Origin of the sequence: Nocardia sp. NPDC056611 (assembly GCF_042792755.1) — a bacterium.
GTDB lineage: Bacteria > Actinomycetota > Actinomycetes > Mycobacteriales > Mycobacteriaceae > Nocardia.
This window is the reverse complement of the sequence record NZ_JBHTVV010000010.1, coordinates 1-56,087: the sequence shown is the minus strand read 5'-3', so window position 1 is coordinate 56,087 and position 56,087 is coordinate 1. Positions and strand designations below refer to the sequence as shown.

The 56,087-nt window shown below is 69.9% G+C and carries 52 protein-coding genes and 3 pseudogenes; 37 read left to right on the top strand and 18 right to left on the bottom strand.

Features of this window, described 5'->3' with window-relative positions; translation table 11 throughout:
• The first annotated feature begins 147 nt into the window (after window positions 1–147).
• The 9 genes from pafA to ACFRAQ_RS33965 all read left to right on the top strand — a co-directional run bounded on the left by pafA (window position 148) and on the right by ACFRAQ_RS33965 (window position 10,417).
• Window positions 148–1,506 (top strand): Pup--protein ligase, encoded by a 1,359-nt coding sequence (pafA, locus tag ACFRAQ_RS34005; protein ID WP_357085449.1) that lies wholly within the window; start codon window positions 148–150, stop codon window positions 1,504–1,506.
• Window positions 1,507–1,709: 203 nt separating this feature from the next.
• The gene (locus tag ACFRAQ_RS34000) at window positions 1,710–2,702 is read left to right on the top strand and encodes a helix-turn-helix transcriptional regulator (protein WP_379107088.1); all 993 of its coding nucleotides are present in this window, start codon (window positions 1,710–1,712) and stop codon (window positions 2,700–2,702) included.
• Between the two features lie 122 nt (window positions 2,703–2,824).
• Window positions 2,825–3,817 carry a helix-turn-helix transcriptional regulator gene (locus ACFRAQ_RS33995; protein WP_379107223.1) on the top strand — a complete coding sequence of 331 codons (993 nt, stop codon included), beginning with the start codon at window positions 2,825–2,827 and terminating at the stop codon, window positions 3,815–3,817.
• On the top strand, window positions 3,814–4,845 hold the full coding sequence (locus ACFRAQ_RS33990) for a 2-dehydropantoate 2-reductase (RefSeq protein ID WP_379107086.1): 1,032 nt from the start codon (window positions 3,814–3,816) through the stop codon (window positions 4,843–4,845). The genes ACFRAQ_RS33995 and ACFRAQ_RS33990 overlap by 4 nt, the downstream gene beginning before the upstream one ends.
• A 64-nt stretch (window positions 4,846–4,909) precedes the next feature.
• Window positions 4,910–5,182 (top strand): Sec-independent protein translocase subunit TatA, encoded by a 273-nt coding sequence (gene tatA, locus ACFRAQ_RS33985; RefSeq protein WP_357085454.1) that lies wholly within the window; start codon window positions 4,910–4,912, stop codon window positions 5,180–5,182.
• Between the two features lie 122 nt (window positions 5,183–5,304).
• Window positions 5,305–6,279: a twin-arginine translocase subunit TatC gene (tatC, locus tag ACFRAQ_RS33980; protein ID WP_379107221.1), complete on the top strand. Its 975-nt coding sequence runs from the start codon at window positions 5,305–5,307 to the stop codon at window positions 6,277–6,279.
• A gap of 3 nt (window positions 6,280–6,282) precedes the next feature.
• Window positions 6,283–8,976 carry a DEAD/DEAH box helicase gene (locus ACFRAQ_RS33975; RefSeq protein ID WP_379107083.1) on the top strand — a complete coding sequence of 898 codons (2,694 nt, stop codon included), beginning with the start codon at window positions 6,283–6,285 and terminating at the stop codon, window positions 8,974–8,976.
• A gap of 112 nt (window positions 8,977–9,088) precedes the next feature.
• Window positions 9,089–9,817 (top strand): DUF4333 domain-containing protein, encoded by a 729-nt coding sequence (locus ACFRAQ_RS33970; RefSeq protein ID WP_379107081.1) that lies wholly within the window; start codon window positions 9,089–9,091, stop codon window positions 9,815–9,817.
• A 138-nt stretch (window positions 9,818–9,955) separates the two neighbouring features.
• Window positions 9,956–10,417 (top strand): hypothetical protein, encoded by a 462-nt coding sequence (locus tag ACFRAQ_RS33965; RefSeq protein ID WP_379107078.1) that lies wholly within the window; start codon window positions 9,956–9,958, stop codon window positions 10,415–10,417.
• A 39-nt stretch (window positions 10,418–10,456) separates the two neighbouring features.
• Here the strand turns inward: ACFRAQ_RS33965 and ACFRAQ_RS33960 are convergent, their stop codons facing one another.
• Window positions 10,457–11,449, bottom strand: a complete 993-nt coding sequence (locus tag ACFRAQ_RS33960; protein ID WP_379107076.1) for a 5'-3' exonuclease H3TH domain-containing protein — start codon at window positions 11,447–11,449, stop codon at window positions 10,457–10,459.
• 498 nt (window positions 11,450–11,947) lie between these two features.
• Between ACFRAQ_RS33960 and ACFRAQ_RS33955 the strand changes: the two genes are divergently transcribed.
• Window positions 11,948–13,075 (top strand): M24 family metallopeptidase, encoded by a 1,128-nt coding sequence (locus tag ACFRAQ_RS33955; protein WP_379107073.1) that lies wholly within the window; start codon window positions 11,948–11,950, stop codon window positions 13,073–13,075.
• Window positions 13,076–13,195: 120 nt separating this feature from the next.
• On the opposite strand, the gene ACFRAQ_RS33950 is transcribed toward ACFRAQ_RS33955, so the two are convergent.
• Window positions 13,196–13,624, bottom strand: coding sequence for a PPOX class F420-dependent oxidoreductase (locus tag ACFRAQ_RS33950; protein ID WP_379107071.1), 429 nt, complete (start codon window positions 13,622–13,624; stop codon window positions 13,196–13,198).
• Between the two features lie 67 nt (window positions 13,625–13,691).
• On the opposite strand from ACFRAQ_RS33950, the gene ACFRAQ_RS33945 reads away from it, so the two are divergent.
• Together ACFRAQ_RS33945 and cbiE are read left to right on the top strand one after the other, a co-directional pair.
• Window positions 13,692–14,453: an SDR family NAD(P)-dependent oxidoreductase gene (locus ACFRAQ_RS33945; RefSeq protein WP_379107068.1), complete on the top strand. Its 762-nt coding sequence runs from the start codon at window positions 13,692–13,694 to the stop codon at window positions 14,451–14,453.
• The gene (gene cbiE / locus ACFRAQ_RS33940) at window positions 14,450–15,694 is read left to right on the top strand and encodes a precorrin-6y C5,15-methyltransferase (decarboxylating) subunit CbiE (protein WP_379107066.1); all 1,245 of its coding nucleotides are present in this window, start codon (window positions 14,450–14,452) and stop codon (window positions 15,692–15,694) included. The genes ACFRAQ_RS33945 and cbiE overlap by 4 nt, the downstream gene beginning before the upstream one ends.
• 231 nt (window positions 15,695–15,925) lie before the next feature.
• Here cbiE and ACFRAQ_RS33935 read toward each other — a convergent pair whose 3' ends face one another.
• Entirely contained in the window at window positions 15,926–16,462 is a 537-nt protein-coding gene (locus ACFRAQ_RS33935; RefSeq protein WP_379107063.1) for a hypothetical protein, read from the bottom strand.
• A gap of 438 nt (window positions 16,463–16,900) precedes the next feature.
• Here ACFRAQ_RS33935 and ACFRAQ_RS33930 point away from each other — a divergent pair, with 438 nt between their 5' ends.
• From ACFRAQ_RS33930 to ACFRAQ_RS33900, 7 genes are all read left to right on the top strand, one after another.
• Complete coding sequence (locus ACFRAQ_RS33930) at window positions 16,901–17,383, top strand: nitroreductase family deazaflavin-dependent oxidoreductase (RefSeq protein WP_379107061.1); 483 nt, start codon at window positions 16,901–16,903, stop codon at window positions 17,381–17,383.
• Between the two features lie 102 nt (window positions 17,384–17,485).
• Window positions 17,486–18,370 carry an alpha/beta fold hydrolase gene (locus tag ACFRAQ_RS33925; RefSeq protein WP_379107059.1) on the top strand — a complete coding sequence of 295 codons (885 nt, stop codon included), beginning with the start codon at window positions 17,486–17,488 and terminating at the stop codon, window positions 18,368–18,370.
• Between the two features lie 131 nt (window positions 18,371–18,501).
• A complete protein-coding gene (locus ACFRAQ_RS33920; protein WP_379107057.1) occupies window positions 18,502–19,248 on the top strand; it encodes a pirin family protein in 747 nt (248 codons plus the stop codon).
• A gap of 115 nt (window positions 19,249–19,363) precedes the next feature.
• Window positions 19,364–19,567: a cold-shock protein gene (locus ACFRAQ_RS33915; RefSeq protein WP_357085479.1), complete on the top strand. Its 204-nt coding sequence runs from the start codon at window positions 19,364–19,366 to the stop codon at window positions 19,565–19,567.
• Window positions 19,568–19,613: 46 nt separating this feature from the next.
• A complete protein-coding gene (locus ACFRAQ_RS33910; protein WP_379107054.1) occupies window positions 19,614–19,847 on the top strand; it encodes a (4Fe-4S)-binding protein in 234 nt (77 codons plus the stop codon).
• A gap of 159 nt (window positions 19,848–20,006) precedes the next feature.
• Window positions 20,007–20,768: a sigma 54 modulation/S30EA ribosomal C-terminal domain-containing protein gene (locus ACFRAQ_RS33905; RefSeq protein WP_379107052.1), complete on the top strand. Its 762-nt coding sequence runs from the start codon at window positions 20,007–20,009 to the stop codon at window positions 20,766–20,768.
• Between the two features lie 142 nt (window positions 20,769–20,910).
• The gene (locus tag ACFRAQ_RS33900) at window positions 20,911–21,870 is read left to right on the top strand and encodes an acyl-ACP desaturase (RefSeq protein ID WP_379107050.1); all 960 of its coding nucleotides are present in this window, start codon (window positions 20,911–20,913) and stop codon (window positions 21,868–21,870) included.
• Between the two features lie 18 nt (window positions 21,871–21,888).
• Here ACFRAQ_RS33900 and hsaA read toward each other — a convergent pair whose 3' ends face one another.
• Window positions 21,889–23,052 carry a 3-hydroxy-9,10-secoandrosta-1,3,5(10)-triene-9,17-dione monooxygenase oxygenase subunit gene (hsaA, locus tag ACFRAQ_RS33895; protein WP_379107048.1) on the bottom strand — a complete coding sequence of 388 codons (1,164 nt, stop codon included), beginning with the start codon at window positions 23,050–23,052 and terminating at the stop codon, window positions 21,889–21,891.
• A 205-nt stretch (window positions 23,053–23,257) separates the two neighbouring features.
• Here hsaA and ACFRAQ_RS33890 point away from each other — a divergent pair, with 205 nt between their 5' ends.
• From ACFRAQ_RS33890 to ACFRAQ_RS33875, 4 genes are all read left to right on the top strand, one after another.
• A complete protein-coding gene (locus ACFRAQ_RS33890) occupies window positions 23,258–24,475 on the top strand; it encodes a Rieske 2Fe-2S domain-containing protein (protein ID WP_379107046.1) in 1,218 nt (405 codons plus the stop codon).
• Between the two features lie 66 nt (window positions 24,476–24,541).
• Entirely contained in the window at window positions 24,542–25,489 is a 948-nt protein-coding gene (locus ACFRAQ_RS33885; protein WP_379107044.1) for a universal stress protein, read from the top strand.
• A 77-nt stretch (window positions 25,490–25,566) separates the two neighbouring features.
• Window positions 25,567–26,565, top strand: a complete 999-nt coding sequence (locus tag ACFRAQ_RS33880; RefSeq protein ID WP_379107042.1) for an Acg family FMN-binding oxidoreductase — start codon at window positions 25,567–25,569, stop codon at window positions 26,563–26,565.
• 37 nt (window positions 26,566–26,602) lie between these two features.
• Window positions 26,603–27,502: a universal stress protein gene (locus ACFRAQ_RS33875; RefSeq protein WP_379107040.1), complete on the top strand. Its 900-nt coding sequence runs from the start codon at window positions 26,603–26,605 to the stop codon at window positions 27,500–27,502.
• A 66-nt stretch (window positions 27,503–27,568) separates the two neighbouring features.
• Here ACFRAQ_RS33875 and ACFRAQ_RS33870 read toward each other — a convergent pair whose 3' ends face one another.
• The 6 genes and pseudogenes from ACFRAQ_RS33870 to ACFRAQ_RS33845 all read right to left on the bottom strand — a co-directional run bounded on the left by ACFRAQ_RS33870 (window position 27,569) and on the right by ACFRAQ_RS33845 (window position 33,287).
• The gene (locus ACFRAQ_RS33870; protein ID WP_379107037.1) at window positions 27,569–29,296 is read right to left on the bottom strand and encodes a GAF domain-containing sensor histidine kinase; all 1,728 of its coding nucleotides are present in this window, start codon (window positions 29,294–29,296) and stop codon (window positions 27,569–27,571) included.
• A gap of 124 nt (window positions 29,297–29,420) precedes the next feature.
• Window positions 29,421–29,627 carry a PEP/pyruvate-binding domain-containing protein gene (locus ACFRAQ_RS33865; protein WP_379107035.1) on the bottom strand — a complete coding sequence of 69 codons (207 nt, stop codon included), beginning with the start codon at window positions 29,625–29,627 and terminating at the stop codon, window positions 29,421–29,423.
• Entirely contained in the window at window positions 29,620–29,796 is a 177-nt protein-coding gene (locus tag ACFRAQ_RS33860) for a hypothetical protein (RefSeq protein WP_379107033.1), read from the bottom strand. Before ACFRAQ_RS33860 ends, ACFRAQ_RS33865 begins: the two co-directional genes overlap by 8 nt.
• Entirely contained in the window at window positions 29,793–29,933 is a 141-nt protein-coding gene (locus ACFRAQ_RS33855; protein ID WP_379107031.1) for a hypothetical protein, read from the bottom strand. The genes ACFRAQ_RS33860 and ACFRAQ_RS33855 overlap by 4 nt, the downstream gene beginning before the upstream one ends.
• Before the next feature lie 83 nt (window positions 29,934–30,016).
• Window positions 30,017–30,895, bottom strand: coding sequence for a DUF302 domain-containing protein (locus ACFRAQ_RS33850; RefSeq protein ID WP_379107029.1), 879 nt, complete (start codon window positions 30,893–30,895; stop codon window positions 30,017–30,019).
• A 133-nt stretch (window positions 30,896–31,028) separates the two neighbouring features.
• Window positions 31,029–33,287: pseudogene (locus tag ACFRAQ_RS33845) on the bottom strand (heavy metal translocating P-type ATPase).
• Between the two features lie 445 nt (window positions 33,288–33,732).
• Here ACFRAQ_RS33845 and ACFRAQ_RS33840 point away from each other — a divergent pair.
• Complete coding sequence (locus ACFRAQ_RS33840) at window positions 33,733–34,131, top strand: pyridoxamine 5'-phosphate oxidase family protein (RefSeq protein WP_379107220.1); 399 nt, start codon at window positions 33,733–33,735, stop codon at window positions 34,129–34,131.
• Window positions 34,132–34,685: 554 nt separating this feature from the next.
• Here ACFRAQ_RS33840 and ACFRAQ_RS33835 read toward each other — a convergent pair.
• A complete protein-coding gene (locus ACFRAQ_RS33835; RefSeq protein ID WP_379107027.1) occupies window positions 34,686–35,333 on the bottom strand; it encodes a response regulator in 648 nt (215 codons plus the stop codon).
• Between the two features lie 73 nt (window positions 35,334–35,406).
• The gene (locus tag ACFRAQ_RS33830; RefSeq protein ID WP_379107025.1) at window positions 35,407–36,405 is read right to left on the bottom strand and encodes an Acg family FMN-binding oxidoreductase; all 999 of its coding nucleotides are present in this window, start codon (window positions 36,403–36,405) and stop codon (window positions 35,407–35,409) included.
• 172 nt (window positions 36,406–36,577) lie between these two features.
• Here ACFRAQ_RS33830 and otsB point away from each other — a divergent pair.
• Window positions 36,578–39,954: pseudogene (gene otsB, locus ACFRAQ_RS33825) on the top strand (trehalose-phosphatase).
• Here otsB and ACFRAQ_RS33820 read toward each other — a convergent pair.
• Window positions 39,939–40,145, bottom strand: coding sequence for a hypothetical protein (locus ACFRAQ_RS33820; RefSeq protein WP_379107023.1), 207 nt, complete (start codon window positions 40,143–40,145; stop codon window positions 39,939–39,941). The pseudogene otsB and the gene ACFRAQ_RS33820 overlap by 16 nt on opposite strands.
• Window positions 40,146–40,374: 229 nt before the next feature.
• On the opposite strand from ACFRAQ_RS33820, the gene ACFRAQ_RS33815 reads away from it, so the two are divergent.
• The 6 genes from ACFRAQ_RS33815 to ACFRAQ_RS33790 all read left to right on the top strand — a co-directional run bounded on the left by ACFRAQ_RS33815 (window position 40,375) and on the right by ACFRAQ_RS33790 (window position 47,700).
• A complete protein-coding gene (locus tag ACFRAQ_RS33815; protein WP_379107020.1) occupies window positions 40,375–41,310 on the top strand; it encodes a universal stress protein in 936 nt (311 codons plus the stop codon).
• Window positions 41,307–43,703: a phosphoketolase gene (locus ACFRAQ_RS33810; RefSeq protein ID WP_379107018.1), complete on the top strand. Its 2,397-nt coding sequence runs from the start codon at window positions 41,307–41,309 to the stop codon at window positions 43,701–43,703. The genes ACFRAQ_RS33815 and ACFRAQ_RS33810 overlap by 4 nt, the downstream gene beginning before the upstream one ends.
• A 164-nt stretch (window positions 43,704–43,867) precedes the next feature.
• Window positions 43,868–44,626 carry a sigma 54 modulation/S30EA ribosomal C-terminal domain-containing protein gene (locus ACFRAQ_RS33805; RefSeq protein ID WP_379107016.1) on the top strand — a complete coding sequence of 253 codons (759 nt, stop codon included), beginning with the start codon at window positions 43,868–43,870 and terminating at the stop codon, window positions 44,624–44,626.
• A 5-nt stretch (window positions 44,627–44,631) separates the two neighbouring features.
• Window positions 44,632–45,066, top strand: a complete 435-nt coding sequence (locus ACFRAQ_RS33800) for a hypothetical protein (RefSeq protein ID WP_379107014.1) — start codon at window positions 44,632–44,634, stop codon at window positions 45,064–45,066.
• A 368-nt stretch (window positions 45,067–45,434) separates the two neighbouring features.
• A complete protein-coding gene (locus tag ACFRAQ_RS33795) occupies window positions 45,435–46,322 on the top strand; it encodes a universal stress protein (protein ID WP_379107012.1) in 888 nt (295 codons plus the stop codon).
• Between the two features lie 19 nt (window positions 46,323–46,341).
• Window positions 46,342–47,700 (top strand): wax ester/triacylglycerol synthase family O-acyltransferase, encoded by a 1,359-nt coding sequence (locus ACFRAQ_RS33790; RefSeq protein WP_379107010.1) that lies wholly within the window; start codon window positions 46,342–46,344, stop codon window positions 47,698–47,700.
• A gap of 315 nt (window positions 47,701–48,015) precedes the next feature.
• Here ACFRAQ_RS33790 and ACFRAQ_RS33785 read toward each other — a convergent pair whose 3' ends face one another.
• Together ACFRAQ_RS33785 and ACFRAQ_RS33780 are read right to left on the bottom strand one after the other, a co-directional pair.
• Window positions 48,016–48,804 carry an Acg family FMN-binding oxidoreductase gene (locus ACFRAQ_RS33785; protein ID WP_379107008.1) on the bottom strand — a complete coding sequence of 263 codons (789 nt, stop codon included), beginning with the start codon at window positions 48,802–48,804 and terminating at the stop codon, window positions 48,016–48,018.
• A 205-nt stretch (window positions 48,805–49,009) separates the two neighbouring features.
• Window positions 49,010–49,720, bottom strand: a complete 711-nt coding sequence (locus ACFRAQ_RS33780) for an SRPBCC family protein (protein ID WP_379107006.1) — start codon at window positions 49,718–49,720, stop codon at window positions 49,010–49,012.
• 180 nt (window positions 49,721–49,900) lie between these two features.
• Between ACFRAQ_RS33780 and ACFRAQ_RS33775 the strand changes: the two genes are divergently transcribed.
• From ACFRAQ_RS33775 to ACFRAQ_RS33765, 3 genes and pseudogenes are all read left to right on the top strand, one after another.
• Complete coding sequence (locus tag ACFRAQ_RS33775) at window positions 49,901–50,059, top strand: hypothetical protein (protein ID WP_379107230.1); 159 nt, start codon at window positions 49,901–49,903, stop codon at window positions 50,057–50,059.
• Window positions 50,023–50,334 (top strand): annotated as a pseudogene (locus tag ACFRAQ_RS33770) (SDR family NAD(P)-dependent oxidoreductase); the annotation flags it as partial. The gene ACFRAQ_RS33775 and the pseudogene ACFRAQ_RS33770, both read left to right, overlap by 37 nt.
• Window positions 50,335–50,421: 87 nt before the next feature.
• Entirely contained in the window at window positions 50,422–50,622 is a 201-nt protein-coding gene (locus ACFRAQ_RS33765; RefSeq protein ID WP_379107004.1) for an SHOCT domain-containing protein, read from the top strand.
• 208 nt (window positions 50,623–50,830) lie between these two features.
• Here ACFRAQ_RS33765 and ACFRAQ_RS33760 read toward each other — a convergent pair whose 3' ends face one another.
• Window positions 50,831–51,832: an Acg family FMN-binding oxidoreductase gene (locus ACFRAQ_RS33760; RefSeq protein ID WP_379107002.1), complete on the bottom strand. Its 1,002-nt coding sequence runs from the start codon at window positions 51,830–51,832 to the stop codon at window positions 50,831–50,833.
• 156 nt (window positions 51,833–51,988) lie between these two features.
• Here ACFRAQ_RS33760 and ACFRAQ_RS33755 point away from each other — a divergent pair, with 156 nt between their 5' ends.
• Entirely contained in the window at window positions 51,989–52,288 is a 300-nt protein-coding gene (locus tag ACFRAQ_RS33755) for a WS/DGAT domain-containing protein (RefSeq protein ID WP_379107000.1), read from the top strand.
• On the top strand, window positions 52,285–52,470 hold the full coding sequence (locus ACFRAQ_RS33750) for a hypothetical protein (RefSeq protein WP_379106998.1): 186 nt from the start codon (window positions 52,285–52,287) through the stop codon (window positions 52,468–52,470). The genes ACFRAQ_RS33755 and ACFRAQ_RS33750 overlap by 4 nt, the downstream gene beginning before the upstream one ends.
• Window positions 52,471–52,627: 157 nt before the next feature.
• Here the strand turns inward: ACFRAQ_RS33750 and ACFRAQ_RS33745 are convergent, their stop codons facing one another.
• The gene (locus ACFRAQ_RS33745) at window positions 52,628–53,629 is read right to left on the bottom strand and encodes a potassium channel family protein (RefSeq protein WP_379106996.1); all 1,002 of its coding nucleotides are present in this window, start codon (window positions 53,627–53,629) and stop codon (window positions 52,628–52,630) included.
• 29 nt (window positions 53,630–53,658) lie between these two features.
• Window positions 53,659–54,660 carry a zinc-binding alcohol dehydrogenase family protein gene (locus ACFRAQ_RS33740; protein WP_379107219.1) on the bottom strand — a complete coding sequence of 334 codons (1,002 nt, stop codon included), beginning with the start codon at window positions 54,658–54,660 and terminating at the stop codon, window positions 53,659–53,661.
• A gap of 640 nt (window positions 54,661–55,300) precedes the next feature.
• Here ACFRAQ_RS33740 and ACFRAQ_RS33735 point away from each other — a divergent pair.
• Window positions 55,301–56,087 (top strand): preprotein translocase subunit SecY (locus ACFRAQ_RS33735; RefSeq protein ID WP_379106994.1); only part of this gene is annotated, 787 nt, incomplete at its 3' end.

The following is a 56,087-nucleotide window of genomic DNA, read 5'->3' as shown; positions in this document are numbered from 1 at the left end:
TCAATAGCAGAGTGCAAAGGAGCCTTGCTTTTTCGCAGGGTAGAGCGCGTGCCGCGTTGCATGCCGTGCTAAATCGTTGTGAATACGTTTGCATCAGTGCTCCGACAAGGCCGTTACCGGGCACTATTCCGCTGTAATGTCGATAGGGTGCAGCGACGAATCATGGGGATCGAGACCGAATTCGGGGTGACGTGCACGTTCCACGGTCACCGTCGGTTGAGTCCTGACGAGGTGGCCCGGTACTTGTTCCGCCGGGTAGTTTCCTGGGGCCGTAGCTCGAACGTGTTCCTTCGTAATGGTGCCCGGCTCTACCTCGATGTCGGTTCCCATCCGGAGTACGCTACGGCCGAATGTGACAGCTTGGTGCAGTTGGTCACTCACGACCGCGCCGGCGAGCGGGTCCTGGAGGACCTGCTCATAGACGCCGAGCAGCGGCTCGCGGAGGAGGGTATCGGCGGCGATATCTACCTGTTCAAGAACAACACCGACTCCGCGGGCAACTCCTACGGCTGCCACGAGAACTTCCTCGTGGTCCGGGCCGGGGAGTTCTCGAGGATCTCCGACGTGCTGTTGCCGTTCCTGGTTACCCGGCAGCTGATCTGCGGGGCCGGGAAGGTGCTCCAGACGCCGAAGGCGGCGACGTTCTGCCTGTCGCAGCGGGCCGAGCACATCTGGGAGGGGGTGTCGTCGGCGACCACGCGGTCGCGGCCGATCATCAACACCCGTGACGAGCCGCACGCCGACGCCGAGAAGTACCGGCGCCTGCACGTGATCGTGGGCGACTCGAACATGGCCGAACCGACGACCATGCTGAAGGTGGGCACGGCGTCGCTGGTGCTGGAGATGATCGAGGCGGGCGTCGCGTTCCGAGACTTCGCTCTGGACAACCCGATTCGCGCCATCCGCGAGGTCTCGCACGACCTCACCGGTCGTCGGCCCGTGCGGCTGGCGGGCGGGCGGCAGGCGTCGGCGCTCGAGATCCAGCGCGAGTACTACGCCCGCGCCGTCGAGCACCTGCGCAACCGCGACCGCGACCCGCAGGTCGACGCGGTGGTGGATCTGTGGGGCCGTACCCTCGACGCGGTCGAGGCGCAGGACTTCGCCAAGGTGGACACCGAGATCGACTGGGTGATCAAGCGCAAGCTGTTCCAGCGGTACCAGGACCGCTACAACATGGAGCTGTCCGACCCCAAGATCGCCCAGCTGGATCTGGCCTACCACGACATCAAGCGCGGACGCGGGGTCTTCGACCTGCTCGCCCGCAAGGGTCTGGCCAAGCGGATCACCGAGGACGATGCGGTCGACGCGGCGGTCACCACGCCGCCGCAGACCACCCGGGCCAAGCTGCGCGGCGATTTCATCACCGCCGCGCAGGAGGCTGGCCGCGACTTCACCGTCGACTGGGTCCACCTCAAGCTCAATGACCAGGCGCAACGGACGGTGCTCTGCAAGGACCCGTTCCGCTCGGTCGACGAGCGCGTGGACCGGCTCATCGCCTCCATGTAGGGAACGGCCCAGCTCTCGGGACTCGGGCCTCCGCCCCCCGAGGCCGGGCTTCGCCCCGAACCCCCGGATCCCGGGGACCTCGTCCGGCAACGGGCCGCGAATCACTCGGTTCGCGGCCCGTTCCGCGCGTTATGGGGCGGGTTAGGGGAAAAACGCGACCGCCCATGCGCCGACTCGGCGACACTCCCATTACTCTCTACGGGGTGGCGATATCCAAGGTCGAGCGGTTGATGAATCTGGTTATCGCGCTGCTGTCCACCCGGCAGTTCCTGACCGCGGAGCGGATTCGGGAGTCGGTCGCCGGGTACGAGGAGTCCGCGAGCGACGAGGCCTTCAGCCGGATGTTCGAGCGCGACAAGAACGAGCTGCGCGATCTGGGCATACCCCTCGAGATCGGGCCGGTGAGCCGGTTGTCGAGTGTCGAGGGCTACCGCATCAACCGGGATGCCTATGAGCTCCCGGACATCGATCTGACCAGCGAGGAAGCGGCGGCGGTCGCGGTGGCCGTGCAGTTGTGGGAGTCGCCGGAGCTGGCGGCGGCCGCCGAGGGCGGTCTGCTCAAGCTGCGCGCGGCCGGTATTCACGTGGAGCCCGACGCCGGGGTGTCGGCGGTGCCCGCGGTGCCGGCGCGGACACGCGGCTCGGAGCCGGTGCTGGGCAAGCTGCTCGCCGCGATCGATGCCGGACGGTCGGTGCGGTTCAAACACCGGCAGTCGCACGGGGATCCGGTCGAACGCGATGTCCAGCCCTGGGGTGTGGTGACCCACCACGGCCGCTGGTACCTGGTCGCGCACGACAATGTGCGCGACGCGCAACGGGTGTTCCGCATCTCCCGCATCGACGAGGACGTCATCGAATACGGCCCGGCCAATGCCGTGCACAAACCCGAGGACCTGGACCTGCGCGCCGTGGTCGCCGAGGTCACCGCGCAGTCGCCGATCACCGGATCGGCCACGGTATGGGTGGCGGAGGGGCGGGGCCAGGAGATCCGCCGCCTCGGACCGATCATGGAGGACCGGGTGCTGGGCGGGCGGCCCGGCTCGATCGTGGAGGTGCCGATCCGGTCCCGCGACTGGCTGGCCCGGCTCATCACCGGACTCGGCGCGGACGCGCTGGTGCTCGCGCCGGAGGACCTGCGCGACAACGTGATCGCGCGCCTGAAGTCGGTGCTGGAGCGGACGGAGGTGACGGCGTGAGTGCGGACGCGTCGCGGAAACGCCGGGGAGACAGCGTGATCGACAATGCCCGCAAGGGTGACGGAGCCCGGGCGTCGGAGGGCGCGAAGGACCGGCGGGGCAGCGCGGCGGCGAGTAGCCGCCTGTCGACCCGGCTGGCCCGGCTGCTCAATATGATTCCGTACTTCCAGGCCAACCCGGGCATCGGCGCGGCGGAGGCGGCGGCCGAACTCGGCGTCACCACCAAGCAGCTGATGACCGACCTGAACCAGCTGTGGATGTGCGGCCTGCCCGGCTACGGGCCCGGTGACCTGATCGACCTGTCGTTCTCCGAGGAGAGCATCGAGGTCACCTTCAGCGCCGGCATCGATCGCCCGCTGCGGCTGACCTCCCTGGAGGCGACCGCGCTGCTGGTGGCCCTGCGCTCGATCGCGGATCTGCCCGGCATGGTGGATCCGAGCGCCGCGCACTCGGCCACGGCGAAGATCGAATCGGCCATCTCCGGACGGGAATTCGCGGGTCCTGCGCTGCCCGCGCCGGTGGAAGCGCCCGCGGTGGCGACCGTCCGGTCCGCCGTCGAGCACGACCACGCGCTGCGCCTGGTCTACTACTCGGCCAGTCGCGATGTGGTGTCCGAACGCGTCGTGGACCCGATCCGAATCGTGCTGGTGGACAACAACAGCTACCTGCAGGCGTGGTGCCGGCAAGCCGAGGGCGTGCGCCTGTTCCGCCTCGACCGGATCGAGGAGGCCACCGAACTCGACGAGCCCGCGCGCCCGCCCGCCGAGGCCGCCCTCGACGAGTCCGCGGCGCTGGACCTGTTCGTCGACGATCCCGCGGTCCCGCTGGCGCGCTTGCTGATTCGCCCCGATTACGCGTGGGTGCTCGAGCAGTACCCGATGCACAAGGTCACCACCCACCCCGACGGCAGCCTCGAGGCCACCATGCGCTTCGCCACCCTGGACTGGATGGCGCGGCTGCTGCTCGGCTTCGGCGCGGGCGTCACCGTGCTCGGCCCCGCCGAACTGGTGACCGCGGTGCGGGATCGGTCCGGTTCGGCGCTGGCCGCCTACGCCGGACTCGACGACACCGGGCTCGGGGATCTCGCCGGGCTCGAGGAGGTCGGTCCCGCTTGAGTTTCCGGGTGACGGTGCTCGGCGCGGGCAGCATCGGGTGTTATGTGGGCGGGCGGCTGGCCGCGGCGGGCGCGGAGGTGACCTTCGTGGGCCGTCCGCGCATCCTCGACGAGCTGAACGCGTACGGCCTGCGGCTCACCGACCTCGACGGCAAGAACGTCACCGTCGAGCCGACCGCGTTCCGGACGGCCACCGAGCCCACCGATGAGGCTGATCTGGTGCTGATCACCGTCAAGTCCGCGGGCACCGCGACCGCCGCCGCCGAGCTGGCCGGGGTGCTCGCGCCCGGCACCGTGGTGCTCAGCCTGCAGAACGGCATCGGCAACGACGCGGTGATCCGTGAGATCCTGCCCACCTGCGTGGTGCTGCCCGGCATGGTGATGTTCAACGTGGTCCACCGTGACGAGGGCCGCTTCCACCGCGGCACCGCGGGCACCGTCGACATCGCCGACGATGCGGTGCTGAACCGGTTCACCGGCGTCTTCGCCCGGTCGGGTCTGGGCTTCAAACGTCATGCCGACCTGCTGTCCATCCAATGGGCCAAGCTGCTGCTCAACCTGAACAACCCGATCAACGCGCTGTCGGGCCGCCCGCTGCGCGAGGAGCTCGGGTCCCGCGATTACCGGCGCTGCCTGGCCCTGGCCCAGCGCGAGGCGCTGGCCGCCATGGCGGCCGCGCGGATCCGCCCGGCCCGGCTCACCCCGTTGCCGCCGGAGCTGATGGCGCGTCTGCTGACCGCGCCCGACGGCGTCTTCCGTCGAGTTGCCGGACGTGTGCTGGCCATCGATCCGGTGGCCCGCTCGTCCATGGCCGACGACCTGGCCGCCGGGCGCGCCACCGAAATCCCTTGGCTGTGCGGAGAAATCGTCAGCCTCGGTGCCATGGTAGGAATACCCACGCCGGTGAACCAGAAGCTGATAGAACTCGTGACAGCCGCGGAGAACGGCGACCGGCGCACCTGGTCGGGAGCGGAATTGCTGGCACAACTCGAGGGCGCCGTGCGTGACGACGCGGCGAACGAGGGTTGACAACGAGGTTCGCGGTATGCGGGTCCGGTAGCATCGGACTCACCAAGTCTTTGGAGGTAATGGAATGACAGGCGCCATCAGCCCGTGGCACTTGCTGATCGTTGTGCTGATCTTCTTGCTGTTCTTCGGCTCGAAGCGCATGCCGGACGCGGCCCGCAGCCTGGGTCGCTCGATGCGCATCTTCAAGACCGAGGTCAGCCAGATGCAGAACGAGGGCAAGACGGGCGAGGCCGCTCCCGAGGCCCAGGCCCAGCCGGTGCAGCCGCCGGCGCAGCTGCCGCCCGCCCAGCCGGTGCAGCAGCCCGCGGCACAGCCGAACGACCAGCAGAAGGCCTGAATCGGCCATCATCCGGGATGAGCGTGGGCTCATCCCGGATGTGGTGTTGTCCGGGTCCGGGGGCGCACCCGCGCCCACGTCTTCTGTGGCCGTAAGGCGGAGGCAGTCACACTCACATGCGTATTCGCATCCCGTTCGATCCGCGGCGCAGCAAGCGCCGTACGAACCCCGACGGCACCATGTCCCTGGTGGAGCACCTCTCGGAGCTCCGCAAACGCCTGCTCATCGCGCTGGCGTGGGTGGCGATCGGCACCCTGTTCGGGTTCTTCTGGTACTCGCACACCCTGTTCGGGATCGAGAGCCTCGGTGAGATCCTGCGCGGCCCCTACTGTGCGCTCCCGGCCTCCTCGCGGGCCAATCTCAGCACCGACGGCGCCTGCCGATTGCTGGCGACCGCCCCGTTCGAGCAGTTCACGCTGCGCTTGAAGGTCGGCACCACCGCGGGTGTGGTGGTGGCCAGCCCGTTCTGGCTGTACCAGCTGTGGGCGTTCATCACCCCGGGCCTGTACGCGAAGGAACGCAAGTACGCGATCGCGTTCGTGGCGGCGGGCGCGTCGCTGTTCGTCGCGGGCGCGGTGCTGGCCTACTGGGTGGTCGCGCACGCGCTCAGCTTCCTGATGACCATCGGCAACAATGTCCAGATCACGGCGCTCTCGGGTGCGCAGTACTTCAGCTTCATCATCAAGCTGCTGGTGATCTTCGGCGTCAGCTTCGAAACGCCTTTGCTCATCGTGGGTTTGAACTTCCTCGGGGTGCTGACCTACGAACGGCTCACCAAGTGGCGGCGCGGGCTGATCTTCGGATTGTTCGTGTTCGCGGCCATCGTGACCCCGCAGGATCCGATCTCCATGCTGGCGCTGGCGTTCGCGCTGACCCTGCTGTTCGAGATCGCGGTGCAGGTCGCGCGGATCAACGACAAGCGCAAGGCCCGCAACGCGGCGGCCTGCGACAAGCTGGCCGACGACGAGGCCTCCCCGCTCGATACCGCGCCCGGCGGGGTGGACGCCGCGACCCCGGTGCCCGGCGCCGAGCCGGTGAGCGCCACACCGGTGGAGAAAACCACGGGAGTCGTGTCGGATTACTCCGATACCCTCTGACGCGTGACATCAAGGTCGCTTACTGGCGAACTGGCGGCATTCACCGCCGAACTGACATTCGAGCTCGATCCGTTCCAGCGGCAGTCGTGTGCGGCGCTCGAGGGCGGGCACAGTGTGCTCGTCTGCGCGCCCACCGGCGCCGGCAAGACGGTGGTCGGCGAGTTCGCGGTACACCTGGCCCTGGCCTCGGGCGGCAAATGCTTCTACACGACGCCCATCAAGGCGCTGTCGAACCAGAAGTTCGCCGACCTCACCGCCCGCTACGGGCGCGACGAGGTCGGTTTGCTGACCGGTGACCAGTCCATCAATCCGGACGCCTCGGTGGTGGTGATGACCACCGAGGTGCTGCGCAACATGCTCTACGCGGGATCGGATGCGCTGCGCGGACTTTCGTACGTCGTCATGGACGAGGTGCACTACCTGGCCGACCGCTTCCGCGGCGCGGTGTGGGAAGAGGTCATCCTGCACCTGCCGCCCGAGGTGCGCCTGGTCAGCCTGTCCGCCACGGTCTCCAACGCCGAGGAGTTCGGCGCGTGGATGGAGACGGTGCGCGGCGACACCGCGGTCATCGTCGACGAGACCCGGCCGGTGCCGCTGTGGCAGCACGTCATGGTCGGCAAGCGCATGTTCGATCTGTTCGATCCCAAGTCCAGCGACGCCAAGGTCGTCGTCGACCAGGATCTGCAGCGCTATATCAAGCACCGCGAATCCGTTGACCGGATGGACAATTGGGGCGTGCCCGGGCGCGGGCGCGGCGGGCCGCGGCGCTCGTTCCGGCCCATGCCGCGCCCCGAGGTGATCTCCCGGCTCGACGACGAGGGGCTGCTGCCCGCCATCACCTTCATCTTCAGCCGCGCGGGATGCGATGGGGCGCTGGCCCAGTGCGTGCGCTCGCGCCTGGACCTCTCCCGCGAGGACGACCGCGCGGTGATCGACGAGATCATCGAGAAGCACACCGGGGATCTGCCCAAGAGCGACCTCGAGGTGCTCGGCTACTGGGAGTGGCGCGAGGCGCTGCACCGCGGCTTCGCCGCGCACCACGCGGGCATGCTGCCCGCCTTCCGGCACACCGTCGAGGACCTGTTCGTGCGCGGACTGGTGCGCGCGGTATTCGCCACGGAGACACTGGCACTGGGCATCAACATGCCCGCGCGCACGGTGGTCCTGGAACGGCTCGTCAAGTTCAACGGCGAGAGCCACGCCGAACTGACGCCGGGGGAGTACACGCAGCTCACCGGACGCGCCGGGCGTCGCGGCATCGATGTCGAGGGTCACGCGGTGGTGCTGTGGCAGCCCGAGGTCGACACCAGCGCGGTCGCGGGTCTGGCCTCGACGCGGACCTATCCGCTGCGGTCGTCGTTCCGGCCGGGCTACAACATGTCGATCAATCTGGTCGATCGCATGGGCGCGGTGGAATCGCGTGCGCTGCTGGAGCGTTCCTTCGCCCAGTTCCAGGCGGACCGGTCGGTCGTGGGCCTGGTGCGGGGCATCGAACGCAACGAGGCCCAGCTGCGCAAGCTGCGCTCGCAGCTCGGTGACGAGAGCTTCTTCGAGTACATCCAGCTGCGCGAACGCATCCGGGACCGGGAACGGAACCTGGAACGGCAGGGCCGCACCGACCGGCGGCAGGCCGCGGTGTCGTCGCTGACCGCGCTGCGGCGCGGCGACGTGGTGGCGATTCCGTCGGGCCGCCGGCAGGGGCTGGCGGTGATCCTGGAACCCGACGCGACACCGGGGGATCCGCGTCCGCTGGTGCTCACCGAGGACAAGTGGGCCGGTCGCGTCTCGGCCGCCGACTTCCCGACCCCGGCCGAATCGCTGGGCCGGCTGCGGCTGCCCAAGCACGTGGACCACCGCACCGCGCGGGTCCGCCGCGATCTGGCCTCGGCGCTGCGCAGCACCGGCATCACCATGCCGCGCCGCCCCCGCACCGCCGGCAAGTCCAAGGCCGCCGACGACCGCGACCTGCAGACCCTGCGGCGCGCCCTGCGCAACCACCCGGCACACTCGCGGCCGGATCGAGAGCAGTTGGCGCGCATCGGGGAACGCTACAACCGCCTCGAACGCGAGACCGAGCATCTACGCCAGCAGGTGGCGGCCACCACCAACTCCCTGGCGCGCACCTTCGACCGCATCCTCGGGCTGCTCCAGGAACGCGGCTACGTCGAGAACGGCGAGGTCACCCAGGACGGGCGGCGGCTGGCCCGGATCTACGCCGAGGCGGATCTGGTTGTCGCGGAAAGCCTTCGGCAGGGGCTGTGGCGCGGGCTCGGCCCGGCCGAACTGGCCGCGGTGGTGTCGATCCTGGTGTACGAGTCCCGGCAGGAGGGCGGCTACCTGGGGGCGTCCGGGCCCACCGCGCCCATCCGGCGGGCCGTGGACGCCACCATCGGGGTGTGGTCGCAGCTGCGCTCCGACGAGTCCCGGCACCGGGTGCAGCCCACCCGTGAACCCGACCTCGGTTTCGTCACGGGCGTCTACACCTGGGCGCGCGGCGACGACCTCGCCGACGCCCTGCTCGCCAGCGGTGATCGCGGAAACCCGCTCTCCGCGGGCGATTTCGTGCGCTGGTGCCGTCAGGTCATCGACCTGCTCGACCAGATTCACAACACCGCCGACGACGTCGAGGTGGCGGCCACGGCCAGCAAGGCGGTGCGCGCCATCCGCCGGGGTGTCGTAGCCGTGGACGCGGCGTAGTAGATACGACTGTGCTTTGATTCTTGGATGTACCGACCGCAGCGGGAGCATGCGCGTGTTCCCGCTCGGGGGGCTAGCGTGAGTACAACGGATTGCTATTGGAGGCAAGCAGATGAGCGGCCCGTACGGACCGAATGACGCCCCGGCGGGGGGCAACAACGATCCGACCCTGCAGTGGAGCGGACAGCAGCCCGCGCCCGGCGCCGGGCCGACTCAGCAGTGGGGCGGTCAGCAGCCCGCCCAGCCGACCGCGCAGTGGGGCGATCCGTCGCAGCAGCAGCCCGGCCAGCAGCCGTGGGGCCAGTCCCAGCCGCAGCAGCCCGCCCAGCCCTGGGGGCAGTCGCAGCCGCAGCAGCCGGCCCAGCAGTGGGGGCAGAGCCAGCCGCAGTGGCAGCAGCAGCCGCAGGGCGATCAGCAGTGGGGGCAGTCGCAGCCCCAGTGGCCGCAGCAGGGTCAGCCGGGCCAGCAGGACTGGAACCAGCAGGCCGGGCAGCAGTGGCCGCAGCCCGGCCAGCAGGCGCCCGCGGGCAAGAAGAAGACCGGTGTGATCGTCGGCGTGGTGGTCGCGATCGTCGTGGTGCTGGCCGCGGTCGGCGGCGGTCTGGCCTGGCTGCTGAGCAAGGACCAGCTCGACAACAGCGCCGTGCAGTCCGGGGTGCAGAAGGTCCTCAAGGACACCTACGGCATCGACGACGTGCAGGACGTGAAGTGCCCGTCGGGGCAGAAGGTCGAGGTCGACAAGACCTTCGACTGCACGCTCAAGGTGGGTGGCGAGAGCAAGAAGGTCACCATCAAGATCACCAAGGACGACGGCACCTACGAGGTCGGCCGCCCGAACTGATTTTCGAGGCAAAGGTGTTGGGCCCGGGCGCGATTGGGAATCGCGGCCGGACCCTTCTGTTTGCCAGGGGTTGTCTGGATGCTCGTTGCGAGTAAGGTGGGCCGAAATTCTTTCGGTTGATCGTGATCGGGGGGCGATGTGAATTCGTTCGTTCGGGCCATCGGACTGGCCGGCACCACACTGGCGGTCGCCGCCGCGGCACTTGTCACCACCTCCTGCGCGGGGCAGGCGTCGTCGGCCGGACCCGCGCCGTCGTCGGTCGTCGCGTCCTTCGCCGCGTCGCGGATGGAAGCTCCCGTGGTGAACGACTGTGTCGCGAACAAAGCCGTGGAGAAACCCGCGAGCATGCTGCTGGCCTGCGGTGACGGCGGGCTCAGCGTCCGCGACATCACCTGGAGCAGTTGGGGTCCCGACACCGCCGAGGGCGACGGCACCGAATACCGGCGGGTGTGCGAGCCCAGTTGCGCGGCCGGGCGCACGGCCAGCGGCGCGACCCACGTGACGCTGCGCAAGGTGCAGGACGGCTACTTCACCGAAGCCGCCATCACCGACCTCGACGGCAAGCCCGAAACGTGGCCTGTAGGCCCGATCCGCCGCTGACAGCGGTCGGCTCGCAGTCGACGCGACGGGCGCGTTCGGTCAGGACGCGGAGCGCTTGGCCATGGCGGTGAGCAGGCGTTTGACCGGGCTCTCCGCGTTGTAGGCGGCGGCCAGCGCGGCCAGTCGTTCCGGGTCGGCCGGGGTGCGGGGCAGCAGGTCGGGGCCGGAGTATTCGACGGTGGCGTCGCGGACGACTCGCACCACCGGGGCCGCGGCCTTCAGATAGTCGTCGGCGGCAACGAGTTTCGCGCGCACGCCCTTGGCGAGATCGGAGTCCGGGTCGGCGGCCGCCTCGCGCAGCGCCTCCACCGAGCCGAACTTGGTGATCAGCTGGGCGGCGGACTTGTCACCGATTCCGGCCACACCCGGCAGGCCGTCGGAGGCATCGCCGCGCAGGGTCGCCATATCGGCGTACGCGGGGCCCGCGATGTCCTCGGGCACACCGTATTTGGCCGACACCTCGGCCGGACCCCACAGCTCGGCCTTCGCCAGCCCGCGCCCGACGTAGAAAACCCGCACCGGTGGCGCCGGTGTATCGCGGACCAGTTGCAGCAGATCGCGATCGCCGCTCACGACGATCACCTCGTCGGCGCCCTCCCGGGTGGCCAGCGTCCCGATGACGTCATCGGCCTCGAGACCCGCCGCGCCCGCGGTCGTGATGCCCGCCGCCTCGAGCAGCTCCATGATCATGTCGACCTGCGGGGTCAGGGTGTCGGGAACCTCCTCCGCGATCACGCCCGCGACCGGCTCGCCCGCGACCGGCTCGCCCGCGACCACGGCCACCCGGTGCGCCTTGTACGACGGCAGCAGGTCCACCCGGAACCGCGGGCGCCAATCCAGGTCCAGGCACACCACCAGCCGGCTCGGCGCGTGCTGCTTGACCAGCGCGGCGATCATGTCGGTGAACCCGCGCAGCGCGTTCACCGGCCGCCCGTCGGGCGCGGTGATCTTCTCCGGGATCGCGTAGAACGCCCGGAACCACAGACTGGCCCCATCGAGCAGCAACAGCGGACCGGCGGCAGGGTTGCTCATAGCGCACGACCCTACCGTTCGCGTCCGACAGCGCGGCCGATGACGGCACGGGGAGTCGGACCCTCGGATTCGCGCCCGGGCCCATCGAATTCGACGCGCTGACCGTGGCTGCGGCGGGGCGAGACGGCTCGGCGCTCGGATCTGCGGGACGGAACGCTCTACCGGTGGCCAGGTGCGGATCGACCGTTTACAGGGGCTTTGGCATCGAGCGGCTGTGTCGTTCCACCGAGCATCTGCGTCGTTCCACCGAGGCCCGCGGCAGTGGCAGGACGTCGTGGGGCCCGCGGCCGGCGTGCTCAGGGCGCGGACCGGTAGCGGGGCGGCGGCGTGCGCGGGATACCACGGTGCGATGCGCGCACCACGGGAGGCGTTCGTGGATCGAAAGGTGCTCGGCGGCAGGGTGGTCGGGTGATGCGGTGGTGGGGGTACCCGGTGGTGGGGGTGCGAAGTTCGGTGGTGGCTGGAGGGTGGCGGGGTGGGGGAGTAGCGTCGGATGGCATGAGCTCTCATGACGAGTCACGGTTCGCGGCGGAGGTCTATGGGGCGCGGTTGGAGCGCGCCGCGCGATTGGCCAGGGATGCGCATCTGGACGCGCTGCTCATCACTCCCGGGCCTGACCTGCGGTTTCTCATGGGGTCGCGGGCGCAGTCGTTCGAGCGGCTGACCTGCCTGGTGATCCCGGCCAGCGGGGAGACGCCCTCGGTGGTGATCCCGAAGCTGGAGCTGGCCTCGCTGAAGGGGTCGGCGGCCGGGGAGCTGGGGTTGCAGATCGTGGACTGGGTCGACGGGGTCGATCCGTACCGCATCGTCAAGAGCGTGCTCAATGCCGGTGCGCGCGTGGCGGTCACCGATGTGATGCCCGCCCTGCACCTGCTGCCCATCGCCGATCAGTTTGGCTCGCTACCGGTTTCGGCCACCCCACTGCTGCGCGAGCTGCGAATGCGCAAGGACCCCAGCGAGACCGAGGCCCTGCGGCGCGCGGGCGCGGCCATCGACCGGGTGCACGCCCGCATGGGTGAGTTCCTGCGCCCCGGCCGCACCGAGGCCGAGGTGGGCGCGGATATCGCCGCCGCCATCGTCGAGGAGGGCCACACCGAGGCCGACTTCGTCATCGTCGGCAGCGGCCCGCACGGCGCGGACCCGCACCACATGGTGTCCGACCGTGTGATCGAGCCCGGTGACGTGGTGGTCATCGATATCGGCGGCCCGGTCGAGCCCGGCTACTTCTCCGACTCCACCCGCACCTACATCCTCGGCGAGCCGAGTGAGGAGGTGGCGGCCCAGTTCGCGGAACTGGAACGCGCCCAGGCCGCCGCGGTGGCGGCCGTCCGCCCGGGCGTCACCGCCGCATCCATCGACGCCGCCGCCCGCGACGTGCTGGCCGCGGCCGAGCTGGCCGACTACTTCGTGCACCGCACCGGCCACGGCATCGGCCTGTCGGTGCACGAGGAGCCCTACATCGTGGCGGGCAACGACCTGGTCCTGCAGGAGGGCATGGCGTTCAGCATCGAGCCGGGCATCTACTTCCCCGGCCAGTGGGGCGCTCGCATCGAGGACATCGTCATCGTCACCGCGGACGGCTGCGAGTCGATGAACAAGCGTCCCCACGGGCTGACCCAGCTGTAAAGCGCCACGTCGGCAACGTGATTCCCCTGCGCACCGATCGCGGCATGCCGATTCGGTGCGCGTCGGGGATCTACGCTCGCTGCTGGTAACGGCAACCCGACCTCGGCTGGGTCGCTGGGATCAGTGGTCCAGGGCGGGAGCACCCGGCTTGAAGACGCTGCTGGCGAGGACGCGCCGGACTTCGATGGCGATGACGACGCGAGTGGGGTTCTCGCGGGGCTGGCGGTAGCGGCCGGCATAGCGGTCGACGGCGTCGGCCACCGCGGCCGGGTCGTCGAGCACGGTGGCCGGTCCCTCGAGGGTGATCCAGCGCGGCCCGTCGACCTGGCTCACCGCCGCGTACCCGGAGCGGCGCACATTGTTGACCTTCACCGAGCCGTCATTGGTGATGATGCGGGCGATCCCGGCCTCCGGATCCCAGGTGAATCCGACGGCGACGACGTGCGGGGTGCCGTCGGCGCGCAGCGTGGACAGGGTGGCCAGGTGACGCTCGGTGACGAAGTCGGCGGCGGCGGGGGACAGTTCGGGGCGTGCGGCGGTGCTGGTCATGATTCGACGCTAGCAATCCGCCGTCGGGCGCACCGGGCGGCGGTGCCCGGGTGGCACACTGTGGGCCATGGGTTTCGGATCGCGGGACGTCGACAAGGGCGTCGTACTGGTGCTGGGCGGGCGCAGTGAGATCGGGCTGGAAGTGGCGCGCCGGCTGTCGCCGGGCCGGGAGGTCATTCTCGCGGCGCGCGGCGCCGACCGGTTACAGGCGCAGACCAAGGAGCTGCTGATCGCGGAGGCGGCGGCGGTGCATTGCGTCGAGTTCGACGCCGACGACATGGCCTCGCACCAGCCGCTGCTGGAGAAGATCATCGCCGAGCACGGGCGCATCGGTGTCGCGGTGGTGGCCTTCGGAATCCTCGGGGATCAGGCACTGGCCGAGCAGGACCCCGAACACGCGGTCGCGATCGTGCAGACCGATTTCGTGGCGCAGGTCAGCGTGCTGACCAGTCTGGCGAACCTGCTGCGCGAGCAGGGTGACGGGCAGATCGTGGTCTTCAGCTCCATCGCCGGCGTGCGGGTGCGGCGCGCCAATTACGTGTACGGATCGGCCAAGGCGGGCCTGGACGGCTTCGCCGGCGGCCTGCAGATGGCCCTCGAGGGCAGCGGTGTGCACCTGCTGATGGTGCGGTCCGGCTTCGTCATCGGCCGCATGACCGCGGGCATGAAGCCCGCCATCATGTCGAGCACCCCGGACCAGGTGGCCGACGCGGTGGTGGCGAGCCTGTACCGGCGCGCCCGCACTGTCGATGTGCCGCGCCGCATTCGGCTGCTGTTCATCGCCATGCGCTTCACGCCCTACGCGGTGTGGCGGCGGGCCCGCCGATGACCGAGCTTCCCGCGCCGTCGGTCCCGATCGCCGTGATCGGGATCGGGGCCGACGGCTGGGACGGTCTGGGCGGTCCGGCGCGGCGCGAGATCGCCGCCTGCGACGTCCTGCTCGGCTCCACACGGCAATTGGCGCTGATCCCGGAGGGCGAGACGGGCGCGGAGCGGGTGGCGTGGCCCTCGCCGCTGGTGCCCGCCCTCCCGGGACTGCTCCGCGAGTACGCCGACCGCAAGCTGGGTGTCCTCGCCAGCGGCGACCCGATGTTCTTCGGCATCGGCGTGACCCTGACGAAACTGGTTGGCGCCCAAGCGCTGCGCGTGCTGCCGCAGCCGTCGTCGGTGTCGCTGGCGTGCGCCCGTCTGGGCTGGGCGCTGGATGCGACACCGGTCGTCAGCGCGGTCGGCCGGCGCGTGGAGACCGTGCTCCCGGAATTGTCCTCCGGCCGCCGGATTCTCGTCCTGAGCTCCGACGAGCACACTCCGGCCGCGGTAGCGGAGCTGCTGGCACGCAATGGATTCGGCGAATCGGCTCTCACGGTCCTGGAACAGCTCGGCGGCCCCGCCGAACGCCTGGTGACCGGTACCGCCGCGCGCTGGGATCACCCCCTCGGTGATGCGTTGAACATCATCGCGATCGACTGCGTGGCCGATCCGTCGGCACTGCGGCTGACCCGTGTGCCCGGCCTCCCCGACGAGGTCTACGACGGCGACGGCCAGCTCACCAAGTCGGAGGTGCGGGCCCTCACCCTGTCGGCGCTGGCTCCCGCGCCCGGCGAACTGCTGTGGGATGTCGGCGGCGGATCCGGGACCATCGCGATCGAATGGTGCCGCACCCACCCGTCCTGCCGGGCGGTCACGTTCGAACGAGTCGAGAGCCGCCGCAAGCAGATCGCCGCCAACGCGGCCACCCTCGGCGTCCCCGGCATCGATGTCCACGGCCCGGCCCCCGACGCCTTCGCCGATCTCCCGGCCCCCGACGCGATCTTCGTCGGTGGCGGCCTGACGCAGGACGGAATGTTCGACGCCTGCTGGTCGCGCCTGCGTCCCGGTGGGCGTCTGGTCGCGAGCGCCGTCACCGCCGAATCCGACAGCCTGCTGCTGCGCCTGGCCGACGAGCACGGAGGCACCCTGCGCCGCTTCCAGATCTACCGCGCCGAACCCCTCGGCGGCTTCACCGCCTGGCGCCCCCAACTCCCGGTCACCCACTGGGTGGCGACGAAACCGGCCGCGCCGCAAGGCTAGCCACGCGGAGGGGTCGTCCGTGGTGCGGCGGACATGGGCGCCGCGCTGCCGGCGATGTCGCGAACCGCAGTTGGGCGCGCGGTGTGCCATGCCGCGAGATCGGCGCGACGTGAGGCTTGTCTGCCGTAGCGGAGGCGGGCGGTGTGGGACCCGCGAATACCCACGCCGCCAGATTGGGCGCGGCGCAGGGTGGTCGCGACGAGACGTCGGGTGCGGCGTCGGCCGGCGCGGTCAGCCGACCGGCGGAAGCGCGAGCGGGCCGGGTTCGAAGACGGTGACCAGGACGACGATATTGCCGTAGGGGGCGGAGCCGTTGGCGAGGCGGTGGGCGGCCTTGGCCAGTGAGGTGCGCCAGCCGTACTTGGCGTCGATCGCCGCTTCTACCTGGGTTAGCAGGTCGCCCTGGGCGACCAGGTTGGCGTGGCCCATGAGCTGACGGCTGCCGACGGCCGGGTTGCCGCGCCAGTCCCCGGGCTGGACCAGGACGCGGGGGTCGAGGGCGAGTTGCTCGGCTTCGGCGGCGAACGACGAGACGCGGAAGGCGAGACCGTTGTCGCCGAAGGGAATCACCAGGCGCGGGGCGGTGACCAGTTGGCGGTGTCCGAGCGTCCGGGTGACCAGTGCGGTCTTGGCCTTCTCCCACACCGTCGACGGCCGCGCCGCCGCGGCCTGGGCCGGTATGGTCGGGGCCGGTGTGGCTGCCACGGCCACCGTGGGTCGCGCGAACGGGGTGCGGCCGACCGCCGCGTCGATGGTCATATCGGTCATCGCCTTCGATCCTTCCGTGCCGATTCCTCTGCCGGGGCTCGGTGTCGGGCGCGCGCGAGCCGGTGCGGTTCGGCACCAACACGGCGTTTGCCGTGTATTCGCTCATCAGGCGGCGACCCTCTCACTGTCGGTCGGTCCATCCGGTCCGCGCAAGAGCGACACACTGGGCCGCTCATTGAGTTTCGCCACTCGTCACCTTCGGGCCACCCTGCCCCAACGCATCTCGACGGCACTGAGCCCTCCCCTTCGATAGTCCCGGCGTTTCGCGGATCCGGCAACGACACTGGTCAGGCGCATGTGCGCCGGTAACGGAAAAGTCGCTCCAGGCGGCCTCAGTGGGACGCAGGCGCATTGGTGACGTGTCTCGAATCCTGTGGACGGAACAGAGCGGTCTGTGCGAGGCCGGGCTCACGGACCGGTGTCGTGTTTACTGGCGGTATGGCGCTCTTCGGTCGAATGGTCTCGGCCGGTTCGCGATTCGCGAATCGTCGCGGTATCTACCTGGGTCGTCGGTCCACGACGGTGCACGTGCGCGTCTATCGGTGGTCGCGCGGCCGGATCGGCGGGCGCGTGCCCGGCTGGCGGGGCGGCCGCATCCTGCTGCTGGATCACGTCGGCGCGCGCAGCGGCGTGCGCCGGACCTCCCCGCTGATGTACGTCGAGGCGGACGGCGTGCTGGCGGTCGCGGCGTCGAAGGCTGGGGAGCCGGAGCATCCCGCCTGGCTCCACAATCTGCTCGCGCACCCGGACACGGTCGTCGAGGTCGGCGGTGCGGTGCGGCCGGTGCACGCGCGCGTGGCGACCGCGGACGAACGGGAGCGGTGGTGGCCGCGGTTCGTGGCGGCGATGCCGGACTTCGCGTTCTATCAGGAGCGCGCGGCCGGACGGTTGATCCCGGTGGTGCTGCTCGAGCCGCAGTGACGGCGCCACGTCGGGCTGTCCGTTCGACCCGAATTGCCCTGCCCCCGTGTGGAACAACGTTGTTTGACCTGTTGGGGGCCGGTTTCGCCTAGGCTGGCACGCGTGAGTGCTGCCGTGTCGCGAACGATCGCTTTGCCGCACTGCCGGGTGAGTTACGCCGAGTACGGTGCGGGGGATGGGATACCGGTGCTGTACTGCCACGGCGTCCCCGGAACGCATGTCGAGGGTGAGGCTTTCGACGAAGCCGGAGCCGCCGCCGGGGTCCGCGTCATCGCGGTCGACCGCCCCGGCATGGCGGAATCGTCGCTACCGGCGGGGGAGCAGGTCGCCGACTGGGCGGCTACCGTGGCCGCCCTGGCGGACCGGCTGGGCCTGAGCCGTTTCGGCGTGATCGGCGTGAGCGGTGGCGGCCCCTTCGCCCTCGCCGTCGCGGCCCGCCTGCCCGATCGCGTCACCGGCGTGGCCCTCGTGTCCGCCCCCGCCCCGCCCGGCGAACAGCCCGCCGCCGCGGATCTCGACCCGGTGGCGCTCCGCCGGCGCAAGGGCTTGAACGTCCTGCGCCGCGTCCCGTTCCTGGTCCACCCCATGGCCCTCGAGATGTCGGTGGTCATCCGCCGCCGCAATGGCGTCGCGGGCCTGGTCTCACAGATGGCCCCCGTCGACCGCGACCGCGTCGAAGCCGACCCGGAGCTCTCCGCCAAACTCGACACCAACCTCCGCCGCAGCTTCGAACAGGGCAGCCGCGGTTTCGCCGCCGACATCCGCCTGGTCTTCACCCGCGACTGGGGCTTCGACCTGACCGAGGTGACCGCCCCCGTCCAGGTCTGGCACGGCGAAGCCGACGGCAATGTCCCCGCCGCCGACGCCACCAGCCTGGCCGCGGCCCTCCCACGGGCCCGCCTGCACCTCGTGCCCGATGCCGGTCACCTGCTGTTCGTCGAACGATCCGCCGACATCCTGGCCTCACTGCGAGCCGATCCGGCCTGAGCGGCCACACCCGCGCCGGGCCACGCCGCCGATCACCGTCTCGGTGCGGTGTGAGGCGTGGCTCGGCCGGGAATGCCCGGCCGCCCGCCCGGCTTACAGAGGCGGGAGGGATCGGCTGGTGGAGGCGAGCGATGGCGGTGCGTGAATCGGAGGTCCGGGTGGTCCCGGCCGCGGATCGGTGGCGGTGGCGCAGCGAGTGGCTCGACTCCCGGCAGTCGTTTCCCGCGACCGGAAATTTCGATCTGGCGGCGAACGCGCACGGCCTGCTCATGATCCACAACGAGGACATCGTCGATCCCGGTGAGGGGTTCGACACCCATCAGCACCGGGATATGGAGATCGTGACCTGGGTGCTGGAAGGCACTGTCGTGCACCAGGATTCGGCGGGCAATTCCGGTGTGATCCATCCCGGTATGGCGCAGCGGATGAGCGCGGGCGCCGGAATCATGCATTCGGAACGCAATGGCGCGGGCTATCGGGAGCGGGAGCGGCTGCATGTCGTGCAGATGTGGGTGCCGCCCGACGAGCCCGGGCTGACCCCCGGCTATCAGGAATTGGATATCGCCGACCGGTTGACCGGTAACAGTCTGGTCACCGTCGCGTCCGGGATGCGCCGGGACCGCGATCGGACGGCCATCGCGATCGGCAACAGTGGAGCCGCCTTCCATGTGGCGAGGCTCGACCCCGGCCACGCCATCCAGGTCCCCGACGCGCCGTACGGCCATGTCTTCGTGGCCCGCGGATCGGTGGATTTCGAGGGCTCCGGCGGGCTGTCGCAGGGCGATGCGGTGCGCATATCCGCAGGTGGCGGGCACATTGTGACCGCACTCGAGCCTGCCGAGGTGCTGATCTGGGAGATGCATACCGCACTGGCCTGAGTGTGTGCTCAGGCACGATTGTTAGAGATTATTTCCGAAAGGTGGCATTCTTTAAGGCTGAGAACGGGTTGTCGAACTGATCGCCCGGCTCGCTACAGAAAGAACGCATTCAGTAATGACGCAAGGCACTGTGAAGTGGTTTAACGGCGAAAAGGGATTCGGCTTCATCGCCCAGGACGGTGGCGGCGCCGATGTCTTCGTCCACTACTCCGCGATTACCGGCTCCGGGTTCAAGTCGCTCGATGAGGGTCAGCGCGTCGAGTTCGAAATCGGCGAAGGCCAGAAGGGCCCGCAGGCCCAGCAGGTCCGCGCCATCTAAGTCGTCGACCACGAGGAAGCCCGCGCATCACCGCGCGGGCTTTTTTGTGCCCGCGTACTCCGCCCCCAGCGTCACCATCACCTGGGAGCCGGGCCGCTGCCGCCACGCCCAGGAGTGCGTCCACGGCCTCCCCTCGGTCTTCGACCGCGACCGCCGCCCCTGGATCGACCCGTCCGCGGCCTCGGTCGACGACATCGTCGAAGTGATCGATCGCTGCCCGAGCTACGCCCTCGGCTACCGCACCGACGACGGCCGCACCCGCACCGCCCCGCCGGAGTAGCTCGACCCGATCCACGCAAGCTCCCTGGCCGACGCCGTGAAGGCCATGCGGAAAGTCCGCGTATCGGTGACCTTCGGCCCTTCTCGGCGCTGTGCGCGGACCGGCACTCTCGGCATGAACGTGATGTGTCCGGTGTGCCGAGAACGTGGAGGTGGTGCGATGCTGCGGGCGTCCGAGGCGTGGACCTCGATGGCGTTTCCGGACGTGGTCGTCGTCGCCCGAGGCCGGGTGCCGGTGCTCGAAGGCGAGCGGTACGCCGGGGCGGTGGGCCGGCAGTTGCGGCGGATGCGGGCGGAAGACGGTGCGCGGCTGCGGATCACCGGGCCGAACTGCGATATCGGCCCCTATCTGGCCCAGGTGAACCTGTCGGTCGACGGAATCCCGGTGCGGGTTCAGACGCTGACCCATGGCGCGGGAGACGCCCTGCCGGTGGTCGTGCGGCTGGAACGCCGGATTCTGGCTCTGCGCACGGCATGGCGGCCGCGCACCTGGCCCGACCCTGACCATCGACCGTTGGACGCGCCTGGACCGGGAGTCATCGCGCGCCGCAAATCCGCTTCGCTGCAGACCCTCTCGCCGTCGCACGCGGCCATGATGATGGACCGGATGGACTACGACGCCCACGTGTTCACCGACATCGAGACCGGCGAGGACGCCGTCGTCTACCGGGCTGGTCCCTCGGGGCTCCGGCTCACGCGTCAACGCAGTGTCCATCCGCCGCGGGTGGACGGCGATGTGGCCAGGCCGTTCGTCGTGAACCCCCGACCGGCCCCCACGCTCACCGAAATCGCTGCGGTGCAGCGGGTTTGCGAGAGCGGATGGCCGTTCCTGTTCTTCGTCGATCCGGCCACCGGTCGTGGGCGGCTGCTGTACCGCCGCTACGACGGCGATCTGGGTCTCGTCACCGCTGACGGCGGGTAATCGCGAGCCCGAAGGCTCACAGTTCGCTTCCCCTATCGGTTGTCACCCCGATGCGTGTCTGCCGCGCAGGCGCATGCGGGGTAGGCGGCCATGTTTCACCCTCTCCCATTCCTGTTTCCGGAAATGAAAGGCGGACAATCCCTTGGCGCGAGATCTGACTCAGCTGGAGATCCTGACCGAACTCGAATCCGATGCCGCGGCGGCGCTGAACCGGCATCTGTCGATGGCCAAGGACTGGCATCCGCACGACTACATCCCGTGGGACGAAGGCCGGAACTTCGCGTCACTGGGCGGAACCGATTGGGAGCCTGAGCAATCGCAGCTGTCCGAGGTGGCGAAGGCGGCGCTGATCACCAATCTGCTCACCGAGGACAATCTGCCTTCGTATCACCGGGAAATCGCGGAGAACTTCTCGCGGGACGGCGCCTGGGGCTCGTGGGTCGGGCGATGGACCGCCGAGGAAGCCCGGCACAGCATCGTGCTGCGTGACTATCTCGTCGTGACTCGTGGCGCCGATCCGGTCGCGCTCGAGAACGACCGGATGGCGCACATGACGAACGGCTTCGCCCCGCCCGTCGATCAGCTCACCGCGCAGGGGCAGGCGGGATTCCTGTATTCGGTTGCGTACGTGTCGTTCCAGGAGTTGGCGACCCGGATCAGCCACCGCAATACCGCCGCGGTATGCGACGACCCGATCGCCGATCGGATGCTGCAGCGCGTCGCCCTGGACGAGAACCTGCACATGATCTTCTACCGCACCCTGTGCGGCGCCGCCCTGGATCTGGTTCCCGATCAGGCGATGGAGGCCATCGACCTGATCGTGGAGAACTTCCGGATGCCCGGCGCCGGGATGCCGAACTTCCGGCGGCACGGCGTGCTCATGGCCAAGCACGGGATCTACGATCTGCGCCAGCACCTCGAGGAAGTGCTGGAGCCGGTCATGCGGCAGTGGAACATCTTCGGCCGCGACGATTTCGGGCCGCGCGGCGAACAGGCCCGGGAACGCCTCGCGGGATTCCTCGAGAACCTCGCGAAGAACCAGATTCCGCGTTTCGAGGAACACCGCGACCGCGCACTCGCGCGGGAGGCGGCCCGGGTCTGACCGCGAAACGCCGCCGGGCTACACCATCGTGTCGCCCGGCGGCAGCCCGAAAGCGTGATTGCCGTACATGACGTAGACGCGCTCGGCGTCATTGGCCGCGTGGACCCGCCCGGCGTGCGCGTCACGCCAGAACCGCTGCAGCGCGGTGTCTTCGGCCAGCGCCGTCGCCCCCGCCGCTTCGAACAGCCGGTCGATGGACGCGATGGCCCGTCCGGTGGCCCGCACCTGGTCGCGACGGGCGGCCGCCCGCAGCGCGAACGGGATATCGCGGCCCGCGACGAGGTGCGCGTATTCCTCGGCCACGTGCCCGGACAGTTGCCGCCAGGCGGCGTCGATATCGCTGGCGGCCTCGGCGACGCGCACCTTGGCGAACGGATCGTCCTTGGCCTGTTCGCCGGCGAACGCCGCGCGCACGCGCGTGCCCTGATGCTCGACGTGCGCGGCGTAGGCGCCGTAGGCCATGCCGACGATGGGGGTGGAGATGGTGGTGGGATGGATGGTGCCCCAGGGCATCCGGTACACCGGGTCCGGATTGACCTCCAGGCCGGGCGATTTCAGCTCGCCCATGGTCCGGAAGCTCAGGAAGCGGTGTTCGGGGACGAAGACCCGCTCGACGACCACGGTATTGGATCCGGTGCCGCGCAGTCCGACCACATGCCAGACATCCTCGACGCGGTAGTCGTCGCGAGAGATGAGGAACGAGCCGAAGTCGACGGTCTTGCCGTTGTCGAGGACCGGGCCGCCGACGAACACCCAGTCGGCGTGGTCACAGCCGGACGACCACGCCCACGCCCCGGTCACCAGATAGCCGCCCGCGACCTTCGTGCCCGCGCCCAGGGGCGCGTAGGAGGACGCGACGCGGGCATCGGTGTTCTCGCCCCAGACATCCTGCTGCGCTTGCTGATCGAACAGCGCCAGATGCCAGTTGTGGATGCCGAGGATGCCGGCCACCCAGCCGGTGGAACCGCAGGCGCTCGCGATCGTGCGGACGGAGTCGTAGAAGATGACCGGGTCCGCCGCCAGACCGCCCCACCGGCGGGGCTGGAGCAGGGTGAAGAACCCGGTCTCCTGGAGATCCTTGATGGACTGGTCCGGGATCCGGCGCAGCCGCTCGGTTTCCTGGACTCGTTCGCGTAGTGCCGGAAGGACCGCTGCGACGCGGTCGATGATGTCCTGGGTCATCTCGCGGAATGCTCCTGACTGTCGGGCGGGCGGCTGTCCGACCGCCATTTGTAGAACACGTTCTCGTCAATATCGAGCACCGCTGCGGCAAGGGCTAGTGGAGCAAATGACCGAATAGTAGGGACTTTTGGCCATTGTCGCTGCGGTTGATCATGCCCGAAGCTGACGCTGTTCTGAAACATGTTCTAATTGCGAGGAGTGTGTGATGGTGGCGAACCCCCAGGGCTACGGAGGCAAGGTCCGCGACATCGACGTGGGCTCCGCGCCCAGCCGGTATGCCCGGGGATGGCACTGCCTCGGCCTCGCCGATTCCTTCCGTGACCCTCGACCGCATCCGGTCGAGGCGTTCGGGACCAAGCTCGTCGTCTGGGCCGACAGCACGGGCGAATTGCAGGTGCTCGACGCCTACTGCCGCCATCTCGGCGGAGACCTCGCGACGGGAAAGATCAAGGGCGACAACATCGCGTGCCCGTTCCACGACTGGAGTTGGGGCGGTGACGGCAAATGCAAGGACATCCCCTATGCGCGGCGGGTGCCGCCCTTGGCCCGGACGCGCTCGTGGCTCACCCTGGAACGCAACGGTCAGCTGTTCGTGTGGCACGACCATGAAGGCAATCCGCCCGCGCCGGGGGTGACGATCCCCTATGCCCCCGGCGCGTACATCGACGCCGCGGGCGGCAACCTCGACACCATGAATCCCGGGTGGACGCCATGGACCTGGCGCTCGATCCTCATCGAGGGCTCCCACTGCCGCGAGATCATCGACAACATCGTGGACATGGCGCACTTCTTCTACATCCACTACGCCTTCCCGACCTTCTTCAAGAACGTCTTCGAGGGCGAGATCGCCACGCAGTACCTGCAGACCAAGGGACGCCCGGATGTGGCGACCGGCGCCAAGTACGGCGGCGACACCCTGCTGACCTCGCAGGCGTCCTACTTCGGGCCGTCGTACATGATCAACACACTGCTCAACAACTACGGCGGGTTCGAAGTGAGCAGTGTCCTGGTCAACTGCCACTACCCGGTCGGTCAGGACGCGTTCGTCCTGCAGTACGGCATCACCCTCGAGAAGCCCCACGGTTTGTCCGATGACGCCGCCGACCGCCTGGCCGCCAAGATGACCGAGGGTATCGAGGCGGGCTTCCTGCAGGACGTGGAGATCTGGAAGCACAAGACCAAGATCGAGAATCCGCTGCTGTGCGACGAGGACGGCCCGATCTACCAGCTGCGCCGCTGGTACGAGCAGTTCTACACCGATGTCGCCGCCGTCGACCCGAGATCGCGGCAGCGTTTCGAATTCGAGGTCGACACCTCCCGGGCCAATGAGGTGTGGGAGGCCGAAGTGGCCGCGAACCTGCGCGAGGCCCGGGTGGCCGCCGGGTCCCCGGGCGGTGGGGGAGGACGTCCCGCCGGAGTGTGACGTTGTTCTCTGTGGCCGATCCGGTGCGGGCGGGATGCTCGGTGCACCGCCGATCCAGGAGACGCCATGGCAGACAACGCCCACCCCACAACGACTTTCGAACCCGCCGGTGACGACGACCTGGGAGTCGTGGTCGGCACCGATGGGTCCGAGATCTCGTATCAGGCGGTGGCCTGGGCCGCCGGCGAAGCGGATATGCGGGGGTGCCGGCTGCATATCGTCACGTCGTACGCGAACCCGATCGTGCCCGGGGCGATGGAGCTGGAACCCGGCGACCTGCGGGACCTGCGCGTCCAGGGGCAGCGGGTACTGGCAGACGCCGCGCGGATCGCCCGGCACACCGTGCCGGGCGAAAGCCTGCACATCAGCACCGAACTCATCTTCGACGACGTCACCACGGCCCTGCTCGAGCGTTCGCGCCGGGCACAAGTGCTGGTAGTCGGTAATCGGGGTCTCGGCGCGGTCCGGCGGGCGGTGCTGGGGTCGGTGAGCTCCGTGGTGGCGCGGCAGTCGCACTGCCCGGCGGCCATCGTGCACGGCGTTTCGGAAACCGAGCCGGAATCGGTGCCGAAGCCGGTGGTGGTCGGCGTCGACGGCTCGCCGAACAGTGAACCGGCCATCGAGTTCGGCTTCGCCGAGGCGTCGCGGCGCAAGGTCGATCTGATCGCGGTGCACGCGTGGAACGACACCACCGGCTTCGACGCGCCCGTGCTGGGCTGGGAGTCGATCCACCGGACCGAGGACGTGCTGCTGGGAGCGGCGCTGGCCGGGTACGCCGCGCGCTACCCGGAGGTGACCGTGCACCGAGTCCTCGCGTGGGACACGCCCGCGCGGGTATTGCTCCACCATGCCGAGTCGGCCCAGCTGGTGGTGGTCGGCAGCCACGGCCGCAGCGGGATCACAGGCATACTGCTGGGCTCGGTGAGCACCGCGCTGCTGCACACCGCGCCGTGCCCGGTCGTGGTGGTCCGTCAGCCCTCGCGAAACCAGGCCGAAGAACCCGCGGGACGGTGACTTTCGGCCGTCACCGGCGGCCCGCGATCGGGCCATGCTGAAGCCAACAGCACGCGAATTCCGAGGAAGGACAAGTGATGTCGAGACACCCCGATCCTGATACCGTCCGCGCCGCCCTGGCGCTGGCGGTGCGGGCGCCGTCGGTGCACAACACCCAGCCGTGGCTGTGGCGGGTCGGGGACACCACGGTGCACCTGTACGCCGACGACAGCCGGCGCCTGCCCTACACCGATCCCGACAGTCGTGAGCTCGTCGTGAGTTGTGGTGCGGCACTGCACCATCTGCGGGTCGCGTTGCGCGCGTTCGGCTGGGAGCCGGTTGTGCACCGGTTCCCGAACCCCGCGGAACCGCGGCACCTCGCGTCGGTGGAGTTGCGGCCGGGCTCCGTCGACGAGGCGGCGGTCCGGGCGGCCCGCGCGATCGCGCAGCGACGCAGCGACCGCCGCCGCTTCACCTCGTGGGAGGTGCCGTCGGCGCAGGTGTCGGCGATCGCCGCCGCTGGTGCGGAGGCATCCGGAGTCCAGGTCCGCGAAGTCGACGCGGACGGTGAGCACGCCCGCCTGCTGCGCGCCTTCGTCGACGCGGCGACCGCGCACCGCGGTGATCCGGCCTACAGCGCCGAACTGGCGCGGTGGAGTGGGCATCACGCCGACCCGCAAGGCGTTCCCGCGCGCAACGCGGTCGCGTCCTCGGACCCCACTGTGCGGCCGTTCGGCGACCCGCGCCTGCCCGAGGCGGTGGTTCGTGACACCGACGAGGAGGCCCGCATGCTGCTGGTGTGCACCGCCGCCGACGACCTGAACGCCTGGCTGGGCGCCGGCGAGGCGGCCGGCGCGGTGCTGCTCGAAGCCACGGTGCGCGGACTGGCCACCTGCGTGCTGAGTGAACCGCTCGAGATCACCGGAGTGCGGTCGAGGATCCGCCACGATCTGCTGGGTGATTTCGGGTATCCGCAACTGATCATTCGCATGGGCTGGGCGGCGACCAGCGCCGTTCCGGTACCGGCCACACCCCGGCTGCCGCTGCACGACGTGGTGCGGCCGCTCGAGCCCGCGATCTCGTCCGGCGAGAGCTGAGCACCCGCGACCGGACAAGGAAACAGGAGAGATCATCATGACCGATAACACTGTCCCGCAGGCGGATCCGAATCCCACGATCGTTGTCGCGGTGGACGGATCGGCCGTCTCGTACCAGGCCGTGGCGTGGGCGGCGCTCGACGCCGCGCGGCACGGTTGCCCGTTACGGATCGTCACCTCGATCTGTGCGCCGGTCGGGCCGTCGCCGACCGTGGCGCTCAGTGCCGAGGACATGGCGTGGCTGGAATCCGAAGGCGAGCGGGTAGTCGGCGAGGCGACCCGGATCGCGTCGGAGACGCTGCCCGGCGAAGGCGTTCCGATGTCGTCGGAGGTCACGACCGAGCCGATCATCACGCATCTGATCGCGCTCTCGCGGCACGCCCGCATGGTGGTGCTCGGCAGCCGCGGGCTCGGAGCGCTGCGGCGCGGACTGCTCGGCTCGGTCACCACCGCGGTGACCCACCACGCGCACTGCCCGGTCGCGGTGATCCATTCGACCGCGGCGGCGGACCCGATCTCGGCCCGCCAGCCGGTGCTGGTCGGCGTGGACGGAACCGCGAACAGTGTCGCCGCGCTCGAGCTCGCGTTCCAGGAGGCGTCGCTGCGCAAGACCGGCCTGACCGCCGTGCACGCCTGGAGCGATGTCAGCGGACCCTACATGCCGATGGCGGGCTGGGAGACACTCCAGGAGCAGGAGCACGCGACCTTCGCCGAGGAGATGGCCGGATACGCCGAGCGCTACCCCGATGTCCCGGTCCGGCGAATCCTGGTGAAGGACAGGCCGGTTCGGTCACTGGTGGACGAGGCCGAGCACGCGCAGCTGGTGGTCGTCGGCAGCCACGGCCGCGGCGGTTTCCTCGGCATGCTGCTGGGCTCCACCAGCAATGCTCTGCTGCATGCGGTGGACTGCCCGATCATCGTCGTGCGCGGCGAGTGATCCGGCCGGAGCGGACGCGCCGCCAACCCTGTGCGGGGTCGGCGGCGCACCCGCCGTCGTGTCCGGTCACGGCAACGGCACGGCCCAGCGCAGCAGCGTCCCCGCGCCGTCGGGGTTGCTGCCGAAGGAGAACGTGCCGCCCAGCTGTTCGGCACGGCGGGCCAGGTTCTGCAGACCGCTGGGGGTGATGTCGGCGGGAATACCGCGGCCGTCGTCGGCGATCAGCACGGTGAGATCGTCGGAGACGTCGATGGTCACCGCGACCGTCTCGGCGTGCGCGTGCCGGACCGCGTTGGAGACCGCCTCGCGCACAACGGCTTCGGCGTGATCGGCCAGTTCGGCCGCCACCACCGACAGCGGTCCGGAGATGCGCAACGAGGTGCGCAGTCCGGTGTCGGCGGTGTGCTTGCGGATGACGTCCTCGATCCGCTGCCGCAGCCGGGTGCTGCCCTCGGCGCCGCCGTGCAGGTCGAAGATGGAGGTGCGGATCTCCTGCACCACATCCTGGAGATCGTTGATGACGTCGGAGATCCGTTCCCGGATCTCGGCGGACCGGGCGCGGGCCACGGTGCCCTGCAGGCTCAGCCCGGCCGCGAACAGTCGCTGGATGACATGATCGTGCAGATCCCGGGCGATGCGGTCGCGATCGGTGAGCACGTCGAGTTCGCGCATCCGCTGCTGCGCTTCCGACAGCTGGATGGCCAGGGCGGCCTGACCGGTGAATGCCGCTGCCAGCCCCTGCAATTCGTCCGAGAACGGCGGCGCGCCGACCGGGCGGACCATGACCAGCACGCCGAAGGTCGAGTCCTGCGCGTTGAGCGGCAGGACCAGCGACGGGCCGGCGTCGAGTTCGGTGTCGAGGCCGATATCCTCGCCGACGTCCGGGCAGTGGGGCAGGCCCTGGCGGAACGCCCGCCCGACCGCGGTCCCCGACGTCCGGGCGAATCCGCTGTGGGTCTTGCCGTCCGGCCCGGAACAATGGCTGATCCGCAGCCCCGCCACCGCGTCGGGGTCGCTGTCGGGTTCGTCGTCGACCGCCAGAAACGCCCAGGCCGATTCGGTCAGGGTGCGCGCGTGCACGACGACGTGCGCGAGGACTTCCTCTGGATCGGTTCCGGCCAGGAATTCGGTGGCGATATCGCGCGTCGCCTCGATCCAGGCCTGCCGGCTGCGACTGGATTGGTACAACCGCGCGTTGTCGATGGCGGTGCCCGCGGCCGCGGCGAGCGCCTGCACGATCACCTCGTCGTCCTCGGTGAACGGTTGTCCGCCGGCCTTCTCGGTCAGATACAGATTGCCGAAGACCTCGTCGCGGATCCGGACCGGTACGCCGAGGAAGGTGCGCATCGCCGGGTGGTTGGCCGGAAAGCCCACCGACGACGGATGATCGGCGATGTTGTCCAGCCGGATCGTCTTGGGCTGGGTGATCAGCAGCCCGAGCACGCCGCGGCCCTCGGGCAGTTCGCCGATCTCGGCGCGGGTCGCCTCGTCGATGCCCTCGTAGATGAACTGCTCGAGCGGATCCTGTCCGTGCTGGTCCTGCCCGCGCACGCCCAGGGCCCCGTAGCGGGCGTCGACGAGGCTGATGGCGGTGTGCACGATGGTGCGCAGGGTTTGGTCGAGATCGAGCCCCGAGGTGACCGCGAGCATGGCCTCGACCAGACCGTCCATGCGGTCGCGGGCATCGATGATCAACTCGACGCGGTCCTTGACCTCCACCAGTAGTTCCCGCAGCCGGAGCTGGGAGAGGGTATCGCGCACCGAGTAGGAGCCGTCCGGGGGCTCAACGGTCATATCGTCTTCCTGTACGTGAGGGATCCGCGCACGATTTGTCCGTTACGGCCTGCCCCGATTCTAGGTCGGTGCCGATTCTAGTTCGGGGCGCCGCGTGTTCCGTGCATCGACGGTCGAGACTCGATCACCGCACGGAACGCATGGACAGCGCGTGCTCGGTCCCGCGCGGACCCGCTTGGACCACTTCCCGGTACGTAGCCGACAGCACCACGAAGCCCGGTGGCACAGGTAGTTTCGCCGCGACCAGTTCTCCGAGATCGCCGCCCTTGCCGCCCGCACGGCCGGCGTCGGTCGGTCGCGGTTCCTCGACAGTGGCGACATAGTCACCCACGACGACTCCGGGTGTTGTTCGACCCCGGCAGTAGCGGCAAGAGCAGGATCGGGACGGAGAGGGTGAACAGCGCGCACATCAGCACCGTCGGTGACGCGCCGGCCAGTTCGAGGCCGGTGATCACGAAGGGGAGTGCGATGACGAACAGGGGCGCGTGGCGAACGGTCACGGCTGGGCCTCTTGGACCTCGAAAATGCCTGCCGCGGTGAGAATATCGCTGAAGTCCGCGCCGAGCAGCAGCCGCCGCAGCGGTGCGGACTGCCGCGCCTGCTTCATCGACGGTGATGCGGGGGCTGTGTTTGCCATGTGTCGAGCGTGCTCGCGCGGGCGAGATTCGGTGAGAGGACTCGTACCCGCGTCGGTCGGGACCATGGTCCCCGGCATCGCCGTCAGCCCGCCGCGGCGGCGGGCTGATCCAGTCCCGACAGCGCTCCGGCGAGCATGCGGCGCATCTCTTCGGCCGAGGACGCCAACTCGGGCCGGGCCAGGACCTGGACCAGGAGGGTCGGATCGACGGCCTCGACCAGAACGCCGGTGTCCTCGGCGCGGATCACCACGGTGCAGGGCATCAGCAGCCCGGCCTCCCGATCGGTCGCCAAGGCCAGACCCGCGAGCTGGGGATTGCAGACGCCGAGGATCAGATACTCCTCGATGTGCTCACCGGTCCGCTCCCGCAGCGACGCCTGCACGTCGAATTCGGTGACGACGCCGAATCCACGCTCTCGCAACGCTGTTCGGGTTCGATCCACCGCGTCGGAGAAGGCGGTGGCCAGGTGTACCGCGATGGCCGGGGCGGGCGCCACCGGGATCCGGATCTCGGTGATCAGCAGCCGGGGATCGCTCACCTCGTCCGGCCCCACGAGGTACGCCTCGGTCGGCGGTCCGACCGGACGATAACCGGCCTGCCGCAGCCACTCCCGCAGGGCGCGGTAGGCAGCGTCGATATCGCCGTAGCCGCCGCGATGGCTGGTGCGGGCCACCAGGATCGGCGACTGGATCACCAATTCCGCCCCGGAACTCGGTCCGAGCGCGGGGGCCGCTTCGATCGGAAGCCCGAAGTCGACGACGATGGCGTCCTCGGCGGGCAGCTCCCGATGGAAGGTGATCGTCGGCGCACCGTTCGCGGTCAGTCCCGCCTTCCCGGCGACCTCGCTCAGCCGGTCCATCCCGCTGACGATGCCCTCGCTCAACAGGTCTGGCCGGACCTCCAACGGGATGCGCAGGACCGCCTGCGGCGCTGTCTCGCACACGGTGACCCGGTATTCCATCGCACGCCTCCTTCGATTGCCGTATCACCAGCCTGCGCACAGGCCGGTCGGGGTTCCAGAGGAGAAGGTCCCGGCGGGGCGGGAACAAGTCGATGACCTGACCGTGTCGAGCGTCCCGGGCACGGCGCCACCGTCACAGCCGTTCGTCGGCGGCGAGGACGAAGTAGTTCTCCTCCTCCTGCAGGAAGTGCAGGCGCAGCACGGCGTGCAGCCCGTAGAGGCACGCGAGCAGATCGTCGATCTGGTCGGGATCGAAACCATCACGCGCCCGCGCCAATTCGAGGTGCGTGCCGATTCTCGTGGTCAATCGCTGAATCTCGGCGTGCGCCCGGCTCATGGTCGCCGTCGCCTCGGATCCGCCGAGCGGCCCGGCCAGCGCGGGGTAGAGCTTCGTCTCCTCGGCTCGCTCGTGCGGCAGCAGATCCTCGACCAGGAAGCGGTGCGCGGCTTCGAGCGCCTTCAGCGCTTCGGCGTCGGGGCGGTCCGCGATCCGGTCGGCCACCGCCCGCAATGTGGCGAGCGTGTCGCGCAGGGTGTCGTGTTCGGCGGCGAAATGCCGTAGCAGTTCATCGGTGTCGACCGGCACGGCGCGCCCGCTCGCGGGGCCGGGGCGCAGGGCCCGCAACGCGTTCAGGATCACGGCGACGTCGATCGCCTCCTGGAGCAGCGCGCCCGCCGCGGGCGGCAGCCATCCGCCGGCCGCGACGACCATGGCCAGCAATGACAGTCCCATCCCGACGGTCGCGCTCTGCACCGCGATGCGCCGCGAGCGGCGCGCGATGTCCATGGCATCGGCGAGCCGGTCCAGCCGGTCGGTGGTGAGGACGATGTCGGCGGCCTCCGACGACGCGGTGGATCCGCGCGCGCCCATGGCCACGCCGACCGTGGCGGCGGCCAGGGCCGGGGCGTCGTTGATCCCGTCGCCGACCATCACGGTCACGTGCCGGTCGCTCTCCCGCCGGACCGCCTCGACCTTGTCGGCCGGACTCTGGTTCGCGTACACCTCGTCCAGGCCCAGCACGGTGGCGACCTCCCGCGCGGGTTCGGGGCGATCACCGGTCAGCATGACGAGCCGGTTCAGTCCCGCCTCACGCAGCCGCCGCAGCGTGCGGGGCGCGTGGCGCCGCAACGGGTCCCGCAGCAGCACGGCCCCGAGCGGGTCGTCGTCGACGGTGATCCAGGCGATCGCGGCGGAATCGAGTCGTGCGCGATTCATGACCGGCCGGCCCCAATCCGGAACGGCCGCGGTGTCGGGCAGCTTGCCGACCTGCACGCGGCGGCCGTCGACCATGCCGCTCACACCGTGGCCCGCCCGTTCGGAAACCTCGGTGGCGACCTCGAGTCGGGCGGCCAGCCGCAGCAGCCACGTCGGATCGGTGCCGGGGGCGGCGGCCACCTCCGTGACGACGGGCCGCCCGGCGGTGACGGTTCCGGTCTTGTCCATCACCAGAGTGGTGGCGCGGCCGAGGTTCTCCAACGCTCCACCGCCGCGGACGACGACGCCGACGCGGGAGGCGCGGGACAGTCCCGACACGATCGCGACCGGCGCGGCCAGCAACAACGGACAGGGCGTGGCGACCACCAGTACCGCCACCGCGCGGGTGGGCGAACCACTGAACCAGTAGGCCGCCGCGGCGACGGCCAAGGTCAGGGGAAGGAACCACGCGGCGTAGCGGTCGGCCAGACGGACGGTGGGCGCGGTGTCGGCCCCCGCCTCCCGGGCCAGTCGTACGATGCCGGCGTAGGTGCTCTCCTCGGCGGTCGCCGTGGCCCGCATCTCGAATACCGCACCGGCGTTGAGCACGCCGCTGCGGACCGGTTCCCCGGCGGCCCGTTCGACCTGCAACGGTTCCCCCGTCAAGGCCGATTCGTCCAGCACCGCAACCGAATCCAGGATCCTGCCGTCGGTCGGCACCACCTCTCCGGCGGCGATGACCAGGATGTCACCCGCGGCGATCTCGTCGAGGTCGACGACCCGCACCACCGCTCCGCGCCGGCGCCGCGCCGATCGCGGGGCCCGTTCGAGCAGCGCTCGCAGATCCCGCGTCGCCCGGCGTTCGGCCGCCGCGTCGAGTGCGTGCCCGCCGCTGAGCATGACCGCGATCAATGCCCCGGCGAGGTATTCATGCACCCACAGGGTGCCGGCCAGCGACAGCACCGCGATGAGATCGACGCCCGCCCGCCCGCGCCGCAGTGCCGAGACAACCCACCACAGCGCGGGCACGATGGCGACCACCGTGCCCGCGGCCTACCACCATTCCGCGACCGTGATCGCGCCGGCCACCCGGGCGATCACACCCGCCAGCAGCGGCACGATGGTGCCGGCCAGCAGCAACGCGCTCGCGACACCGGTGTACCGCTCCCACCGATGCCGGCCTCGTGAATCGGGCACCGGAATGCTCCCTTCCCGCCGGATCGTGTTCCTCTGAAGTGCACCGCACGAATGCGGCGCACCACAGGGCCACAGTCCCTCGGACGGACTGCCTTTGGACCCGCAGCCGGTGATCTATGGGTACGCGGCGGTTCGCTGGCTTCCGCGGAGCGGTCCTGCCGAACGGACTCGGCGCTCGGTAGGCGGCGCCCGGTGCCGGAAGGACGCCCGAGATGGGACCTTCGGCCCTGTGGGGCCGACGGGTATCGGTGATGACATTGATCCGGGGGAGCGCACCGTGCCAAGGGGACGTGAGGAAGGGTTGTCAGTTCATGCGCGCGTACGAGGCTCGATCGGTCCAGCGCTTGTGGCCGGAGGTATCCGGCCCGCGGGCGTGCCGGTTGTCCGGGGCTTTCGCGTGAACGGGCACGCCGAGCGTTCGTTCGGTCCCCGCGCGACCGTGGCCATGGGGCGGGACGAGGCGCTGCGGCTGCTGGCGAGCGTGCCGTTCGGACGGGTGATCTTCACCCGGGACGCGCTGCCCGCCGTGCGGCCGGTGAATCACCTGGTCGACGATGGCGAGATCGTCATCGTGCGGACCCGGCTCACTTCGCGGCTCACCTCGACGGTGCGCGCGGACGAGAATGTCGTCGTGGCCTACGAAGCCGACGACATCGATCCCGTCGAACAGCTCGGTTGGTCCGTGGTGGTGACGGGCATCGCCCGACCGGTGACCGATCCCGAACGCGTCGCCCGCTACGAGGAGATGCTGCAGCCGTGGGTGGACGGGATGATGGATTCCATCGTCGCCATCGAGCCGACGCTGGTGACCGGGGTGCGGCTCGTGGCGAAGAAGGCGGGATAGCCGCGTCACGGCCGGCTCACGCGAAGGGGTCGTCGATCTCCCATTCGCTGTCCTCGTCCCCGTCGACATCGGTCTCGTCGCTGTCGGGCTCTAGGGACCGAATGCCTGTCCCGGCTGTGCGGAAGTCCCCGGCGCGGCGTGGGTTCCGGCGGCGAAACGTGCTGCGCGACTCCGTGATCGGTGATCGGCGCGGCGGGTCGAGGACCAAAGACCCTGTAGCTGAGGACTTGCCGCCGCTGCGGCTACCGCGCAGTGCCCCGCATGATTGGCAGGTCGATCCCCGGGGCCAGGGGTGGTTCCAGGAGCGAGGCGTGGGTGGGCCGCACGCCGGATTGCGCTGTACACCGGTCGAATCGAATCTCCGCCGCGACGTGACACCTGCAGTCACGGGAGACGGTGATCGGACCCGCGCTGCCGGAGACGCCCTTCCGATCGCCTTCGCTATGTAATCGCTCCGGCGCCGGGGGTCGGCTTTCGCGAACGCGGCCGCACTCACCACGACGACGAACGCCGCGCCCCGATCAGCGGGCGCGGCGTTCGGGCGCGATGTCGATCTAGACCGGATGGGGGTGGTCGCCGCGCAGCTTGGAGGCGTAGACGGCGGCCTGGGTGCGGCGTTCCATACCGAGCTTGGCGAGCAGCCGGGAGACGTAGTTCTTGACGGTCTTCTCGGCGAGGAACATGCGCTCGGCGATCTGGCGGTTGGTCAGGCCCTCGCCGAGCAGGTCGAGGAGCTTGCGTTCCTGTTCGGTGAGCCCGGCGAGCGGGCCGTCGGTCTGCGTGCTGCGGCGCAGCCGGTCCATGAGGGCGGCGGCGGCGCGATTGTCCAGCAGTGAGCGGCCGGCCCCGATCTCCTTGATGGCCTTGGCCAGTTCCATGCCCTTGATGTCCTTGACGACATACCCGCTGGCCCCGGCCAGGATGGCGTCCATCATGGCCTGCTCGTCGGTGAACGAGGTGAGGATCAGGCAGCGCAACCCGTCCAGCCGGGAGAGCAGATCGCGGCACAGCTCGATGCCGTTGCCGTCGGGCAGCCGCACGTCGAGCACCGCGACATCGGGGTTGAGCGCGGGAATCCGGGCCAGGGCCTGGGCGGTGTCGGAGGCCTCGCCGACGACGGTGATGTCGGGGTCGCTCTCGAGCAAATCGACGAGCCCCCGGCGGACGATCTCGTGGTCGTCCACGAGAAAAACGGTGGTCATGGCCGGTTCCCATCTTCTTGGGTGGTCAAGTCAACGATAGCCCGCGGGGCCCGCGGCCCGGAAACGCCGGAACTCATTCCGATACCGCGGTGGTGGATGCGGCGAGGGTCAGGATCTGCGTGAGCGGCAGTCGCGGCGTGCGGGGTCGCCGCCGTTCGGAGACGGGGACGCTCCCGATCCGGACGAGGACCTGCGGCTGTTCGCCGCGGCCCGTGAGTGCCCGGATCATGGCCCGGCTGCGCGGCAGTTCGGTGACATGGGTCAGCGGGCAGGTGTGATAGCCGGCGACCGTGCACTCGAGCAGAAGCGTCGACAGCGCCTCGCCGCAGCGCAGGAATTCGATCGCGCTGTCGTCGCCGGAGAGGACCACGACGACCGATCGGTCCTCGTCGATCTCGGTGCGGCGCGATTCGCCCCCGACGGCGGGCAGGACCCGGCCGACCTCGACGCGCTCCCGCTCCTCGGTGGAGATCCGAGCGTCCGGGGGGATGCCCTCCGCTGCCAGTGAATGCCCTGCCCACCACTGCAATTCGGCCTGATAGCTGGAATCGTAACGGCGCACCGCGGCGGTGAGCCGCGACGCCTGGGCCAGCTCGGAGCGCGCCTCGGGCGGCAGTACGGTGATCACCGCGTCGCGCGGGTCGACGACCACCGGCAGCACCGGTTCGAAGTCGCGCCAGTCGTTCGGCGCGCCGAAAGGCAGCCGGTCGGTGTAGCGGACCTCGATGGCGGCCGCGCGATCCCGGTCGGCGTCGGTGACGATGCGCGCGGGCTCGAAAGTGACCGTCGCCAGGTGTTCGTGGCGGGTGGGATTCGGGAAGTAGGCGACCCGGGTCTGCCATCCGGCCGCGGCGAGCGCGGCTCGCAGGTGGCCCAAGGCCAGACCGCAGCTGATCAGCAGCTGTCGTCCGGAGGCGTCGGTGGCGGGCAGCATGCGCTCGCGGACCGAGTACAGGTGCAGGGCGGCGCCGTCGAAGACCCAGCGCCAGGGCTGGCTGTTGTGCAGCGAGGGCGCTCGACCGGACAGCCGGACGGCCTGCTCGATCGTGTCGCCGCTGGGTAGTGGGCTCATGGACTCACGCTAGGACGCGCGCGGTCCTGGCCGCAGGGGCCATTGGTCCTCGGTGCGGTGCTACAGGACCCTTGGCGACACGCCGGGCGCGACGCACGCTGAAGTGGTGGACGAGCACACTCATGCCACGCCGCTGATCGATGCGCGGCGTCACGATGCGGTGATCTTCGATATGGACGGCGTGGTGACCGACAGCGCTTCGGTCCACGCGGCGGCGTGGAAGGAGACGTTCGACGAGTTCCTGGCGCACCGTGCCGTGGCGCCCGGCGAGGATCGGTCGCCGTTCACCGCCGACGACTATCTGCGGTGGGTCGACGGCGTTCCTCGATATCAGGGGGTCACCAATTTCCTTGCCGCCCGGGGTATCTCACTGCCGTCTGGGGAACCCGGCGACGGTGAGGACGCGGGGACCGTCTGTGCGCTGGGCAACCGCAAGGACCGGCTGTTCCTGGATCGGCTCACCCGTGACGGGGCGCCCGCGTTCGCGAGCACGGTGGCGTTGGTGCGCCGCTTGCAGACCGCGGGACTCGGCGTCGCGATCTTCTCCGCCAGCCGCAACTGCGCCGAGGTCCTGCGCGCGGCGGGCATCGGTGAACTGTTCGGGGTGCGCGTGGACGGGATCGACGCCGACGAGCTGGGATTGGCGGGCAAACCCGATCCCGCGATGCTGTTCGAGGCCGCGAGCCGGCTCGGGGCCGAACCGGCGCGGACCATTGTGGTGGAGGACGCGGAGGCCGGTGTGGCCGCCGGGCGCGCGGGCGGTTTCGGCCTGGTGATCGGCGTCGATCGGGGCGGGCACGCGGACCGGCTGGCCGAACACGGCGCCGATGTCGTGGTCGCTGACCTCGGGCAGGTGGGGCTGCGCAACGGTTTCCGGCGGATGTCGGAGCTGCCCGAGGCCGCCGCGGCTCGCCTGGGCGACCTGCTCGATACCGAGAAGGCCTCGGTGCTGCTCGATTTCGACGGCACGCTCTCGGCCATCGTGCCCGACCCGGCCGCCGCGACCCTGGTCGACGGCGCGGCCGCGGCCCTGACGCGACTGGCGGCGCGATGCCCGGTGGCCATCGTGAGCGGGCGCGAACTGGCGGATCTGCGCGATCGGGTGGGCGTGGACGGACTCTGGTACGCCGGGTGTCACGGATTCGAGCTGCTGGCCCCGGACGGAACGACGTATGTGCACGACGCGGCGCCGGGTGCGGAGGCGGCTCTGGCCGCGGCGGCGGCGGAGCTCGAGCGGGCGCTCGGCGACGTCCCCGGGATTCTGGTGGAGCACAAGCGGTTCGCCGTCGCGGTGCACTACCGGCGCGTGCCGTCGGAACGGGTGCCCGCGGTGACCGCCGCGGTCCACGCACAAGCCCACGACCGGGGCCTGCGGGTGACGGGCGGGCGGAAGGTCGTGGAGCTGCGACCGGACGTGGACTGGGACAAGGGAACCGCGCTGCACTGGATCCTGGGCCACCTCACCACGTCCACCCTGCCGATCTACGTCGGCGACGATCTCACCGACGAGGACGCCTTCGACTCCATCGAGGCCGAGGGACTGTCCGTGGTGGTCCGCCACGACGAGAACGGCGACCGCCGGACCGCCGCCCGGTTCGCGCTGTCCGGCCCGCAGGGCGTGCGCGCGTTCCTCGACGACCTGGCCAGGCTGTTCGACGCCGAATCGACCGGGGCGGTGTCGGATTCGTGGGTGCTCGCCTTCGACGGCTACGACCCGGCGCACGAGCGGCTGCGGGAGGCGTTGTGCACGGTCGGCAACGGCTACCTCGCCACCCGCGGCGCCGCGCCCGACTGCGCGGCGAGCGAGCACCACTATCCGGGCACGTATGTCGCGGGGACCTACGACCGGCTCGTCGACCAGGTCGCCGGGCGTACCGTCGACAACGAGAGCCTGGTGAACCTGCCCAACTGGCTGCCGGTGACCTTCCGCGTCGGCGACGGCGACTGGTTCGACATCGACTCCGTCGAATTGCTGTCCTATCGGCAGGAATTCGATCTGCGCCGGGCCGTCCTGTCGCGGCGCTTCCGTTTCCGCGACGCCACCGGGCGGATCACCCGGGTGCGGCAGCGTCGCTTCGCGGCCATGCACGCCCCGCACCTGTGCGCGCTGGAGACCGAGGTGACCGCCGAGAACTGGTCGGGCACCGTGATCTTCCGCTCGACGGTGGACGGTGGCGTCCGCAACGAACTGGTGGCCCGGTATCGCGACCTGTCGGGCGATCATCTCGCGCCGGTGTCGGCGCGTGAACTGTCGCCCGAATCGGTGGTGCTGGTCGTGCGCACCGGGCAGTCGGGGATTCCGGTGGCGACCGCCGCGCGCGGAACCCTGCACCGTGACGGGGTGAAACTGTGCCCCGCAACCGAACTCGTCGAGTCGGAGAGCTCGATCGGACACGACCACGGCGTCGCGCTGGCCGAGGGGGACAGCGTCGTGCTGGAGAAGATCGCGGCCGTGGTCACCGGTCGCGACCACGCCGTCTCGGCCCCGGACGACGAGGCCGCGCGGTCGTTGCGCGCGGCCGGCGGTTTCGCGGATCTGCTCGAATCCCATACGGCCGCCTGGGAACACCTGTGGGATCGGCTGCGCATCGACCTCGACGGCGGTGACCGGGCGACTCGCGTGATCCGGCTGCACCTGCTGCATCTGGTGCAGACCCTGTCACCGCACGCCGCCGATCTCGATGTCGGCGTCCCCGCGCGCGGCCTGCACGGCGAGGCGTACCGCGGGCACGTCTTCTGGGACGAGCTGTTCGTCTACCCCGTCCTGAACCCGCGCTTCCCGCGCCTGGCGCGCGGGCTGCTGCGCTACCGCTACCGGCGACTGCCCGAGGCGCGCCGCGCCGCCGCCGCGGCCGGTCAGCGCGGCGCGATGTTCCCGTGGCAGTCGGGCTCCGACGGTCGCGAGGAGAGCCAGTTGCTGCACCTGAATCCGCTGTCGGGGCACTGGAATCCGGATCCGAGCCCGCGCGCCCATCACATCGGCAGCGCGATCGCCTACACCGTGTGGCAGTACTACCAGGCGACCGGAGACCTCGAATGCCGGGGGAGATGATTCCGCGGACCATCGACTACTACCTGGCCCGGACCTCGCACGGCTCCACACTCAGCGCGCTGGTCCACGCCTGGGTGCTGGCCCGCGCGCACCGGGCGCAGGCGATGGAGTTCTTCGACCGGGTGCTCGACTCCGATGTCGCCGACATCCAGGGCGGTACAACGGAGGAGGGAATTCACCTGGGAGCCATGGCCGGAAGCATCGACCTGGTGCAGCGCTGCTTCACCGGGATGGAGATCCGATCCGATCGGCTGATCTTCAACCCGTGCTGGCCGTCGGAGCTGGGGGAGTTGCGCTATTCGATCATCTATCGGGGACATCGCCTGGCGATCCGGATCAGCGCTCGCGCGCTGGAGGTCGCCGCGGATCCGGGCTGCGCCGATCCGGTGGAGATCCACTGTGACGGCGTCACCGAGATGCTGGCGGCCGGGGCCACCGTGCGGGTACCGCTGGAAGCGCGGGTTTTCGTGGCGGGCCGCGATCAGGAACGCAGCTGACCGACGCCCCAGCGGACCAGCCCGACCGCGACCGCCAGATATTCGGCGAACGCGAGGTAGACCAGCGCCGCGCCGTACATCCGCCCCCAGCCGGACAGATAGTCGGTGGCCGCGGGGATCGCGACGACCATGACCGAACCGAGAACCAGCGCCGCTATCGCTATGGCATGGGCGGGTGCGGGAGAATCCATGGTGACCAGCCTCGTCCCGGCGTGGGGCGGGCAGCAGGGTCGTTGTTCCCGACCTGGGAGTGACCAACGGCGGCCGAAGTCCCGTGTCGGTGATGGGAGCCGTCGCGCAGAGGCCTTTGGTCCCCGCTTCGAGGACGATCGCCCGCAGCAGCGGGAGCGGGGGCATTCCTACCGTGAGAGAACCAGCCCGGTTCGGGCGCCGTTGATTTCACCTCACCCGGAGGTCACGATGACAGAGCAGCAGTACGACGATCCGCATCGGCTGGCCTCCGCGCCCGTCGTGGTCGGCGTGGACGGCTCGGACGGCGCGGCGCGAGCGCTGCGGTGGGCGGTACGGTACGCCGCGCAGCATCGGCGGCGGCTGCACATCGTGCACGGGCTGGACCTGGTCGGCGTGAGCCGCGGCGTCGGAACCTACGCGGTCGCCACGCAGCCGCTGATCGACAGCGTCAAAGCGGCGGGCAGGGCGCTGGTGGCGCGCGCGGTGTCCGTCGCGGGCGAGTACGACCCGCAGGTCCCGCTCTCGGCGTCCATGTCCGGCGACACCGCGGCCCAATTGCTGATCGAGGACAGCGCGACCGCCTTCGCGGTGGTGATCGGCGCGTCCGGCACCGCCGGAACCCTCGCGCACCTGGGCTCGACCCTGCTGGCGGTCACCAGCCACGCGCGCGGCGCGGTCATCGTGGTGCGGCCGGACCCCGACACCGGCGAGGTGGTCCGGACCTCCGGACCGGTGGTGGTGGGTGTGGACGGCAGCCGGACCAGCGAGGCCGCCCTCGCCGCGGCGTTCGCCGAGGCCGCCGAGCGGCGCACCGGCCTGGTCGCGATGCATGCCTGGAGCGATTGGGACACCGGGCAGTTCGCCGGGGAGGTGACCTCGATGACCGGAAACCTCGACGATGTCGAGACGGCCGTGCTGGCCGAGCGGCTGGCGGGCTGGCAGGAGAAGTACCCGGACGTCGAGGTGACCCGGGAGGTCTGCACGGCCGGGCCAGGGGCCCAGCTCACCGAGCTGTCGAAGACCGCGCAACTGGTCGTGGTCGGCAACCGCGGCCGCGGCGGATTCACGGGCCTGCTCCTCGGATCCACCGCCCACCACCTGGTCCAGCACGCGCACTGCCCGGTGATGGTGGTGCACGCCGATACCGAGGAGACGAAGCGATGACGAGAACCATGCCTGGATCCGAGACCGGAATCCGGGACGACCTGGTCGATCTGGACGCCTGGTGGCGGGCGGCGAACTATCTGGCCGCCGGCCAGATCTACCTCATGGACAACCCGTTGTTGACGGAGAAGCTGCGGCCCGAACACATCAAGCCGCGCCTGATCGGGCACTGGGGCACCGTGCCCGGGGTGACACTCACCTACGCCCACCTCAATCGCGTCATCATGCGCACCGGGCAGGAGATGCTGTTCGTGCTCGGCCCCGGCCACGGCGCGGCGGCGCTCACCGCGGCGACCTGGCTCGAGGGCACCTACTCGCTGCGGCATCCGGAAGTGGGGCAGAACCTGGCCGGGATGCGGGAGTTGTTCCGGCAGTTCTCGTTCCCCGGCGGCGTGCCCAGTCACGCCTCGCCGCATCTGCCGGGCTCCATCCACGAGGGCGGTGAGCTGGGCTACTCGCTCGCGCACGCTACCGGTGCGGCCCTGGACCATCCGAATCTGGTGGTGGCCTGCATGATCGGCGACGGCGAGGCCGAGACCGCCGCGCTGGCCACCAGCTGGCACGGGTCGCTGTTCCTGGACCGCGTGACCGACGGGACCGTGCTGCCGATCCTGCACCTCAACGGCTACAAGATCGCGAATCCGACACTGCTGGCGCGCATGTCGCGCGATGACCTCGACGCCATGCTCACCGCGCAGGGTTGGGAGCCCATGTACGTGGAGGGCTCCGATCCGGCCGAAGTGCACGAACGCTACGCGACCGTGCTCGACGAGGCGATGGAGCGCATCCGCGAGATCCGCGACGACGCCGAGCGCGGGCTGGGGCCGCGCGACCCGTGCCGCCCGATGATCGTGCTGGCGACCCCCAAGGGGTGGACCGGGCCGGCCGTGGTCGACGGCGTCCGCGTGGAAGGCACCTTCCGGGCCCACCAGGTACCGCTGGCAGGCGTCCGGGAGAACCCGGAACGCCTTGTGCAACTGGAGGACTGGCTGCGGTCCTACCGGCCCGAGGAGCTCTTCGACGCCGACGGTCGTCCGGTCGCCCGGATCGCGGACCTGCACCCGCGGCAGCTGCGCATGAGCGCGAACCGCGCGGCGCACGGGCACGACAGCGTCGACCTGCGGCTCCCGTGCCCGACCGACTACCGGGTCGAATTCGCCACGCCCGGAACGGAATCGGCCGAGGCCACCCGCGTACTCGGCGGCTACCTGCGGGACGCCCTGGTCGAGAATCCCCGCAATCTGCTGTTCTTCTCCCCGGACGAACACACCTCCAACCGCCTGGACGCCATCCTCGAGGTCACCGGCCGTCGCTGGCGCGAGCGGCGCGTCGTGGGCGACGACCGGCTGACTCCCGACGGCCGCGTCTTCGAGGTGCTCTCGGAGCATCTGTGCCAGGGCTGGCTCGAGGGTTACCTGCTCACCGGACGCCACGGCGTCTTCTCCACCTACGAGGCGTTCGCGCACGTCATCGACTCGATGGTGGTGCAGCACGCGAAATGGCTGCACATGGCGGCCGACTTCGCCTGGCGCGAGCCCATTCCCAGCCTCAACTACCTGATCACCTCACACGTGTGGCGGCAGGATCACAACGGGGCCTCCCATCAGGATCCCGGCTTCATCGACCACGTGCTCAGCAAACGGCCCGAGGTGAGCCGGGTGTATCTGCCGCCGGACGCCAACTGCCTGCTGCACGTCTTCGACCACTGCCTGCGGAGCCGGGGCCGGGTCAATGTCGTCGTCGCCGGCAAACAGCCCGCCCTGCAATACCTCGACGACGACGCGGCGCGCGTGCACTGCGAACGTGGACTGGGTGTCTGGCAGTGGGCGAGCACGGACTCCGGTCGCCCCGCCGAGGTCGTGCTGGCCTGCGCGGGCGATGTCCCCACCCAGGAGACCCTGGCCGCGGCCGCGCTGCTGCGGGACACGGTGCCGGACTTGGCGGTTCGCGTGGTCAATGTGGTGGACCTGGCCCGGCTGTTCCCGCCGGACCGTCACCCGCACGGCATCGCCGACGCGGACTATCGCGCGGTCTTCACCGACGCCCCGGTGATCTTCGCCTTCCACGGCTATCCCTGGCTCGTCCACCGCATCGCCTACCGTCGCCCGGGCCACGACCGCATGCACGTCCACGGTTTCACCGACAACGGCACCACCACCACACCGTTCAGCATGTGCGCGATGAACGGCATCGACCGCTTCACCCTCGCGGCCGCCGCCCTCGCCGAGGTGCCCCGCCTCACCGACCGGCTCGCGTCCCTGACCGAGCGCTTGACCACGCAGCGCGAAGCCGCCGACGCCTACGCCCGCCGCCACGGCATCGACCCGCCCGAGATCGCCGACTGGCGCTGGCCCGCCGGAGGTACCGCGCCGAACCCGACCGCGGCGCACTGAACCTGTCGCCGGTGTGCACGATCGATGGGCTCCCGGCCCGCATCCTGCCGGTGTGCGCCGGGAAGTGACCCGGGAGGACCTTGGACCCTGTTCCGCGCCGCTCGCCGGATGATGGCATGGGCGTTGTCATTCGGCGGAATCGGCAAGAAGCGAGGGCATCTTCGATGAATACGACGCGAGTGGCGGCGGCGACGCCCGGGGTCGCGGTGGAGTCGCGTGGTCCGATCACCGCTGCCGAGAGGAGCCGGGCCGACCGTGTGGTCCGGCAGGTGCTGCGTCGCCACCACCTCGAGTCGCCCGCGAGTGTCCGGCTCACCAGGAACGGCAGTTTCGGGGCCACGACGGTGGCGCAGGTGAACGCGCGGTTCGACGGCACCCAGATTCGTGTACAGGCCGACGGTCCGGGCGGTTTCGCGCTCACCTTCGCCGCCGAGCGCCTCGACCGCCAACTCGACCGGCTCACCGGAAAAGCCGAGCCGCGGTGGGCACCCGATCCCGGCCGCGCGCCGCTGGCGGCCGTGAGCGGCGCGCGGCCCATCGTCCGGCGCAAGCAGTGCTGCCTCCAGGTCCTCGATCCGGTCGGCGCGGCCGCCGCCATGGACGCCATGGACTACGACGTCCTCCTGTTCACCGATGCCGAGACCGGCGAGGACGCGATCGTGCACTGGGCCGGTCCGCTGGGCGTCCGGATGGCCCGGCAACGGCGGATGCGTCCACCGGCCTCCGCCACCTGGCGGCCACTCACCATGAGCCCCCGCCCGACAAGGGAATTCACCGAAGCCGAGGCGGCGGCCCGGCTGTGCGCCTACGGCCTGCCGTTCCTGTTCTTCACCGACCCGTCCGACCGCCGCGGCCGCCTGCTGTACCGACGCTACGACGGGGATCTGGGACTCGTTGCGGGACCGGACGTCTCGAGAGGGTGATATCCATGACCACCGCCCGTGCCTTCCTCACCGCCGCCGATTTCCTGTGGCTCGGCATGGTGCTGGCCATCTCGTTCATCGAAGCGCCGCTGAAGTTCCGCGCCCCGAACGTCACCCTGGCCATCGGGCTGGGCATCGGCCGCCTGGTCTTCCGCGCCCTCAACGGCGTCGAATCCCTGTTCGCCATCCTGATTCTCGCGGCGGTCTGGGCGGATCCGCCCGGACTCGCCACGACCATCACCCTCGCGGTAGCGATCGGCGCACTGGCGATCCAGCTGCTGTTCGTCCGTCCCCGGCTGACCCGGCGCAGTGATGCGGTGCTCGCCGGCGCGGAGGGCCCGCGGTCGCGCAGCCACTACGCCTACGTCGCTGTGGAAGTGGTGAAAGCGGTTGCTCTGCTCACCGCGGGGGTGCTGGTCCTGACCGGTGTGATGCCGTAGCGAGCTCGTCTCGAACCCCACGCCGGGGTGACCGCCCGCATCGTCGCCGAGCGACTGTTCCCGACACTGCCGACCGCCCTGGCCGCCTACCGGCGCGAGACCGACGACCTCGGACCGGCGGATCGGTGACTTAAGGCCCGTCTCCGGTGGGCCCGGTCACGCGATGCTGGATGGACGGATCGGTTCTCCAGAGACGAGGTGACAGACCGTGTCGCACAATTCCTCGCTGGCGTGGCGTGGCGGGCGCGGTGGCTGGTGCCAGCTGCTGGAGCGCCTGCGCGGCGTGCGCTGGGGGGCCGAGCTGCGGGGGCTCGATCGTCCCATCGGCAGGTAAGAGCCCCCCGGATCCATCGGAAGGACAGCTGATCATGACCACTGATCTCGACGCCCGGGCCGCGCGTATCGTCGCCGCCGTCGACGGGTCGGCCACCTCCTATCAGGCCGCCGTGTGGGCTGCGGTGGACGCCGGATTGCACGGCTGCGCGCTGCACATCGTCACTTCGATCTCGCTGCCCGGCGGGGAGGTCCCGGTCGACGTGCTCGGGCCCGACGATCGGGAGCTGCTGGCCAGGGACGGGCAGCGAATCGTGGACGAGGCGAGTCGTGTAGCGCGCGCCGGAGCGGCGGGGTCGGCGGTCACGATCACGACCGAAGTGATCTGCGCGCCCATTGTCGGACACCTCATCGAGCAGTCCCGGACCGCGCGGACGGTGGTCGTGGGCAGCCGCGGTCTCGGCGCGATCCGGGGCGGGCTGCTCGGCTCGGTGGTCGATGCGGTCGTTCGGCACGCGGAATGCCCGGTGGCGGTCATCCACGCCACTGCGGCGACCGATCCGCTTTCCGCCGAGAAACCGGTGCTGGTCGGGGTCGACGGCACACCCCACAGCGTGCCCGCGCTGGAACTCGCCTTCGCCGAGGCCGCCGCGCGTAAGGTCGGGGTGACCGCACTGCACGCCTGGACGGATATTCTCGGTTCGTACGTGCCGCTCATCGGCTGGGAGCCGCTGCGGGCGCGGGAGAACGAACTGCTCTCCGAGCGGCTCGCCGGATTCGGTGAACGCTATCCCGACGTGGCGGTTCGCCGCCTGCTGGTGATGGAACGCCCGCACCAGGCGCTGCTGCGGGAATCGGAGTACGCGCAATTGGTCGTGGTCGGCAGCCGCGGCCGGGGCGGATTCGAGGGCTTGCTCCTCGGATCCACCAGCTCCACCGTGTTGCACAATGTCGAAACCCCGACGATCGTTGTCCGCGCATAACGAAGATCAGGTGTCGGTCATGACCGAATTACAGCCGCTGGACGCGGGATTCATCGAACTCGAGGATGCGGACCGTCGCATCAGCCTCGGCATCGCGGCGGTGGCGATCCTGGCCGGGCAGCCCCCCGCGCGAGCGGAATTCGCGGCCATGCTGGCCGAGCGCGTCGCGGCGAACCAGCGCCTGCGACAGCGAATCCGGCGTGCGCCACTGGATCTGACCGTCCCGGTGTGGGAGGAAGACCCGAGCTTCGATCTGGCCCACCACATTCGATGGGCCGCCCTGCCCGCACCCGCCGACGAGAAGACCCTGCGCGAGTTCGTGGCCGGCGAGCTCGTCGAACGCCTGGATCGAGATCATCCGATGTGGGAATGCGTCGTCGTCGAGCGTTTGGGGGATGCGCGCTGGGCGCTGATCGTGAAGGCGCACCACAGCCTCGTCGACGGCGTCTCCGGCGTGAGCCTGTTCGAAAGGCTCTGTGATGCATCGGAATCCGTCCAGCGGCCGCACGCCTTGCCCGCGGAGGACGCGGCCGGTGGGCCGGGCTGGCTCGACCGCGTCGTCACCGGGTTGCGATTGCCGCTGGATGTGCCGCGCTACGCGGTCGGGATGATGCGCAGCCTGATCCCGGTGGTGGCCGCGTTCGTCTCGGTGCCCGAGGCATCCTCGCTCAACGGCCCGATCGGCCGTCAGCGGCGTTACACGATCGCCCGCGCCTCCCTCGCGGAGATCCGCGAGATCGGCCGCGGCCTGGACGCGACGGTCAACGATGTCGTGCTCGCCGCGGTGACCTCGGCCTATCGCGGCGTTCTGCTGGGCCGCGGGGAACAGCCCACGGGCAAGACGGTGCGCATCCTGGTGCCTGTGTCGATGCGGGCGGCCGACGCGAAATCCCTGCTGGACAACCGGGTTTCCGCGGTCCTGTCCCTGCTGCCCTTGCATCTGGACGACCCGGTGGAACGCCTGGCCACCATTCATCAGCGCATGGCCCGGCACAAGTCCGGCGGCGCCGCGCAGGCGGAGACGTCGCTGCTCGCACTGGCCGGGCGGCTGCCGTTCGCGCCGGTCGCCTGGGGTATGCGGCTGTGGTCGCACCTGCCCCAGCGCGGAGTGACCGCGGTGGCGACGAACATCCCCGGCCCGCGCCGCACCCTGTCGGTGCTGGGACGCGAAGTGCTGGAGCTGATTCCGGCCATCCCCATCGCCATGCGCCTGCGCACCGGCATCGCCATCCTCAGCTACGGAGACCAGCTGACCTTCGGCATCACCGGCGACTACGACTCGACCCCGGACCTGGACCGAATCGCCGACGGCATCCACACCGCCATCGCCGACCTGCTCGCCGCGGCGCGCGCCCGCACCCAGCACCCGGCCGGGTGAGCGGGCCGACGGCCACGTTCTCCCCGGTCCGACCGAACCCCGCAGCGAGGAAATTCAGCCATGACAACCAAACTCCCTCGTACACAGGAAGACTGGGCCATGATCGCCTTCGTGACGGCCGTCGCGGTGGTGCTGGTCGGCGCGACCCTGCTCGCTATCCTCGCCACCTGACCCGATTCGCCACCTGACCCGATCGTGTCGCACCCGGCCGGCGAGCCTGTTCGGCGGTGATGACGACTTCGAGTGCACGGGTCTCGCAGGAGTTCCGGTCGGGACCGTGACAAACCATTGCTCGCAGGGGACGTCCTGCTCCGGTCAGTGCCGGTCGATGGTGAGGGTGTCGGCGAGCGGCCGGCGTGGCGTCGGCGGGTGCTCGGGTTCGTCGGCGGGGGCGGCGCCGATGCGCACGACCAGCTGCGGATGGCCGGGCCTGGGCAGGAATCCGGTGAGAATGGTGCGGCCCGTGGGCAATTCGGTGATGTGGGTGAGGGCGCAGGTGACGAGACCGGCCACGGTGCATTCGAGCAGGATCGCCGAGAGCGCCTCACCGGTGGCCAGCCATTCGGCGGCCGAATCGCCGGGTGTGCTGAGGACGACGAGCCGCGACCGGTCCTCGATATCGGGACGGCGCGCGGAGTGCGGCGCGGACGGGAACGCCCGTCCCACCCGGACCCGGGCGCGCTCGGAGTCGGAGATCAGCGCGTCGGTGGGGATTCCCTCGGGGAATCCGGAATGACCGGACCACCAGCCGATTTCGGCCTGGTACATCTGGTCGTGCCGGCGCAGCGCGGCCGCCTGCTCGGACACCGCCGACAGCCTCGGCCGCACGGAGTCGTCGAGGACTTCCAGGTCCACGTAATGCGGGGACACCAGCATGCGTAGCGTGCGTGCCACGTCATCCCAGTGCGCGGGCGGGTCCATCGGCAGGCGGTCGGTGCGGCGGTGGTCGATCGCGCCCGCCCGCGCCACCAGCCCGGCCGGGGGGTCGGGCCAGGGCCGGAAACTGATCTCTGCGAGGCGGCCCGGATCGAGCGGATCCGGCATCCGAGTCGTGTCGGTGTGCCAGCGCTGCGCGCCGAACGCGGTGCGCACGTGGTGCAGCATCGCCCGCAGCTGATCACCTGCTGACGGCCCTGCGGGTCGGCCGTGACCAGCACCCGGTCGGGGTCGCTGTGCAGGTGCAGGCGCTCGCCGTCGAAGCGCCAATGCCAGGGCTGGGTGTTGTGCACCGAGGGCGCGCGCGACGCCAGGCGCATCGCGGACATCAGGGTGCGATGGTCGGGGACGAGCGGGGTGGCGTTCATGGTGGTCATCCTCCGAGTGTTCTCGTCGGCCACTGCGGAACATACGGGCTTTCCGCCCGCAGGTCAGGGACGTTGGTCACCGGGGCGAGCGGCGCGACGGCGCGTTCGGCGCGCTCCTTGATCCCGCGCAGCATCTTCGCCTCCATGACGAGGCTGCCGGGCTCCATGATCAGCATGTAGAACAGGCGTTGCGGCAGACCGGCGTCCGGGAGCGCGATGCGGTTGCGGCTGATCAGCCGGGTGCCCTCGGCGGTCGGGTACAGCCCGAACGACCACACCCAGTGGTGGTCGGTCGAGGCGAGGACGAAGGCGTGCGGGCCGTCCAGCACGGCGACACGCATGGCGGGACCGGACGTGCCCATCGGCAGCACGTCGTCGACCGCGAGCCGCTGGTATTGCGGCAGGATTTCGTCGGCGCTGTGCATGTTCAGGCCGAGCAGGTTCTCGATCCAGTCATAGGTGTACGCCCCGCCGCGGCCGGGACCCATCTGCACCAGCCAGGGCCAGATCTGTTCCGGCGCCGCCGCGATCGTGATCGCGCGGGTGGTGACGGTGCCGGCATCGGGTAGCAGTTCGTCACCGGGCATGACGCGACCGACCTCCTCGGCGGTCGAGCCCCAGGTCACGCACTTGTTCCGGGCGAAGAGGCGATAGCCGATCGCCAGTCCGGCCAGGGCCGAGGCCACGCCGATGCCGGTCGCGGTCGCTGTTCTCATGGGGTCGATTCCTCTCGATGGGCGTCGATATCGATCCTGGGCCGCCCGACGCGATTACCGCAGGGACCGATGGCCCGGCAATCGCCCTCACAACCGGTGACTTTCGGCCGTCTCGGGCCGGTGGGTGCGCGCGGGATGCTGTGACCGAACAGCGGATTCGCACGGATCGGAGGACTAGCCATGACCGAGTTCGCGGACCGGAGCGCCGTCGTCACGGGCGGGGCGCGGGGAATCGGCGCGGCGGTGGTCGCGGAACTGGTGATGGCGGGCTTCGGTGTGGTCATCGCCGACCTGCTGACCGAGGATGGGTCGCCAGCAAGTGGGCGCTGCGCGGGCTGACCAAAGCCGCTGCGCTGGAACTGGGTTCGTCCGGTATCCGGGTGTGCTCGGTGCACCCCGGCCCGATCCACACCGCGATGACCGCCGGGATGGACGAGTCCATCGCCGCCACCCAGCCGCTGCCGCGGTTCGGCGAGCCGGGGGAGGTGGCCGCCATGGTGCGTTTCCTGGTCACCGAGGCGACCTTCTCGACCGGTTCGGAATTCGTGATCGACGGCGGCGCGACCACCGGCCAGGCCGGGGTCCTCGAGACATCCGGTGCTGACCACCGGTGATGGCGGAACGACAGAAGGAGGCGTCGCCATGATGTATTGGAACGACCACGATCTGAGTGGTGGGGTTATGCCGGGATGGGCGTCGGAATGCTGATCTTCTGGGCTCTCGTCATCGGCGGGATCGTCCTGGCGATCCGGTTCGCGGTCCCCGACCGGGGCGGCGCGCCGCGTTACGAATCCCCGTCGCCGCAAGAACTTCTGGCGCAGCGCTTCGCACGCGGCGAGATCGATGAGGCCGAGTACACGTCGCGGCTCACCGCGCTCCGGGCGTCGGGCGCGCGGCACTGAGCGAGCGTTCCGATCCGGCGAGCGGCGCCGCCGATTCCCCCAGTGGACAACTGAATTCTCCGGTCGTCGTCGCGACCGACGGATCAGCGGTTTCCTTGCTCGTGGGAATCGACGGCTCACCCCAGAGCATGCCGATGTGGATGCACCAGCAGGGCATCCTGCGCCCGATGACGAGGTGATTCCGGCTCTCCCCGGCCGGGCCGCGGCCTCACCCGAAGGTGAGGATGTCCGTGACCGGGCGACGGGGAGTGAGCGGGGGCGCGGCGGCCTCATCGGGTGGGGAGGAGCCGATTCGGATGACCGCTTGCGGAATGCCGGGACCGCCGATCAGGCTCGCGAGAAGGTCTCGGCCGGGCGGCAATTCGGTGATGTTGGTCAGGGTGCAGGTGGCGAGGCCGGCGGCGGCGCACTCGAGCAGCACCGCGGAGAGGGCCTCGCCGATGCGCAGCCATTGCGGGACCGAGTCCGGCAGCGCGCTGAGGACCACGAGCCGGGCATGGTCGGTGCGGGGACCGCGGCGGGTGGAACGCGGACCCGCCGGGAAGACGCGGCCGACGCCGACCCGGGCGAACTCCGCGTCCGAGACCAGGGCCGCCGGCGGAACACCATCGCGAGTATCGGAGTTCCCTGCCCACGTATGCAGTTCGAGGTCGTAGAACTGGTCGTGACCGCGCAGGGTCGCGTACTCGCGGGACAGGGCGGCGAGCCGTGGGCGAGCGGATTCGGCGAGCACGTCGAGCCGGACGTCCCGTGCCGCGGCCAGTTCGCGCAGCCGGGGAACGAGGTCCTCCCAGCCGCTGGGCTCCAGCAGCGCCAGCCGATCGGTACGGCGCCGGGTGATGGCGCGCACGTGCGCGCGGATCTCGGGCGGCGGATCCACCCACGGCCGGAATCCGATGGCCGCCAGGTGATCCGGGCGCTTCGCCTGGGGCACCCGGACGATGTCGGTGTGCCAGCCGCGGTCGGCGAAGGCCGCCTGGACATGATGCAGCATCGCGCCGCAGCTGATCACCAGCTGGCGTCCGAGCGGGTCCGCGGCCGAGAGCAGCCGCTCGGCGTCGGCGAACAGATTCAGGTGGATGCCGTCGAACCGCCACCGCCAGGGCTGGGAGTTGTGCACCGACGGCGCCCGCGCCGCCAGCTCGATCACAGCGGAGACCGTCCCCGGATCGGGTGCCGGACGGCCGCGTACATCATCGTTGACGCTCATACCATCAGTGTCGGGGTGGTCCGAATCCGGCGGATACGGTCGTTCTTCCTGTGTGGCAGGGTATTTCGACACTCGGCCGCCCGCGGTCGTCGACGGGGTCGACACCGGTGAAACCACCCGGCAGCCGCCGACCGCGCCGGCGCGGACCGCTGCTGCGTGGGTCGCGTCCCAGGCTCCCCGGTCGCGCTCTACGTCGCCGGCGCGAAGGTCGAGCGCGTCTACGCCTTCGGACCCACCACCGGCACCGCGTTCAACATCACTCTGATCTCGCGCACCGGAACCTGCTGTATCGGAATCAATTCCGACACCGCGGCGGTGCCTGATCCGGCGGTGCTGGCCGAGTGTCTGGCCGGCGGATTCCGCGCGGTCGCCGCGCTCGACACCGGTGAACACGACAGCCCGGTGCGCGGGGGACCAACGTCCCCGTCGGTGCGGGATGCGCACCGGGCCCATTGACGTCGAAATGCCACCCGGCATGGGACTTCGTCCGCTACCCCCGCGGACTGTTCGGCTTCGTCATCGGCGTCAACCGATGGTTCTACCGAGTTCTGGCCTATTCCGCCCTGTTGACCGACGAGTACCCGCCCCTGCGGCTCGACCAGGGCCCGCGGGAACCCAGCGAGACCGCGGCCGCGTGAATCACGGATCCGAGGGGCGGAGGACACGGTGGCAACCAGATACGAGCGTCGGATCGGGTCATGGGCGTTCGCTGCCGGACGCGCACGGGGATTGATCGGTGACGTTCCACGCGAGCAACGCCCGTGCGACGGTGGCGTCGCCGGTTCGATCGGGAGGTCACCTCGCCCCGTCTGTGGCCCGGGTGCTGGTGCGGATCGAGTCGAGTTGCGGCTGGGTGCCGAGTGCGATGAGGACGGTTCCGAGCCGAAGCCGGGTGTCGCCGTGGGGGTTCGCGATGAATCGGCCGTCGTCGGCTCGGAGGGCGAGGACGAGCGCGCCGCCACCGTGCCGGGGCACTGCGTCGGCGACGGTGCGGTCCAGCAGTGGTGAGTCGGGGCCGATCTCGATCTCCTCGATGCGGAATTCGAGATTCTCGTCGTGCATGACCACGTCGAGGAATTCGGCGACATTGGGTTGCAGGGCGAAGGCGGCCATGCGGCGGCCGCCGATGAGCTGCGGGTTGACCGCGCGGTTGGCGCCCGCGCGCAGCAGTTTGGATTTCGAGCTTTCGGTGCGGGCGCGGGCGATGATGATGAGATCGCCGCGCAGGGCCCGGCTCGACAGGGTGACGTAGACGTTGTCGGCATCGCTGTCCAGGGCGGCGATGAGGGCCTGGGCGTGGCGGATGCCCGCGGCCTCGAGGACGGCGTCGTCGGTGACATCGCCCAGGATGTAGGGGAATTCGAGGTTCTCCAGGCGTTGGGGGTCGCGATCCACCACCACGATCTCCTTGCCGAGACCGCTGAGGTACTGCGCTGTCGAATGCCCGACACGGCCCCAGCCGCACACGATGACGTGTCCGCGCAGTCGTTCGATCCGGTTGTTCATGCGCCGCCGTTCCAGGTGTTGGTGTACATGGCCTTCGATGAGTGCCTCGAGCAGGACACCGAACATATAGAACACGGTGCCCGCGCCGAACAGGATGAGCGCCATGGTGAATACCTGGCCGCCGGGACCGAGCGGATGGACCTCGCGGAAACCGACCGTCGTGATCGTGGTGACGGTTTGGTACAGCGCGTCGAGGTACCCGAACCCGAGTAACCGGTAACCCGTGGTGCCGACGGCTGTCACCAGCAGGAAGGCCGACAGGACGCGAATGACACGGCGCAACAGGGTCACCCGTGCAGTGTGGCAGCACGCGCGCCGGTTCAGGGAACCAGGACGGCCGCGCCCGCGAAGCGCCCGTGCGCCAGATCGCGCAGTGCGCGATCGGCTTCCGCGAGCGGGTACGGGTGCGCGATGACCTCCAGGCGATGCGCGCCCGCGAAGGCGAGGAACTCGCGCGCATCCGCGCGAGTGTTCGCGGTCACCGAGCGGATCTCGCGTTCCTGGAACAGATGTCGCTGATAGTTCAGCGGCGGGATGTCCGAGAGGTGGATACCCGCGATGGAGAGAACGCCGCCGCGATCCAGCGCCTCGAGCGCGGGCAACACCAGCTCGCCGACCGGTGCGAAGAGGATCGCCGAATCCAGTTGTTCCGGAGGCGGTTCCACCGCCCCCTGCACGGACGCCGCACCGAGCTCCAGCGCGAGCCGCTGGGCCGCGAAATCGCGGGTCATGACGTGCACCTGCGCGCCTTGGGCCAGCGCCACCTGCACCGCGAGGTGCGCGCTGCCGCCGAACCCGTAGATCCCCAGCCGCCCGCCCGGCGGGAGCGCCGCGCGCCGCAGCGCCCGATAGCCGATGATCCCGGCGCACAGCAGGGGAGCGAGTTCGAGGTCGGCGTAGCCCGCGGGCAACGGCAACGCGTAGGCGGCGGGAACCACCGCGTATTCGGCATAGCCGCCGTCGGCATCCCAGCCCGTGTATCGCGAACGCGGGCACAGGTTCTCGTCGCCGCGGCGACAGAACCGGCACCGGCCGCAGGTATGCCGCAACCACGCGATTCCCACCCGGTCACCGACGTCGAACTCGGTCCCGGCGTCGGGCCCGAGCGCGGTCACCACGCCGACCACTTCGTGGCCCGGCACCACATCAGGTCGATGCACGGTCAGGTCGCCCTCGGTCACGTGCAGATCGGTCCGGCAGACCCCGCACGCGAGCACCCGCGCCTGCAATTCGCCCGGACCGGGGTCGGGCACCGGGATACGCTCCGCCTGCAGCGGCTCGCCGTCGATCCGGCCCGGTTTCCGCACTCGCCACGCTCGCATCGAGTTCATCGGATACTCCCTTCGGCGTCGACGGAGTCCCTTCATTGTGAACGTCTTGACCCGTTTGAAAAAGGTCGTTTCTCTTGAATCTTCAATCATGTCGCGATCGCAGCCTCGAGCCATGGATTTCCAAATAGAGCAGAAATGCGCACGACCCGGCGAACTATTCCCTCGCGACGACTCGCTTTCGTGCGCGCCACCGGCCCTTATAGCCGGGGGAACGCTCGAGTCATAGAGCCGATAAAGGAATCGGCGGCTCGTGGTGGATTATTGACCGACGAGGCTGTCCTGTGTGGAATACCGAGGCATGACCCTGCTGAAGTAGGGCCTGATGAGTGCCGAAATGACGCTTGGATCATCGTTGGCGACGACGTCGATGGCGGCGTCGGCGAGCGTCTGATGGCCTCGTCGGGCGTCCCCGCATCATGGGCGCTCTGCTGCGCTACCTCCTCGCGGTCGGCCCGAGGAGCACCGCCGCCCACGCGGACGCACCGCGCGCCGGGCGCTGCGGATCCCTCCATCGGGGGAGGTCGAATTCGTTCTCGCGGCCGAGGTGGGCGGGGGCGAATCTCCGTAGCGTCGAATATCTCCGGTGCTGGCCGATCATGCTGCCCCGCACCCCTATTCGTCAGGAGTGTGCGTGCTTTCCGCCTTCGTACCGGCTGTGCGGACCCCGGAATTGCGGCGGAAGATCGGGTTCACGCTGGGTCTGCTCGCGCTGTATCGGCTCGGTGCGGCGCTGCCGTCACCCGGTGTCGACCTTACGTCGGTCCGCAGCTGTATCGGACTCGTCTCCGGTGGTGAATCGGCCGGTATCTACCAGCTGATCGACCTGTTCTCCGGCGGCGCGATGCTGCAGCTGTCGGTGTTCGCGGTCGGCATCATGCCGTTCATCACCGCCGGCATCATCACCCAGCTGCTGGCCGTGGTGATCCCGCGATTCGAGGATCTGCGCAAGGAGGGCCAATCCGGGCAAGCCCGGATCACGCAGTACACCCGCTATCTCGCGATGGCGCTGGCCGTCCTGCAGGCGACCACCCTGGTGGCGCTGGCCGCGCGCGGACAGCTGCTGCGCGGCTGCCCTCACGACATCCTGGCCGACAAATCCCTGTTCGGCATGATCATCATCGTGCTGGTGATGACCGCGGGCGCGGCCCTGGTCATGTGGTTCGGCGAGCTGATCACCGAGCGCGGCATCGGGAACGGCATGTCGCTGTTGATCTTCACCGGTATCGCCGCCCGCATCCCCAGTCAGGGCAGGTCGATTCTGGACAGCAAGGGCGCACTGATCCTCGCCCTCGTCGGCGCCGCGATCCTGGTGCTGATCGTCGCCGTCATCTTCGTGGAGCAGGGCCAGCGCCGGATTCCGGTGCAGTACGCCAAGCGCGTGGTCGGCCGGAAGATGTACGGCGGTTCCTCGACCTATC

Bases quoted from the DNA above. Each gene is read 5' to 3' on its own strand.
- ACFRAQ_RS33905 (WP_379107052.1), top strand. From the start codon at position 20,007: ATGCTGCGGGCGTCCGAGGCGTGGACCTCGATGGCGTTTCCGGACGTG.
- ACFRAQ_RS33970 (WP_379107081.1), top strand. From the start codon at position 9,089: ATGAGCGGCCCGTACGGACCGAATGACGCCCCGGCGGGGGGCAACAAC.
- ACFRAQ_RS33855 (WP_379107031.1), bottom strand. From the start codon at position 29,933: ATGGCAAACACAGCCCCCGCATCACCGTCGATGAAGCAGGCGCGGCAG.
- ACFRAQ_RS33835 (WP_379107027.1), bottom strand. From the start codon at position 35,333: ATGACCACCGTTTTTCTCGTGGACGACCACGAGATCGTCCGCCGGGGG.
- ACFRAQ_RS33850 (WP_379107029.1), bottom strand. From the start codon at position 30,895: ATGGAATACCGGGTCACCGTGTGCGAGACAGCGCCGCAGGCGGTCCTG.
- ACFRAQ_RS33815 (WP_379107020.1), top strand. From the start codon at position 40,375: ATGACAGAGCAGCAGTACGACGATCCGCATCGGCTGGCCTCCGCGCCC.
- ACFRAQ_RS33960 (WP_379107076.1), bottom strand. From the start codon at position 11,449: ATGAGCAACCCTGCCGCCGGTCCGCTGTTGCTGCTCGATGGGGCCAGT.
- ACFRAQ_RS33820 (WP_379107023.1), bottom strand. From the start codon at position 40,145: ATGGATTCTCCCGCACCCGCCCATGCCATAGCGATAGCGGCGCTGGTT.
- ACFRAQ_RS33790 (WP_379107010.1), top strand. From the start codon at position 46,342: ATGACCGAATTACAGCCGCTGGACGCGGGATTCATCGAACTCGAGGAT.
- ACFRAQ_RS33840 (WP_379107220.1), top strand. From the start codon at position 33,733: ATGGGGCGGGACGAGGCGCTGCGGCTGCTGGCGAGCGTGCCGTTCGGA.
- ACFRAQ_RS33880 (WP_379107042.1), top strand. From the start codon at position 25,567: ATGTCGAGACACCCCGATCCTGATACCGTCCGCGCCGCCCTGGCGCTG.
- ACFRAQ_RS33915 (WP_357085479.1), top strand. From the start codon at position 19,364: ATGACGCAAGGCACTGTGAAGTGGTTTAACGGCGAAAAGGGATTCGGC.
- hsaA (WP_379107048.1), bottom strand. From the start codon at position 23,052: ATGACCCAGGACATCATCGACCGCGTCGCAGCGGTCCTTCCGGCACTA.
- ACFRAQ_RS33805 (WP_379107016.1), top strand. From the start codon at position 43,868: ATGAATACGACGCGAGTGGCGGCGGCGACGCCCGGGGTCGCGGTGGAG.
- ACFRAQ_RS33920 (WP_379107057.1), top strand. From the start codon at position 18,502: ATGGCGGTGCGTGAATCGGAGGTCCGGGTGGTCCCGGCCGCGGATCGG.
- ACFRAQ_RS33950 (WP_379107071.1), bottom strand. From the start codon at position 13,624: ATGACCAGCACCGCCGCACGCCCCGAACTGTCCCCCGCCGCCGCCGAC.
- ACFRAQ_RS33935 (WP_379107063.1), bottom strand. From the start codon at position 16,462: ATGACCGATATGACCATCGACGCGGCGGTCGGCCGCACCCCGTTCGCG.
- ACFRAQ_RS33760 (WP_379107002.1), bottom strand. From the start codon at position 51,832: ATGAGCGTCAACGATGATGTACGCGGCCGTCCGGCACCCGATCCGGGG.
- ACFRAQ_RS33930 (WP_379107061.1), top strand. From the start codon at position 16,901: ATGGCGCTCTTCGGTCGAATGGTCTCGGCCGGTTCGCGATTCGCGAAT.
- ACFRAQ_RS33955 (WP_379107073.1), top strand. From the start codon at position 11,948: ATGAGCTCTCATGACGAGTCACGGTTCGCGGCGGAGGTCTATGGGGCG.
- ACFRAQ_RS33800 (WP_379107014.1), top strand. From the start codon at position 44,632: ATGACCACCGCCCGTGCCTTCCTCACCGCCGCCGATTTCCTGTGGCTC.
- ACFRAQ_RS33810 (WP_379107018.1), top strand. From the start codon at position 41,307: ATGACGAGAACCATGCCTGGATCCGAGACCGGAATCCGGGACGACCTG.
- ACFRAQ_RS33870 (WP_379107037.1), bottom strand. From the start codon at position 29,296: ATGACCGTTGAGCCCCCGGACGGCTCCTACTCGGTGCGCGATACCCTC.
- ACFRAQ_RS33780 (WP_379107006.1), bottom strand. From the start codon at position 49,720: ATGAGAACAGCGACCGCGACCGGCATCGGCGTGGCCTCGGCCCTGGCC.
- ACFRAQ_RS33875 (WP_379107040.1), top strand. From the start codon at position 26,603: ATGACCGATAACACTGTCCCGCAGGCGGATCCGAATCCCACGATCGTT.
- ACFRAQ_RS33785 (WP_379107008.1), bottom strand. From the start codon at position 48,804: ATGCTGCACCACGTGCGCACCGCGTTCGGCGCGCAGCGCTGGCACACC.
- ACFRAQ_RS33775 (WP_379107230.1), top strand. From the start codon at position 49,901: ATGACCGAGTTCGCGGACCGGAGCGCCGTCGTCACGGGCGGGGCGCGG.
- ACFRAQ_RS33740 (WP_379107219.1), bottom strand. From the start codon at position 54,660: ATGCGAGCGTGGCGAGTGCGGAAACCGGGCCGGATCGACGGCGAGCCG.
- ACFRAQ_RS33885 (WP_379107044.1), top strand. From the start codon at position 24,542: ATGGCAGACAACGCCCACCCCACAACGACTTTCGAACCCGCCGGTGAC.
- ACFRAQ_RS33795 (WP_379107012.1), top strand. From the start codon at position 45,435: ATGACCACTGATCTCGACGCCCGGGCCGCGCGTATCGTCGCCGCCGTC.
- ACFRAQ_RS33945 (WP_379107068.1), top strand. From the start codon at position 13,692: ATGGGTTTCGGATCGCGGGACGTCGACAAGGGCGTCGTACTGGTGCTG.
- ACFRAQ_RS33890 (WP_379107046.1), top strand. From the start codon at position 23,258: ATGGTGGCGAACCCCCAGGGCTACGGAGGCAAGGTCCGCGACATCGAC.
- cbiE (WP_379107066.1), top strand. From the start codon at position 14,450: ATGACCGAGCTTCCCGCGCCGTCGGTCCCGATCGCCGTGATCGGGATC.
- tatA (WP_357085454.1), top strand. From the start codon at position 4,910: ATGACAGGCGCCATCAGCCCGTGGCACTTGCTGATCGTTGTGCTGATC.
- ACFRAQ_RS33830 (WP_379107025.1), bottom strand. From the start codon at position 36,405: ATGAGCCCACTACCCAGCGGCGACACGATCGAGCAGGCCGTCCGGCTG.
- ACFRAQ_RS33765 (WP_379107004.1), top strand. From the start codon at position 50,422: ATGCTGATCTTCTGGGCTCTCGTCATCGGCGGGATCGTCCTGGCGATC.